This window comes from Aeromonas sp. 11P (genome assembly GCF_051920165.1).
Taxonomy (GTDB): domain Bacteria; phylum Pseudomonadota; class Gammaproteobacteria; order Enterobacterales; family Aeromonadaceae; genus Aeromonas; species Aeromonas veronii.
On the sequence record NZ_JBQBDJ010000004.1, the window covers coordinates 2248449 to 2302848 of the forward strand.

Annotated in this window: 58 protein-coding genes (2 of these 58 only partly in view); 26 read left to right on the top strand and 32 right to left on the bottom strand. The window is 59.5% G+C overall.

What is annotated here, in order from left to right:
* Positions 1-596, bottom strand: the beginning of a protein-coding gene (rlmD, locus tag ACTG1P_RS10270) for a 23S rRNA (uracil(1939)-C(5))-methyltransferase RlmD (protein WP_421292334.1). Its footprint begins 757 nt before the window's first position; only the first 596 of its 1353 coding nucleotides appear in the window; it begins with the start codon at positions 594-596; the stop codon falls past the left edge of the window.
* 274 nt (positions 597-870) lie between these two features.
* Between rlmD and ACTG1P_RS10275 the strand changes: the two genes are divergently transcribed.
* Positions 871-2595: a proline--tRNA ligase gene (locus ACTG1P_RS10275; protein WP_440001191.1), complete on the top strand. Its 1725-nt coding sequence runs from the start codon at positions 871-873 to the stop codon at positions 2593-2595.
* 94 nt (positions 2596-2689) lie between these two features.
* On the opposite strand, the gene ACTG1P_RS10280 is transcribed toward ACTG1P_RS10275, so the two are convergent.
* The 3 genes from ACTG1P_RS10280 to ACTG1P_RS10290 form a co-directional block, all read right to left on the bottom strand.
* Entirely contained in the window at positions 2690-3370 is a 681-nt protein-coding gene (locus tag ACTG1P_RS10280; RefSeq protein ID WP_157162400.1) for an SDR family oxidoreductase, read from the bottom strand.
* A gap of 31 nt (positions 3371-3401) precedes the next feature.
* A complete protein-coding gene (locus tag ACTG1P_RS10285; RefSeq protein ID WP_167557605.1) occupies positions 3402-4034 on the bottom strand; it encodes a TIGR04219 family outer membrane beta-barrel protein in 633 nt (210 codons plus the stop codon).
* A gap of 95 nt (positions 4035-4129) precedes the next feature.
* Positions 4130-4579, bottom strand: a complete 450-nt coding sequence (locus ACTG1P_RS10290; protein ID WP_139402721.1) for a copper chaperone PCu(A)C — start codon at positions 4577-4579, stop codon at positions 4130-4132.
* 90 nt (positions 4580-4669) lie between these two features.
* On the opposite strand from ACTG1P_RS10290, the gene ACTG1P_RS10295 reads away from it, so the two are divergent.
* Positions 4670-5419 carry an enoyl-CoA hydratase-related protein gene (locus ACTG1P_RS10295; RefSeq protein WP_440001192.1) on the top strand — a complete coding sequence of 250 codons (750 nt, stop codon included), beginning with the start codon at positions 4670-4672 and terminating at the stop codon, positions 5417-5419.
* A gap of 17 nt (positions 5420-5436) precedes the next feature.
* On the opposite strand, the gene ACTG1P_RS10300 is transcribed toward ACTG1P_RS10295, so the two are convergent.
* Complete coding sequence (locus ACTG1P_RS10300) at positions 5437-5865, bottom strand: DUF2753 family protein (RefSeq protein WP_278171715.1); 429 nt, start codon at positions 5863-5865, stop codon at positions 5437-5439.
* Positions 5866-6149: 284 nt separating this feature from the next.
* Here ACTG1P_RS10300 and ACTG1P_RS10305 point away from each other — a divergent pair, with 284 nt between their 5' ends.
* A complete protein-coding gene (locus ACTG1P_RS10305; protein ID WP_440001193.1) occupies positions 6150-6809 on the top strand; it encodes a CatB-related O-acetyltransferase in 660 nt (219 codons plus the stop codon).
* Between the two features lie 94 nt (positions 6810-6903).
* Here ACTG1P_RS10305 and ACTG1P_RS10310 read toward each other — a convergent pair whose 3' ends face one another.
* Entirely contained in the window at positions 6904-7611 is a 708-nt protein-coding gene (locus ACTG1P_RS10310) for a ParB-like protein (RefSeq protein WP_440001194.1), read from the bottom strand.
* A 184-nt stretch (positions 7612-7795) separates the two neighbouring features.
* On the opposite strand from ACTG1P_RS10310, the gene ACTG1P_RS10315 reads away from it, so the two are divergent.
* From ACTG1P_RS10315 to ACTG1P_RS10325, 3 genes are all read left to right on the top strand, one after another.
* Positions 7796-9400, top strand: coding sequence for a peptide ABC transporter substrate-binding protein (locus ACTG1P_RS10315; protein ID WP_440001195.1), 1605 nt, complete (start codon positions 7796-7798; stop codon positions 9398-9400).
* Between the two features lie 118 nt (positions 9401-9518).
* Positions 9519-9818, top strand: coding sequence for a hypothetical protein (locus ACTG1P_RS10320; RefSeq protein WP_064339392.1), 300 nt, complete (start codon positions 9519-9521; stop codon positions 9816-9818).
* Between the two features lie 138 nt (positions 9819-9956).
* Positions 9957-11516, top strand: coding sequence for a methyl-accepting chemotaxis protein (locus ACTG1P_RS10325; RefSeq protein WP_440001196.1), 1560 nt, complete (start codon positions 9957-9959; stop codon positions 11514-11516).
* Positions 11517-11584: 68 nt separating this feature from the next.
* Here the strand turns inward: ACTG1P_RS10325 and dusA are convergent, their stop codons facing one another.
* Positions 11585-12571, bottom strand: a complete 987-nt coding sequence (gene dusA / locus ACTG1P_RS10330) for a tRNA dihydrouridine(20/20a) synthase DusA (RefSeq protein ID WP_075115995.1) — start codon at positions 12569-12571, stop codon at positions 11585-11587.
* A gap of 137 nt (positions 12572-12708) precedes the next feature.
* On the opposite strand from dusA, the gene zur reads away from it, so the two are divergent.
* The 3 genes from zur to ACTG1P_RS10345 are packed head-to-tail and all read left to right on the top strand — an operon-like array spanning position 12709 to position 13853.
* On the top strand, positions 12709-13167 hold the full coding sequence (gene zur / locus ACTG1P_RS10335; protein WP_005335805.1) for a zinc uptake transcriptional repressor Zur: 459 nt from the start codon (positions 12709-12711) through the stop codon (positions 13165-13167).
* Positions 13157-13618, top strand: coding sequence for a chemotaxis protein CheX (locus tag ACTG1P_RS10340; protein ID WP_005335807.1), 462 nt, complete (start codon positions 13157-13159; stop codon positions 13616-13618). The genes zur and ACTG1P_RS10340 overlap by 11 nt, the downstream gene beginning before the upstream one ends.
* A gap of 4 nt (positions 13619-13622) precedes the next feature.
* Positions 13623-13853: a hypothetical protein gene (locus ACTG1P_RS10345; RefSeq protein ID WP_042052444.1), complete on the top strand. Its 231-nt coding sequence runs from the start codon at positions 13623-13625 to the stop codon at positions 13851-13853.
* Positions 13854-13926: 73 nt separating this feature from the next.
* Here ACTG1P_RS10345 and brnQ (ACTG1P_RS10350) read toward each other — a convergent pair whose 3' ends face one another.
* The 3 genes from brnQ (ACTG1P_RS10350) to ACTG1P_RS10360 form a co-directional block, all read right to left on the bottom strand.
* The gene (gene brnQ / locus ACTG1P_RS10350; RefSeq protein ID WP_440001197.1) at positions 13927-15204 is read right to left on the bottom strand and encodes a branched-chain amino acid transport system II carrier protein; all 1278 of its coding nucleotides are present in this window, start codon (positions 15202-15204) and stop codon (positions 13927-13929) included.
* 460 nt (positions 15205-15664) lie between these two features.
* Positions 15665-16969 carry a branched-chain amino acid transport system II carrier protein gene (gene brnQ, locus ACTG1P_RS10355; RefSeq protein WP_440001198.1) on the bottom strand — a complete coding sequence of 435 codons (1305 nt, stop codon included), beginning with the start codon at positions 16967-16969 and terminating at the stop codon, positions 15665-15667.
* 191 nt (positions 16970-17160) lie between these two features.
* A complete protein-coding gene (locus ACTG1P_RS10360) occupies positions 17161-17871 on the bottom strand; it encodes a tRNA1(Val) (adenine(37)-N6)-methyltransferase (RefSeq protein ID WP_440001199.1) in 711 nt (236 codons plus the stop codon).
* Positions 17872-17990: 119 nt separating this feature from the next.
* Between ACTG1P_RS10360 and srmB the strand changes: the two genes are divergently transcribed.
* Positions 17991-19214, top strand: coding sequence for an ATP-dependent RNA helicase SrmB (srmB, locus tag ACTG1P_RS10365; protein WP_005335816.1), 1224 nt, complete (start codon positions 17991-17993; stop codon positions 19212-19214).
* A 72-nt stretch (positions 19215-19286) separates the two neighbouring features.
* On the opposite strand, the gene ACTG1P_RS10370 is transcribed toward srmB, so the two are convergent.
* The 4 genes from ACTG1P_RS10370 to rnr are packed head-to-tail and all read right to left on the bottom strand — an operon-like array spanning position 19287 to position 23513.
* Positions 19287-19742, bottom strand: coding sequence for a GNAT family N-acetyltransferase (locus tag ACTG1P_RS10370; protein WP_440001200.1), 456 nt, complete (start codon positions 19740-19742; stop codon positions 19287-19289).
* 56 nt (positions 19743-19798) lie between these two features.
* On the bottom strand, positions 19799-20371 hold the full coding sequence (locus tag ACTG1P_RS10375; RefSeq protein ID WP_206901092.1) for a Crp/Fnr family transcriptional regulator: 573 nt from the start codon (positions 20369-20371) through the stop codon (positions 19799-19801).
* A gap of 2 nt (positions 20372-20373) precedes the next feature.
* A complete protein-coding gene (gene rlmB / locus ACTG1P_RS10380; protein ID WP_236288700.1) occupies positions 20374-21123 on the bottom strand; it encodes a 23S rRNA (guanosine(2251)-2'-O)-methyltransferase RlmB in 750 nt (249 codons plus the stop codon).
* Positions 21120-23513, bottom strand: coding sequence for a ribonuclease R (gene rnr / locus ACTG1P_RS10385; protein WP_440001201.1), 2394 nt, complete (start codon positions 23511-23513; stop codon positions 21120-21122). The genes rlmB and rnr overlap by 4 nt, the downstream gene beginning before the upstream one ends.
* 134 nt (positions 23514-23647) lie before the next feature.
* Between rnr and ACTG1P_RS10390 the strand changes: the two genes are divergently transcribed.
* Complete coding sequence (locus ACTG1P_RS10390; protein ID WP_019445736.1) at positions 23648-24670, top strand: GGDEF domain-containing protein; 1023 nt, start codon at positions 23648-23650, stop codon at positions 24668-24670.
* Positions 24671-24800: 130 nt separating this feature from the next.
* On the opposite strand, the gene ompA is transcribed toward ACTG1P_RS10390, so the two are convergent.
* Together ompA and ACTG1P_RS10400 are read right to left on the bottom strand one after the other, a co-directional pair.
* Positions 24801-25838: a porin OmpA gene (gene ompA, locus ACTG1P_RS10395; protein WP_440001202.1), complete on the bottom strand. Its 1038-nt coding sequence runs from the start codon at positions 25836-25838 to the stop codon at positions 24801-24803.
* Positions 25839-26102: 264 nt separating this feature from the next.
* Positions 26103-27140 (bottom strand): SGNH/GDSL hydrolase family protein, encoded by a 1038-nt coding sequence (locus ACTG1P_RS10400; protein ID WP_440001203.1) that lies wholly within the window; start codon positions 27138-27140, stop codon positions 26103-26105.
* A gap of 254 nt (positions 27141-27394) precedes the next feature.
* On the opposite strand from ACTG1P_RS10400, the gene ACTG1P_RS10405 reads away from it, so the two are divergent.
* Positions 27395-27781 carry a YgiW/YdeI family stress tolerance OB fold protein gene (locus ACTG1P_RS10405; protein ID WP_005335826.1) on the top strand — a complete coding sequence of 129 codons (387 nt, stop codon included), beginning with the start codon at positions 27395-27397 and terminating at the stop codon, positions 27779-27781.
* A gap of 85 nt (positions 27782-27866) precedes the next feature.
* On the opposite strand, the gene mltC is transcribed toward ACTG1P_RS10405, so the two are convergent.
* The 3 genes from mltC to mutY all read right to left on the bottom strand — a co-directional run bounded on the left by mltC (position 27867) and on the right by mutY (position 30421).
* Complete coding sequence (mltC, locus tag ACTG1P_RS10410; protein ID WP_005354839.1) at positions 27867-28970, bottom strand: membrane-bound lytic murein transglycosylase MltC; 1104 nt, start codon at positions 28968-28970, stop codon at positions 27867-27869.
* A gap of 117 nt (positions 28971-29087) precedes the next feature.
* Positions 29088-29360, bottom strand: a complete 273-nt coding sequence (locus ACTG1P_RS10415) for an oxidative damage protection protein (protein WP_005335828.1) — start codon at positions 29358-29360, stop codon at positions 29088-29090.
* A gap of 8 nt (positions 29361-29368) precedes the next feature.
* Complete coding sequence (gene mutY, locus ACTG1P_RS10420; RefSeq protein WP_042052456.1) at positions 29369-30421, bottom strand: A/G-specific adenine glycosylase; 1053 nt, start codon at positions 30419-30421, stop codon at positions 29369-29371.
* A 237-nt stretch (positions 30422-30658) separates the two neighbouring features.
* On the opposite strand from mutY, the gene ACTG1P_RS10425 reads away from it, so the two are divergent.
* Positions 30659-31897: a multifunctional CCA addition/repair protein gene (locus tag ACTG1P_RS10425; protein ID WP_440001204.1), complete on the top strand. Its 1239-nt coding sequence runs from the start codon at positions 30659-30661 to the stop codon at positions 31895-31897.
* A gap of 118 nt (positions 31898-32015) precedes the next feature.
* Here ACTG1P_RS10425 and ACTG1P_RS10430 read toward each other — a convergent pair whose 3' ends face one another.
* Together ACTG1P_RS10430 and ACTG1P_RS10435 are read right to left on the bottom strand one after the other, a co-directional pair.
* Positions 32016-33614 carry a BCCT family transporter gene (locus tag ACTG1P_RS10430; protein WP_005335834.1) on the bottom strand — a complete coding sequence of 533 codons (1599 nt, stop codon included), beginning with the start codon at positions 33612-33614 and terminating at the stop codon, positions 32016-32018.
* Positions 33615-33623: 9 nt separating this feature from the next.
* Positions 33624-34151: a hypothetical protein gene (locus ACTG1P_RS10435; protein WP_069526903.1), complete on the bottom strand. Its 528-nt coding sequence runs from the start codon at positions 34149-34151 to the stop codon at positions 33624-33626.
* A 163-nt stretch (positions 34152-34314) separates the two neighbouring features.
* Between ACTG1P_RS10435 and ACTG1P_RS10440 the strand changes: the two genes are divergently transcribed.
* Entirely contained in the window at positions 34315-34794 is a 480-nt protein-coding gene (locus ACTG1P_RS10440) for a MarR family winged helix-turn-helix transcriptional regulator (RefSeq protein WP_013723454.1), read from the top strand.
* Positions 34795-34865: 71 nt separating this feature from the next.
* Here the strand turns inward: ACTG1P_RS10440 and ACTG1P_RS10445 are convergent, their stop codons facing one another.
* Entirely contained in the window at positions 34866-35447 is a 582-nt protein-coding gene (locus tag ACTG1P_RS10445) for a YjaG family protein (RefSeq protein ID WP_021231718.1), read from the bottom strand.
* Positions 35448-35609: 162 nt separating this feature from the next.
* Between ACTG1P_RS10445 and ACTG1P_RS10450 the strand changes: the two genes are divergently transcribed.
* A complete protein-coding gene (locus ACTG1P_RS10450) occupies positions 35610-36554 on the top strand; it encodes a D-2-hydroxyacid dehydrogenase (protein WP_005363043.1) in 945 nt (314 codons plus the stop codon).
* A gap of 71 nt (positions 36555-36625) precedes the next feature.
* Here the strand turns inward: ACTG1P_RS10450 and mepM are convergent, their stop codons facing one another.
* Positions 36626-37963, bottom strand: coding sequence for a murein DD-endopeptidase MepM (gene mepM, locus ACTG1P_RS10455; protein ID WP_206901085.1), 1338 nt, complete (start codon positions 37961-37963; stop codon positions 36626-36628).
* A 260-nt stretch (positions 37964-38223) separates the two neighbouring features.
* Here mepM and ACTG1P_RS10460 point away from each other — a divergent pair, with 260 nt between their 5' ends.
* A complete protein-coding gene (locus tag ACTG1P_RS10460) occupies positions 38224-39522 on the top strand; it encodes a LapD/MoxY N-terminal periplasmic domain-containing protein (protein WP_278171688.1) in 1299 nt (432 codons plus the stop codon).
* A complete protein-coding gene (locus tag ACTG1P_RS10465; RefSeq protein WP_440001205.1) occupies positions 39519-40460 on the top strand; it encodes a TAXI family TRAP transporter solute-binding subunit in 942 nt (313 codons plus the stop codon). Before ACTG1P_RS10460 ends, ACTG1P_RS10465 begins: the two co-directional genes overlap by 4 nt.
* Here ACTG1P_RS10465 and ACTG1P_RS10470 read toward each other — a convergent pair.
* Entirely contained in the window at positions 40455-41129 is a 675-nt protein-coding gene (locus ACTG1P_RS10470; RefSeq protein WP_101315761.1) for a transglutaminase-like cysteine peptidase, read from the bottom strand. The genes ACTG1P_RS10465 and ACTG1P_RS10470 overlap by 6 nt on opposite strands.
* A gap of 67 nt (positions 41130-41196) precedes the next feature.
* Entirely contained in the window at positions 41197-42129 is a 933-nt protein-coding gene (znuA, locus tag ACTG1P_RS10475; RefSeq protein ID WP_440001206.1) for a zinc ABC transporter substrate-binding protein ZnuA, read from the bottom strand.
* Positions 42130-42222: 93 nt separating this feature from the next.
* Here znuA and znuC point away from each other — a divergent pair, with 93 nt between their 5' ends.
* Together znuC and znuB are read left to right on the top strand one after the other, a co-directional pair.
* Positions 42223-42999 carry a zinc ABC transporter ATP-binding protein ZnuC gene (gene znuC / locus ACTG1P_RS10480; protein WP_005354861.1) on the top strand — a complete coding sequence of 259 codons (777 nt, stop codon included), beginning with the start codon at positions 42223-42225 and terminating at the stop codon, positions 42997-42999.
* 21 nt (positions 43000-43020) lie between these two features.
* Positions 43021-43800: a zinc ABC transporter permease subunit ZnuB gene (gene znuB / locus ACTG1P_RS10485; protein ID WP_323876125.1), complete on the top strand. Its 780-nt coding sequence runs from the start codon at positions 43021-43023 to the stop codon at positions 43798-43800.
* Positions 43801-43809: 9 nt separating this feature from the next.
* Here the strand turns inward: znuB and ACTG1P_RS10490 are convergent, their stop codons facing one another.
* The gene (locus ACTG1P_RS10490; protein WP_440001207.1) at positions 43810-44700 is read right to left on the bottom strand and encodes a LysR substrate-binding domain-containing protein; all 891 of its coding nucleotides are present in this window, start codon (positions 44698-44700) and stop codon (positions 43810-43812) included.
* Between the two features lie 91 nt (positions 44701-44791).
* Between ACTG1P_RS10490 and ACTG1P_RS10495 the strand changes: the two genes are divergently transcribed.
* Positions 44792-45649, top strand: coding sequence for a DMT family transporter (locus tag ACTG1P_RS10495; RefSeq protein WP_440001208.1), 858 nt, complete (start codon positions 44792-44794; stop codon positions 45647-45649).
* 4 nt (positions 45650-45653) lie between these two features.
* Here the strand turns inward: ACTG1P_RS10495 and ACTG1P_RS10500 are convergent, their stop codons facing one another.
* Positions 45654-46241 (bottom strand): uracil-DNA glycosylase family protein, encoded by a 588-nt coding sequence (locus tag ACTG1P_RS10500; RefSeq protein ID WP_440002295.1) that lies wholly within the window; start codon positions 46239-46241, stop codon positions 45654-45656.
* A gap of 102 nt (positions 46242-46343) precedes the next feature.
* Here ACTG1P_RS10500 and rarD point away from each other — a divergent pair, with 102 nt between their 5' ends.
* Positions 46344-47234 carry an EamA family transporter RarD gene (rarD, locus tag ACTG1P_RS10505; RefSeq protein ID WP_440001209.1) on the top strand — a complete coding sequence of 297 codons (891 nt, stop codon included), beginning with the start codon at positions 46344-46346 and terminating at the stop codon, positions 47232-47234.
* Here rarD and ACTG1P_RS10510 read toward each other — a convergent pair.
* The gene (locus ACTG1P_RS10510; RefSeq protein WP_219595093.1) at positions 47216-47950 is read right to left on the bottom strand and encodes a substrate-binding periplasmic protein; all 735 of its coding nucleotides are present in this window, start codon (positions 47948-47950) and stop codon (positions 47216-47218) included. The genes rarD and ACTG1P_RS10510 overlap by 19 nt on opposite strands.
* Positions 47951-47994: 44 nt before the next feature.
* On the opposite strand from ACTG1P_RS10510, the gene ACTG1P_RS10515 reads away from it, so the two are divergent.
* Positions 47995-48339, top strand: coding sequence for a GIY-YIG nuclease family protein (locus ACTG1P_RS10515; RefSeq protein WP_411625504.1), 345 nt, complete (start codon positions 47995-47997; stop codon positions 48337-48339).
* Between the two features lie 89 nt (positions 48340-48428).
* Here the strand turns inward: ACTG1P_RS10515 and pspG are convergent, their stop codons facing one another.
* The 4 genes from pspG to ACTG1P_RS10535 form a co-directional block, all read right to left on the bottom strand.
* A complete protein-coding gene (gene pspG, locus ACTG1P_RS10520) occupies positions 48429-48647 on the bottom strand; it encodes an envelope stress response protein PspG (protein ID WP_005335871.1) in 219 nt (72 codons plus the stop codon).
* Positions 48648-48695: 48 nt separating this feature from the next.
* A complete protein-coding gene (locus ACTG1P_RS10525; protein ID WP_005335873.1) occupies positions 48696-48902 on the bottom strand; it encodes a PspC domain-containing protein in 207 nt (68 codons plus the stop codon).
* A gap of 2 nt (positions 48903-48904) precedes the next feature.
* Positions 48905-49567, bottom strand: a complete 663-nt coding sequence (gene pspA / locus ACTG1P_RS10530; protein ID WP_236381994.1) for a phage shock protein PspA — start codon at positions 49565-49567, stop codon at positions 48905-48907.
* A gap of 210 nt (positions 49568-49777) precedes the next feature.
* Positions 49778-50506 carry a 1-acylglycerol-3-phosphate O-acyltransferase gene (locus ACTG1P_RS10535; RefSeq protein WP_005335875.1) on the bottom strand — a complete coding sequence of 243 codons (729 nt, stop codon included), beginning with the start codon at positions 50504-50506 and terminating at the stop codon, positions 49778-49780.
* 184 nt (positions 50507-50690) lie between these two features.
* Here ACTG1P_RS10535 and ACTG1P_RS10540 point away from each other — a divergent pair, with 184 nt between their 5' ends.
* The 4 genes in view from ACTG1P_RS10540 to ACTG1P_RS10555 are tightly spaced (at most 52 nt apart) and all read left to right on the top strand, a layout consistent with a single transcriptional unit that may run on beyond the window.
* Positions 50691-51068: a hypothetical protein gene (locus ACTG1P_RS10540; protein ID WP_139741679.1), complete on the top strand. Its 378-nt coding sequence runs from the start codon at positions 50691-50693 to the stop codon at positions 51066-51068.
* Between the two features lie 52 nt (positions 51069-51120).
* Complete coding sequence (locus tag ACTG1P_RS10545; protein ID WP_440001210.1) at positions 51121-53163, top strand: protein-disulfide reductase DsbD family protein; 2043 nt, start codon at positions 51121-51123, stop codon at positions 53161-53163.
* Between the two features lie 9 nt (positions 53164-53172).
* Positions 53173-53916 (top strand): DsbA family protein, encoded by a 744-nt coding sequence (locus tag ACTG1P_RS10550; RefSeq protein WP_440001212.1) that lies wholly within the window; start codon positions 53173-53175, stop codon positions 53914-53916.
* 3 nt (positions 53917-53919) lie between these two features.
* On the top strand, positions 53920-54400 hold the 5' portion of the coding sequence (locus tag ACTG1P_RS10555) for a protein disulfide oxidoreductase (protein WP_440001213.1). It continues 35 nt past the right edge of the window; only the first 481 of its 516 coding nucleotides appear in the window; the start codon lies at positions 53920-53922; its stop codon lies off the right edge, out of view.

Sequence of the window (54400 nt, forward strand, 5' to 3'; positions counted from 1 at the left end):
TTGCGGGTCATCAGGTTGCGCACGCAGCCACTGTGGTTCACTTCGTCATAGGCGGCGATGTCATGCGCGCGCATCCAGTTGCGCACCCGGGCGTTGAGCTCCACGTGCAGCGGATCCTGCACCGCACAGTCATCGGCGGTGATGAGATCGTGGGAGTGCTTGCGATAAAAACCGATCTCGGCACCGGCGTCACAGCCACGCACCGCATATTGCGCCTTGTTGCGATAGGCGAACGGGCTTTCCATGCCAAGGATATCCTTGACCGGGGTGTCACCCAGCCCGGCCTGCTCCAGTGCGCTCTGCACCAAGGCCTGCTTGAGCTTGAGCTGAGCCGGATAGGCCAGCGGACGTACCTGACAGCCACCGCACTCGGTGTTGGGGCAGAAATCGGCAACCCGATCGGCAGAGGGCTGGAGCAGCTCGGCAACCTTGCCGTGCAGATAGTTCGGCTTGACCTCGGTCAGCTCCACCAGCGCCTGCTCACCGGGCAGCAGACCTTCGACAAACAGGGGGCGATCGAACAGGCGTCCTTTGCCATCTCCTTTGTCGGTCAGTTCCAGGATCTCGATCTGGTGTTGATGTCCCACTAACGGCATGAGCGGCTCCAAAAGTACTAAAAATGGGGGGTGATGAACGCGGCAGAGCCATGCCCATCGAGAAAAGGTGGCAGAGTTTAGCGGAGATCCGGCCAAATTGCAGGCATAAAAAGCCAGCTTGTTGCAATGGTCATTGCCCCTGGCCATCTGCCGGGCGTGGCCACCTTTCGGGTTGCGGCAAATTTAGCCCTTGGGCCATAACGCCCAGCCTGTTAAAATTCCGCCCTTGAAATTATCCTGGGCCCCGCGCCCGTTCTAGCTAAGGTCTACCGCGATGCGTACCAGCCAATATCTGCTTTCCACTCTCAAGGAAACCCCCTCCGACGCTGAAGTTGTCAGCCACCAGCTGATGCTGCGCGCCGGGATGATCCGTAAACTGGCCTCCGGCATGTATGCCTGGTTGCCAACCGGTCTGCGGGTACTGAAGAAAATCGAGAACATTGTTCGCGAAGAGATGAACAATGCTGGTGCCGTCGAAGTCTCCATGCCGGTGGTTCAGCCTGCCGAGCTGTGGCAGGAGTCCGGCCGCTGGGATGACTACGGTCCCGAGCTGTGCCGTCTGACCGACCGCCACAACCGTCCCTTCGTGCTGGGCCCGACCCACGAAGAGGTGATCACTGCGCTGGTGCGTTACGAAGTGAACAGCTACAAGCAGCTGCCGCTCAACCTCTACCAGATCCAGACCAAGTTCCGCGACGAAGTGCGCCCCCGTTTCGGCGTGATGCGCGGCCGCGAATTCCTGATGAAGGATGCCTACTCCTTCCACATCGACAAGGAATCTCTGGTCGATACCTACGAGAAGATGCACGCAGCCTACTGCAAGGCGTTCACCCGCATGGGCCTGAACTTCCGTCCGGTGCAGGCCGATACCGGCTCCATCGGTGGTACCGGTTCCCACGAATTCCAGGTACTGGCCGAGAGCGGTGAAGACTTGATCGCCTTCTCCGACAGCTCAGATTACGCCGCCAACATCGAGATGGCCGAAGCGCTGGCACCGGCTGGTGAGCGCGCAGCCGCCACCGCAGCCCTGACCAAGGTTGCCACCCCGGCCGTCCACACTATCGACGAAGTGGCGGCCTTCCTGAACGTGGCTCCGACTGCCATCGCCAAGACCCTGCTGGTACTGGCAGAGGAAGATGAGCACGGCAAGCAGGCAGTCATCGCGCTGGTACTGCGTGGCGACCACGAATTGAACGAAATCAAGGCAGAGAAACTGGCTGGCGTGGCCAACCCGCTGACCTTCGCCAACGACGAGCAGATTAAAGCTGCAGCCGGTTGCGATGCAGGCTCCATCGGCCCGGTCGGCTTTGCCGGTCGCATCATCGTCGATCGCAGCGCCGCCCATCTGGCGGACTTCGTCTGCGGCGCCAACGAGACCGGATTCCACCTGACCGGTGCCAACTGGGATCGCGACATCGCTTCTTACGAAGTTGCCGACCTGCGCAACGTGGTGGAAGGCGACCCGAGCCCGTGCGGCCAGGGCAAGCTGCTGCTCAAGCGCGGTATCGAAGTGGGCCACATCTTCCAGCTAGGTACCAAGTACTCCGAAGCGATGAAGGCGAGCGTGCTGAACGAAGCTGGCAAGTCCGTCACCATGGAGATGGGTTGCTACGGTATCGGGGTTTCCCGCCTGGTAGCCGCCGCCATCGAGCAAAACAACGACCAGTACGGCATCATCTGGCCGGACGCCATCGCTCCGTTCATCGTTGCCATCGTGCCGATGAATATGCACAAATCCGAGCGCGTGGCCGAGCAGGCACAGCAGTTCTACGCCGAGCTGAAAGCCGCTGGTGTGGACGTGCTGTTCGACGACCGTAAAGAGCGCCCGGGCGTAATGTTCGCCGACATGGAGCTGCTGGGCATCCCGCACGCCATCGTCATCGGCGATCGCGGTCTGGACAACGGCGTGGTGGAGTACAAGTGCCGCCGCACCGGCGAGAAGCAGGAAGTGGCCATCAGCGACATCATCACCATGCTCAAGGCCAAACTGGGCCGTTAATTCCGCCCCCTTACCTGAATAGAAAAGCGCGCCGTTTGGCGCGCTTTTTGTTTCTGTATGTTCTGACGACGGCAACCGGGTGGCGGGCTTCGCCTCAGGGATTGCGACCGATAAAGAGGTCGGTCACGTGGCAGCTGCTTCTGGCTTCCAGCGCGTCGAGCATATAGGCCGCCGCATCTTCCGGGGTCATGAAGCCACTCGGGTCCACGTGATCCGAGTTATCCCAGAATTCGCTGCGGATCCCGCTCGGATAGAGGTTGACCAGCCGCAGCGGCGAGCCTTTCAGCTCGGCGCGCAACGACTCGAGAAAGCCGCGCATCCCCCATTTGGAGGCGCAGTAGAGGCTCTCGTTGGCCTTGCCCACCTGAGCGGCGGAGGAGAGCACATTGGCCAGCACTCCGCCCTTGTCGCCGATAAGCCGCACCGTCTGCTGGGCCACCAGAATGGTGGAGATAAGGTTACTCTCCACCACCCGGCGGATCTGCTCGGCAGTGTAGACACCGACCGGGCCAAACTCACCCACCCCGGCGCAGTGGATCACCATGTCGGGCAGGCCGCCCCACTCCACCGCAGCGGCGAAGGCAACGTCAACCTCTTCATGGTGCGCCAGATCGGCCGCGATGCCGATCACCGCGCTGCCGAGCAGTTGTTCCTGCTCCTGCAGTCGCTGATAACGGCGCCCCATCATGGAGACCTGATGGCCCCGCTCAACCAGACCTATGGTCAGCGCCCGGCCGAGACCAGAACCGGCACCTGTCACTATGATGTGGCCCATTATCGCTCCTCGTCGTCAGTTGACGGTCAGATTAGAAAGTGAATTCGCCGCCCATGAACCAGCCGTCTACAGACTGGTCGATATTGGCGAAGTCGACCTTGGCTTCACGCCAGCCGGCACGCAGCTTGATCGGCATGGAGGAGAACTTGTATGCGCCACCCAGACGGTAGTCATAGTTGTCTGCATCGTGGGTACGCAGGTCGCCGAAGAAGGAGATACCGGTGCCCGGGATCTTCACTTCGCTGCCGGCATAGGCCATCAGGGTATCTTCGTCATAACCCTTGCGACCGAAGTAGACCTGCTCGCCATCGTAGTGACGGCCGGTCATACCCAGATCGATCTTGAACAGATCGTTGTTGAACAGACGGTAGTAAAGGCTCAGATCGTAGGCAGTCAGATCATTCTTGAAGTTGCCGCCGGAGGTGCTGAAATCGGAGACTTCAAACTTGGCGTTCGGCAAGAAGATGATGCCGTGTTCCAGTTGCAGATAGCCGTTCCAGTTGTAGCTGTCGTCATAGCTGCCATCAGCACTGGTGCCATAGGCCTGACCACTGCCCTTGGCGGCCCATACGTCGGCACCGGCGGCAAAACGCCAGTCGTCAGCGGCCATGGCACTCTGGCTGCACAGAGCCAGCACAAAACCGGCAATCAGCGTCTTTTTCATTACGTCACTTCCTCTTGCATACATGGAAAAGAGCACTATTTTACTCGGTGCAGCCAAAATACCCAGCGTCAATCCTGAACAAACGACGACAAATGTCAGTGCTTCATATGCTTCATCTCTGCCATCGGCTCAATCGGCTTCACCGGCAGTGACAGATCCAGCTTTTGACCATCGTCCATGGTGAGGGTGAGCGGGAAAGGGGTCTGCTCGGAGAGCGTACCCACCTCGAACAGCATGATGTGCAGGCTGCCCGGCTTGAGCACCGCTTCGCCCTTGGCCGGGATCTCGATGCTCTCGACCTGACGCATCTTCATCACGCCATTTTCGTGCAGGTGAGTGTGCAGCTCGGCACGCCCGGCCGCAGCAGAAGCCGCCGCCACCAGCTTGACCGGCTGGTCGGCGTCATTCTTGAGCACCATAAAGGCGGCTGTGTTGGGGGAGCCAGGCGGCAACAGGCGCACATAACCGTCGACAGCCTCGACCTTGGCCAGTGCAGGCGCAGTCATACCCAGAACCAGCAGAGAATAAAACGCACGTTTAAACATGGTTGAAATCCTTTTATGATGTTGTTAAACGGCGCCAAGGTTACCCCAGCAGCAACCTTTTTTGCACCTTTCAATAACAAGGATTTAGACATGGCCCCCATTCTCATTGCCGAGCAGCAGGATGGCTTGCTCACCCTGACCCTCAACCGCCCCGACAAGCGCAACGCTCTCAATACCGAGCTCTATAAGCAACTGGTGGCAGCGCTGCGAGAGGCGGCAGCCGATGAGGAGGTGCATGTCCTGCTGTTGCAGGGGCAGCAAGATTGCTTTACCGCGGGCAATGACCTGGCCGACTTTATGGGCAAGAGCTCGCTGGAGCCCGACGATCCCATCCTGCAGTTCCTCCATACCCTGGCCGATTTCCCCAAACCCGTGATCGCCGCTGTTGCAGGCCCGACGGTGGGGATTGGCACCACCATTTTGCTGCACTGCGATCTGGTCTATCTGGGGGATAATGCCCGCTTGCAGCTTCCTTTCGTCGAGTTGGGACTGGTACCGGAGTTCGCCTCCAGCCTGCTGCTGCCGCGTCTGGTGGGACACCTCAAGGCGGCCGAGCTGTTGCTGCTGGCCGAGGCGATTGATGCCGAAGAGGCGCTGCGGCTCGGGCTGGCCAACAAGGTGGTGGCGGCCAATGGAGTGCTCTCCCTTGCCCGCGAGCAGGGACTGAAGCTGGCGGCCAAACCGCCCAGAGCGCTGCAAAAGAGCAAGGCGCTGCTGAAACAGGAGCTTAAACAGGCGGTGCACTTCGTCATTGATCTGGAAGCGCGCGCCTTCGCCCAGGCACTGCAAGGGGAAGAGGCGCAGCAACGGATCGCCCAGAAACTCAAGCGACGGGGCTGAGCCGCGCCCAAACCCGTTCAGTTGAGGCGAAAACGGCCGATCAGCTCACAACCCTGTACCTTGTCCTGCAACTGGATCAGCCGGGCAATTTCCGGATTGGGGTGGCGCTTGAGAAAGGCGAGCAGGGCACCGCGACAGCAACCCAGCTCGCTGATCAGCGCCTCGCACTCCCGGTTCGGGCATTGTGGCACCAGCGCAGTCACCAGCTCGGAGGCAAGCTTCAGGTAGCGCAGCTCGTAAGTCGGCTCATCCATCGCCCGCCAGAAGTCGGCCAGCCGGTGACAGGTGGCGGCTCGCATAGTGGCTAGTTCGGTCAACTCGACCTGGGTCATCTCGTAAACATCCCCCAGCGCCTGCTGATAAAAGCAGATCGCCGCCCCCAGCGAACCGGCCTGCCAGGCACGCTCCGCCTCCAGCATGTATCGTTGCCAACTTTGCGGTGTCATCTCGCTCTCCCGAGTCCGTCATGGTGGGAGTGTTATCATGGCTAATTGAGAATAAATATCAACCAGAGGGTTAGTGCAGGATCTCTGCGCAACCTTGGCAAACCCGGCGCCCGACCTTATGATCGCGCCCTTCCCTCTTCTTTGGAGCACACCACAATGCGACCACGCCTCCCGCAGATGCTGGGCTGCTCCCTGCTCTGCGTGCCCCGCATGCTGGTCTGGATCTATTAGCTTCGCTCACGCGAACGCAACCCATCCGATCCATTCAGCAAAGGAGTACCAGCATGAACACCTGCCAACACTGGTCGCAGGTCGAATACCTGCACCTGACAGTGACCAACCCCAATATCTGCCTCAAGGGGCAGCACAGCTACTACTCTGGTGCCTGGGATGGCCCCTTCGAAGAGGTGGCGGTGCGCTACCTCCATGGCGATCCCTTCAGCCGCAGCCCGGAAACCGGCTGGGAGCCGCTCTGGCATATCGACCGTCTCCATATCGGCGACTATGTGCAGATTGCCGCCGGGGTAAAGATCATCATGGGGGGCAACCACACCCACAACACGGCCTTCATCAGCACCTATCCGTTCGCCGATCTGGCGGCGCTCCAGCGCAGCTACCGCCCCGCAGGCGATACCCGCATCGGTAACGATGTCTGGATCGGCATGGAGGCGATGATCATGCCCGGCGTCACCATCGGCGACGGTGCCATCATCGCCGCCCGCTCGCTGGTCAATCAGGATGTGCCGCCCTATGCCATGGTGGCGGGCACCCCGGCCAGGGTGGTGCGAATGCGCTTTGGCGAGGAGGAGATTGCCCGGCTACAGGCCCTCGCCTGGTGGGATTGGCCGGATCAACAGGTCAACGATCTGCTACCGCTGATCCAGCAAGGCGAAGTCGCCCTGCTTGAGCAGGCGGCTGCCCGCTGGGCGGAGCGCCATGAGTGACCACCGCTAACCAGTAGCTGACAGCATAAGGGCGACCCCGGGGTCGCCCTCTTTTATCTCCGGCATACTCTGGATGCCGGCATCACACATCAACTCACTGCGCGCTTTTGGACTGGTTGAGGCTGCACTGCTTGCCGGGATAACCGGGTAGATCCTTGGCATCGCTGCCGCAGGCGAGCCGTTTGGCCTGTTGCAGTCGAGCCGCCAGATTGGCGCTGTCCACCGGCATCCACTGCATCTGCTTGCCAAGCCAGCTAGCCCAGGCAAACTCGACGAAATAGACCTGTTTATCCTTGCGAAAGTAGCCCGCATTCTGCAGCAGCCCGGCGAGGGTGCGATAGGGGTAATCAGGCAGCTTGTCGATACTGGTCGGCAACTGCTCCGGGGTCAGCGGCTGCCCCTTCTCATCCTTGAGCCAGGCCCAATGGTTGTTCTGCATCTGGCTCCAGAAGTTGGCCTTGTCCTGCAGGCGGCCAATCACCTTGACCCGGGCATCCTTGACGCCCTGCTGCCACAGCGCCTTGGTGAGATGGTGCCTGTCCACCAGCCAGTAGCTGCCATCCGGCGCAATCACCACGGGGATCTCTTTCTTTTTCATCAACTTGTCGAGCTGCTTTGCGCTCATGCCGGCCAATGTGGCCTGGGTCTCATCAACCTGGATCTGGCCGACGCCCCCCTGGGTCGGGTGCAAGGCATCGATGCCGATCTCGCACCAGTTGCCCACCGCCGTGTCGCTCTGGCACGGGGCCAACGCCCAGGCACTCTGGCTCAACACACAGGCCAGCACTAACCATGCTTTCATCGTTTGACACTCCTCACCACATTGAACTGCACAGACGCCGGGAACGCTCTGCTACCCCGATTGGGAGTGAGAGTCGAATGCTGGCGGTCAGACCAGCAAACGGGATATCATGATTTCCCATCTGTCGGCGATATTTTCTCGCCGAGTTTTCTCCCCGCTTCACACTATTTGAAGGATCCGACCCATGAAAGGATGGACCCCCTTGCTGGCCCTGCTGGGCTGTGCTGCTGTCCAGGCTGCCGATATTCCCGCCGGAACACAACTCGCCGCCGAGCAGATTGTCGTTCGCCACCTCAAGGATGAACCTGCGAGCCTGAGCCCGCTCAAGCTGGTCGGCCTGCCAGAGTTGCAGGTACTGCGGGATCTGTTCGAGGGGCTGCTGACCCAGGGGCCGGATGGCAAACCGGTTGCCGGGGTGGCGGCCAGCTGGGAGAACAAGGGCAACCAGTTCTTTACCTTCCATCTGCGCCCGGATGCGCGCTGGTCCAACGGCGATCCGGTCAAGGCCGGTGACTTCGTCTACGGCTGGCGCAAGCTGGTCGACCCGAAAGAGGCGGCCACCTTCGCCTGGTTTGCCCAACTGGCCCGTTTCGACAAGGTGGACGAAATAGTCGCTGGCAAATTGCCTGCCAGCGAGCTGGGGGTCAAGGCCCTTGATGACAACACCCTGCAGGTGACCCTCTCCCAACCGGTGCCCTACTTCCTGAACCTGCTAAGCCACCCCAGCCTGTCGCCGCTCCATCAGGCCAGCATCGAGCAGTACGGCAACCTGTGGACCCAACCCGGCAAACTGGTGGGCAACGGTGCCTTTGTGTTGAACAACCGGGTGGTCAACGAGAAGCTGGAGCTGACCCCCAACCCTTATTACTGGGATCGGGCCCATACCGTATTGACCAAGGTGATCTTCATGCCGATCAATCAGGAGAGCGCGGCGACCAACCGCTATCTGGCGGGCAATCTGCATATCACCGAATCCTTCCCCAAAGAGCAGTACGACAAGCTGAAGCAGCAGATCCCGAATGAGGTCTACACCCCGGATCAGCTCGGCACCTACTACTACGCCTTCAATACCCGTCAGGCACCACTGAACGATGTGCGGGTGCGCAAGGCGCTCTCCTACACCATCGACCGCGCCCTGATCGCCGACAAGGTGCTCGGTACCGGCGAGAAACCGGCTTATCACTTCACTCCGGATGTGACCGCCAGCTTCACCCCAACCGCCAACCTGCTCTCCACCAGCAGCCAGCCGGCGCTGGACAGCAAGGCCAAGGCCCTGCTCAAGGAGGCCGGTTACGGCCCGGACAAGCCGCTCAAGCTGACCCTGCTCTACAACACCGCGGAAATTCACAAGAAGATGGCACTGGCGATTGCCAGCATGTGGAAGCAGAAGCTGGGCGCCGAGGTCGAGCTGACCAATCAGGAGTGGAAAACCTATCTCGACAGCCGCCAGAGCGGTCAGTTCGAGGTGATCCGCTCCTCCTGGGTCGCAGATTACAACGACCCATCAGCGTTCCTCGGCCTGTGGGGCTCTCGTCACAGTGGCAATATGGCAGGCTTTGCCAATGCCCGTTATGACCAGCTGCTGGCAGAGGCGGCCAGCACTCAGGATGCAGCCAGCCGCAGCAAGCTGTTTGGCGAGGCGGAGGCGATCCTGCTGGATCAAGCCCCCATCGCCCCCATCTACCAGTACACCAATGCCCGACTCATCAAGCCATGGCTCAAGGGCTACCCCATCAACAACCCGGAAGATGTGGCCTACAGCCGCCAGCTGTACCTCGTCAAACACTGACACCGGCCACAACGATGCGAGGCCCCGCTGGGCCTCGCTATTGATACTGTTCACATCCCGATTTCCAGCCTAAAATGCCGCCCCTCCTGTTCAATTAATCTCCAATATCCAGTCAGACATGCGTTATTTGATACTGCTCTCGTTGTTGTGGATCCTGCCTGCACAGGCCAACAGCGAATCCCAATGCCAGCAAGAGTTTGTCGGCTGGATGCTGCATCAGCAGCAACAGTTCAGCGATCGCAAGTCTGACAAGATGGAACGGCGCCGGGCCGAGCGGGCCATCGAGTTGGCTCGTCAGGAGTACGACAAACAAGCCAGCTTCTGCAAAACCATGCAGCTTGTACATGAGTACAAAGATGATGATCCTCGCCTCGCCCCAAGAAAGGGTGAAGTTCACGATTTCACACCGGCCAGCTGACCCTCACTTCATCAATTCATTGTGTTGATTAATTGACCCAAGCCAAGTTCGGGTCACTGAAGAGCCTTAGAATGATTAACTGAGAACGACAATAAAAAAACATAGTTATCAGTTATTTGGCTTTTTCAGGAACGACACATGACCAGACTCAATCAGGAGGGGGAGATACACTTCCCCGACAACATCGCACTCATCTCGACCACGGATCCCGCCAGTCATATTACCTACGCCAACCAGCACTTCTGTGATGTGGCCGGGTATGGTGCAGCCGAAATGGAAGGCGTACCCCACAATCTGGTACGTCACCCCGACATGCCCAAGGCGGCCTTCGCCGACATGTGGCAGCGGTTGCGACAGGGCAAAAGCTGGATGGGGCTGGTCAAGAACCGCGCCAAAAGCGGTCAGTTCTATTGGGTAAACGCTTACGTCACCCCGATCCTCAATGCGCAGAAGGAGATCGTCGAGTTCCAGTCGGTGCGCACCAAACCCGCCGCCAGCGATGTGGCCTGGGCCGAGCAGCTCTATGGCCTGCTGCGAAGCGGCAAGGCGCTTCCCTGGCTGAGCCGCTTTCACATTGAACCGGGTCGGCTGACCCTCTGGCTCTCCGTTTCTGCCTTGCTCACCACCCTTGCTACCTTTGCCACCGGCAACCTATTATGGCTGCTGCCCACCGCCTTGTTGCTGTTGGCACAGGCAATCCACGGCTGGCGATTGCAGCAACGGCTGGCTCATCTGCTCACCCTTGCCGATCAAGACAAGGGAACCCGCCTCTGTCAGGTGCTCTACACCCGACGGCGCGACACCCTGGCGGCCGTCGAACTGGCCCTGCGGATGAAGCAGGCCGAGCTCAAGGCCGTGGTCGGGCGCAGCGCCGACACTAACCAGCAGATCCTGCAGGCAGCCGAAGATGACCGGGGCAATATCCAGACCATTGATACTCATCTGCAGCAGCAGCGCGCCCACAGCGAGCAGCTGGCGACCGCCATCACCGAGCTGAGCCACTCCATTCGGGATGTGGCCCACAGTGCCCATGAGGCGAGCAATCTGGTCATAGAGGTACAGCAGGTCTCCGACGAGGGGCTGCAAGCATTGGCGACCACCCGATCTGCCGTCAACCAACTCCATCAGGAGCTGGATGCCAACCATGCCGTGCTGGCCCAGCTCACCAGCGACAGCCAGAAGATCAGCGGTATTCTGGAGGTGATCAGTCAAATCGCCGACCAGACCAACCTGCTCGCCCTCAATGCGGCCATCGAGGCCGCCCGGGCGGGCGAACAGGGGCGCGGTTTTGCCGTGGTGGCGGATGAAGTGAGGGCGCTGGCCCAGAAGACCCGTGCCTCGACCAGCGAGATCCACGAGATGATCCTGGCGCTACAACAGACTACACGACAGCTGTCGGACGGGATGACGCAAGGGGCGCAGACCTCGGTGCGCTGCCAGCAGCACGCGGGCACCACCGCCGACGTGCTCACCCAGATAAACCAAATGTTGGGGCAGGTAACCCGCACCAGTGACGAGATCGCCCAGGCGGTAAGTCAGCAGGCCGACGTCACGGCGACCCTCGATGAAGGGGTACACCAGATCCACCAGCTGGCCAGCCACACCGCCGACAACAGCAGGCAGGCCCTCGATGGCATCACCCTGCTGGTAGAGCGGCTGCAGGACCTCTCGCGGCTGATCAACCAGTTCAGATATTGAAGCGACAGCGATCAAAAAAGCGCGTCAACTGACGCGCTTTTTGTTGCTCTTGCCTTGGCACAACTGGCTTATTCGGCCGTCTCGCTGGCGGCAAACTCCGGCACCTTGGCCATGGCATCCAGCACCACCTGAATACCGGCGCCCGGTTTGCAGGCGTTCTCGCTCAGGTGACGGCGCCAGGCGCGGGCACCCTGCATGTTCTGGAACAGCCCCAGCATGTGGCGAGTCATGTGGGAAAGGTAGTTGCCCTTGGCCAGCTCCTGCTCGATATAGGGCAGCATCATCCGCACCACCTCGTGGCGGCTCGGCACGGCGTTGTTCTGACCGAACACCAGATTGTCAACCTGCGCCAGAATGTAGGGGTTCTGATAGGCTTCACGCCCCATCATGACGCCATCGACGTGTTGCAGGTGCTCGAGAGTCTGCTCCATGGAGGTGACGCCACCGTTGAGGGCGATGGTGAGCTCCGGGTAATCCTGCTTGACCCGATAGACACGGGGATAATCGAGGGGCGGGATCTCGCGGTTCTCCTTGGGGCTCAGGCCGCTCAGCCACGCCTTGCGGGCATGGACGATGAAGGTGTCGCAACCGGCATCGCGCACCTGTTCGATAAAGGCCTGCAGAAATTCGTAGGAGTCCTGATCGTCGATACCGATACGGGTCTTCACCGTCACCGGAATATCGACCACATCGCGCATCGCCTTGACGCAGTCAGCCACCAGCGCCGGTTCACCCATCAGGCAGGCGCCAAAGCGACCGTTTTGCACCCGATCGGAGGGGCAGCCGACGTTGATGTTCACCTCGTCATAGCCGCGCTCCTCGGCCAGCTTGGCACAGCGCGCCAGATCGGCCGGATTGCTGCCCCCCAGCTGCAGGGAGATGGGGTGCTCCTGCTCGCTGTAACCCAGATAATCCCCCTTGCCGTGGATGATGGCGCCGGTGGTCACCATTTCGGTATAGAGCAAGGTCTGGCGGCTCATCAGTCGATGAAAGTAACGGCAATGCCGATCAGTCCAGTCCAGCATGGGGGCGATGGAAAAACGCTGCGCCTGCATAAAAATCATCCGGGTTGGCTAAAGAAAGGGGCGGATTTTATCACAACGTGAAGCAGCCCCAGAAAATGAATTTTGTCGCCGCGCCATGCGAGGCCCTGTGATAGTATCCGGCTAATAGAAAGGGTATCTGCGCGATCATGAATCAAGACCAACTTTTACAACGAGCCGAGCGACTCTGTATACAGCGAGGGATCCGCTTCACCCCGACCCGACGTCAGGTATTTCGCCTGCTGGCGGCACACGGCAACGCCATCAGCGCCTATGATTTGTTGGCCCAGCTGCAACAAACCGAAGCCAATGCCAAGCCGCCAACCGTCTATCGGGCACTCGATTTTTTGCTCGAACAGGGCTTTGCTCACAAGGTGGAATCTCTCAACGCGTTTATCTTCTGCTGCCACTTCGATCACGCTCACCCGATGCAGTTGTTGATCTGCGACGAGTGCGGGGATGTGGTCGAGCTTCACGATACGGCGATCGATAGCGCGTTTTCCGAGCAGGCCCACTTGCATGGTTTTACTATTACCAATAAGACGATAGAGGCACATGGCCAATGTGCCCGTTGTACGCCCACTGTAGGAAGTCATCATGAAGGCTGATTTTGTAAATCCGTTCCTGCTATCCCTGCTCAATGTGCTCTCGACCATGGCACAGCTGGAACTCAAACCGGGCAAACCGAAACGCAAGATGGATGAGTTGGCGCGCGGTGACGTCTCCGGCCTGATCGGCATGGTCGGCCCGCAGACCCGTGGCTCCCTCTCAATCAGCTTCGAGAAGGGGCTGGCACTGGAGATCATGCGCCGAATGCTGGGGGAAGCTCCCGCCAACATCAACGAAGAGGTGACCGACATGGTCGGTGAAATCACCAACATGGTGACCGGCGGTGCCAAGCGGATGCTGGGCGAGAAGGGCTACGAGTTTGACATGGCGACCCCCATCATCGTCTCCGGCCCCAACCACACCATTACCCACCGTGCCGATGGCACCAAGATCATGATGCCGTTCGAATCGGATTTCGGTCGCGCCACTATCGAAATCTGCTTCGAGTAACCTTATGTGGAAAGCATTGAAATGGATTTTCATCTGCTGGGCCCTGCTGTTGATCCTGTCGGACATTCAGATCAGCACCTCCCTCTACAAGTACGAAGATAACCGGGTGCTCATCAACTTCCCGCGCTGGGAAGCCAAGCAGCCCTGGGGCACCTTCGAGTGGCATGCCGGACGGGTAGAAACCCACTGGTATGGTCTGGATGGCAAACCCAAGCCGTCAGGCCCGCAAATCTGATCCGGTAACGGATCCGGCAGAAACAGAAGAGGCCAGCAGTTGCTGGCCTCTTTGCTATCTCGTTGTTTCTGAATCAAGCCGCTTCGGCCGCCAACTTCCCGCTTGGTCGCACCAGGATGCCGACGATGCAGGCCAGCAGAGTCGGCAGCAGCCAGGCAAGCCCCTTGTCGAACAGCGGCAGGAAGGCAAAGCCCTCCATCGCCATCCCGGCAGCCCCCAGCCCATCGAGGCAACCAAATAGAAAGGCGACCGTCAGCACGCCGCGAAACGCCAGCCGTGGCTGGGCAAACCATTCCTTGAGGAAGGTCACCAGCACCAGCGCGATGGCAACCGGATAGATGGCCACCAGCACCGGAATCGAGAGGCCGATCAGCTCGCTCAGCCCCACATTGGCCACCACTGCACAGAGCGCCCCCAGCAGCATCACCCAGTTGCGATAGGCCCAACCTGTAAGGCCATGGAAGTAGTCGGCACCGGCACAGAGCAGGCCGACAGCACTGGTAAAACAGGCCAGGGTGATGATGGCAGCCAGAATAAACTGACCCGGTTGACCAAACAGACTCAGGACGTAAGCATTGACGATGGCGCCGCCGTTGCTGATATCGCTTGCGACCCCACCGGCGCTGTTGCCCAGCTGAAAGAGCGAGACATACACCGCCGACAGCCCGACTGCCGAGATCAAGCCTGCGATGGTCAGATATTTGAACTGGCTGCGATAATCCTCGATCCCCTTCTGGCGCAACAAACCGATGATCAGGGCGCCAAACATCAGGGAGGCCAGGGTATCCATGGTGTTGTACCCCTCCAGCATCCCCTTGGTCAGGGCTGCATCTATGTATTCACCGCTGGCATCAGGCATGGTGCCCTGCGGCGTCATAAAGACCCCGACCGCCAGAATAAGCAGCATTGCCATCAGGGCTGGGGTCAGATACTTGCCGACCGCATCGAGCAGTTTGCCGCGATCGAGCGCCACCATGATCACCAGCGCAAAGAAACTCAGGGTGTAGATCAGCAGTCCCACATGACCGGTATCGCCAAGCCAGGGCTTGAGCCCCATCTCGTAGGCGACCAGACCGGTGCGGGGAATGGCAAAGGCGGGTCCCATGATGATATAGATGGCGATGGCCAGCGCAGTCGCCGCCCCGGCGGGCAGATAGCGGGTCATTCCGGTCCAGCCACTCGCGCCGCCCCCCGAACTCCCCTTAGCCACCGCAATCAGGGTGATCAGCGGCAAGCCCACTGCCGTTAGCAAAAAGCCGCACATGGCGGCCAGCAGATGCTCACCAGCCATAAAACCGGCCAGCGGCGGAAAAATGATATTGCCAGCCCCCAGATAGAAGGCAAATGTCATAAACCCCAATCCGAATACGTCGGACAACTTCAATGATTTCGTCAAACTCAACCTCATCTGCCTTATCAGCTTGTTATTGATTGCACCCACTGCCTGGCAGATAACCGGTAACAATACCTCTCGTCCCCACACGGCCCGCGGACCGGATGAGGCGCACCATCTTTAGCATAAAGAAGAGAAGTTCGATCTCAATCACCAATTAATATCTTGAAACAATTTACCGCTGCGGAATTAATCACCGAACAACTTCGCGCTCCATAAAGAGGTGTCACACGTGGCGTATAGGAGGCAAGAAGAGGGAAACCGGTTATAGCGGCAAAATACGGCTGCTCAGGTGCTATCTGCGTACAGTGACAATTACGGCAGCAAAGCGAGGCGAGGCGAGGCGAGAAGCGAGGCTCACAAAAACACAAAAGAGCCTGCACGGGGCAGGCTCTTGGCAATATCACATCAGGCGTGATCAGGCAGCTTCGGCAGCCATCTCGGTCGGACGCACCATCACGCCAACTAGGCAGGCCAGCAGGGTCGGCATCAGCCAGGCGAGGCCCTTGTCGAACAGCGGCAGGAAGGCAAACGCATCCATCTTCATACCGGCAGCACCCAGACCATCCAGGCAACCGAACAGGAAGGCAACCATCAACACGCCACGGAACACCAGACGGGGACGGCCGAAATAACCCTTCAGGAAGGTGACCAGTACCAGCGCCACGGCAACCGGATAGATGGCAACCAGCACCGGAATGGAGAGGCTGATCAACTGGCTCAGACCCACGTTGGCGACCACGGCACAGATAACGCCCAGCAACACCACCAGCTTCTTGTAAGCCATGCCGGTCAGATTGTGGAAGAAATCGGAACAGGCGGAGATCAGGCCCACGGCAGTGGTGAAGCACGCCAGAGTGATGATGGCCGCCAGAATGAACTGACCCGGCTGACCAAACAGGCTCAGTACGTAGGCGTTGACGATAGCGCCACCGTTGCTGACATCGGTCGCCACACCGGCCGCAGTGTTGCCCAGCTGGAACAGGGAGACGTACACCACGCTCAGACCAACGGCAGATATGAGGCCGGCAATGGCCAGATACTTGAACTGGCTCTTGTAATCGTTGATGCCTTTCTGGCGCAGCAGATCGACGATCAGGGCGCCAAACATCAGGGACGCCAGGGTGTCCATGGTGTTGTAGCCTTCCAGGATCCCTTTGACGAAGGGGCTGTTCTGATAGTCACCGGACGCATCAGGCATGGAGCCTTGCGGTGCTACGAATACACCGATCGCCAGAGTCAGCAGCAGCAGCATCAGTACCGGAGTCAGGTATTTGCCGATGGCGTCCATCAGCTTGCCCTGGTTCATGGAGACCAGAATGGCCACACCAAAGAAGATCACGGTATAGGCCGCCAGACCCGCCTGCCCCATATCGCCGATGAACGGCTTGAGGCCCATTTCATAGGCAACCAGACCGGTACGGGGCGCGGCAAAAGCCGGGCCTATGATGATATAGATGGCAACGGCCAGCGCAGTCGCGACACCGGCAGGCAGCAGTTTGGTCATGCCAGTCCAACCGTTACCGGCTTTCGCCACGGCCAGGATGGTCACCAGAGGCAGGCCCACGGCAGTGACCAGAAAGCCAAACATCGCCAGGGAGAGGTGCTCACCAGCCATGTAACCGGCCAACGGTGGGAAAATGATGTTACCGGCGCCCAAGTAGAAGGCGAAGGTCATAAACCCTAATCCGAGTACATCGGACAATGTGAGTGATTTCGTCAAGTTCAACCTCGTCTGTCTTGTAAATTATTGCTTGTTATAGTTTTTATCGGTCGCTGACCGGGTGTGTTCAGGGGGTATAAAAAAAGAGCCCCGCATGTTTTTTCATCGCAACCAGTGGTTTTAGCTGGTCTGGAGCGGGCGCTCGATCTGGAACCAGCATAATGGCGTGAAAAAATAGTTCAAGACGAAATTTACATCTTCAAATAGAAGGGGCTGGTCAGTTGGATATATCTGTCGGAATAGGCCCCATCAGCAGAATGGATCACAATTTCACCCCTCTCATACCTGTTTAATCCTCTGCCAAGTAGCAATAAAACACGATTTGCCTCTTTACCCTCTCTGGTGATAACAGCTGTATAACAAATGCCATGCAGATCATAATTCGCCGAAGTGCATAAAATTTCATCGGCCATCGCCGTCGGCAGCACCAGCGCCACCTGCCCGTTCGGGCTCAGAAAACGATTGCATGCCGCCAGTAATGCGGGGCTGTCTAGGGCGCCGGTATGGCGGGCCAACGCCCTCGCCGGATCGCTAAATGACTGGCCTGCAACGAAATAGGGAGGGTTGGAGACGACAAGATCGTAAGGGTCAGCCTGATAATCCTGAATGGCACTCTCTATGACGGTCACCCGATCGGCCCAGGGAGAAGCAGCCGCATTCTCCCGCGCCTGGCTGGCCGCATTAATATCCAGCTCGACCGCATCAAGACGGCAGTCAGCTCTGCTGCGCTGGGCCAGCATCAGGGCGATCAGGCCGCTGCCGGTGCCGATATCGAGCACTCGACGCGCCTGTTCGACCGGCGCCCAGGCACCGAGCAAAATGCCATCGGTGCCTACCTTCATGGCGCAGCGATCGTGATTGATGTGGAACTGTTTGAAGGTAAATCCGCGACTACGTCCCATCTGGCCCCCGTCATCTGCAAAAATGGTGGGCGATTATAGCGGCTAAGACACACTCACCAATAGGAGCCGACGAGATAATCGCCTATAATCTGCCGTTTCCTTAATGACCGAGTATTGCCATGAGCCAGTCCTTTGATGATTTCGACCTGCACCCAGCCCTCAACCGGGCCTTGGCCGAGATGGGATTCACCCGCCCCACCACCATCCAGCAGATGGTGCTGGAGCCAGCCCTGGACGGCCGCGATATTCTGGCATCCGCCCCGACCGGTACCGGCAAGACTGCCTCCTTCCTGCTGCCGGCCCTCCAGCACCTGCTGGACTTCCCGCGCCGCAAGCCGGGCCCCTGCCGCATGCTGATCCTGACCCCGACCCGCGAGCTGGCGCTGCAGGTGACCGCCCACGCCAAGGCGCTGGCGGCTCACACCAACCTCAGCATCGAGACCATCATCGGCGGCGTCAGCCATGAAGAGCAGCTGCCTGCTCTGACCAAGACCACCGACATCGTGGTCGCCACCCCGGGCCGTCTGCTCGAGTACATCGAGAAAGAGGAGTTCGAGAGCCACGACATCGAAGTGCTGGTGCTGGATGAAGCGGACCGCATGCTGGACATGGGCTTTATCAAGGATGTGAACCGCATCGTGGAAGAGGCGCGCTACCGCAAGCACACCATGCTCTTCTCCGCCACCCTGGAAGGGGCCGGCCTTGAGAAGTTCGCCAACGAGATCCTCAAGGATCCGGTGGAGCTGCACGCCGAGCCGCCCCGCAGCGAGCGTCGCCCCATCACCCAGTGGATCCATCTGGCCGATGACGCCGCCCACAAGCTGGCGCTGCTGACCCATATCCTGAAAGATCCGGAAACCCAGAAGGCGATCATCTTCGTCAAGACTCGCGAGCGTCTGGCGGAGCTCTCCGGCCAGCTGCAGGCCGCGGGTATCTCCTGCGCCTGGATCCGTGGCGAGATGGAGCAGAGCAAGCGTATCGAATCGATCCGCAAGTTCCACGAAGGGGAAGTACCCTTCCTGATCGCCACCGACGTCGCCGCCCGCGGCATCGACCTGCCGAACGTCAGCCACGTCATCAACTACGACATGCCCTACGGCGCCGACGTTTACGTCCACCGGATCGGCCGTACCGGCCGCGCCGGCAACCGTGGCTGCGCCATCAGCCTGGTGGAAGCCCACGACATGGCGATGGTCGCCAAGATCGAGCGCTACACCGAAGAGCGCCTCAAGCGCCGGGTGATCGACGAGCTGCGCCCGAAACACAAGGAAGCGCGGGTACCGGTGAAGAAGAAAAAGCCGGTCGACAAGAAGAAGTCCGCCAAGAAGAAAAAGAAGAAGTGATCGCCTGGCGATAAAGAGAAGGGCCATCCCGCGGGATGGCCCTTCTGCATTCTGAATCACTCTGACGAGTGGTTATGCCACCACTCTGCGCATCCCCATATGGGGGATATCATCTTCGAGATAGCCTTCCCCTTCCGCCACAAAACCATGTTGGCCGTAGAAGCCCTGCAGATGAGCCTGAGCACCAAGCCAGATGCTGTGGGTCGGCCAACGTGCCTCGCACGCCTTGACCGCCTCGCTGATCAGCTGGTGACCGAGACCGCCGCCACGCGCCTTGGGTGAGGTCACCACCCGACCGATGGCGGCACCGCTCTCATCGCCGATGCCGGGCGCCATGATCCGCGCATAGGCGGCCAGCAGATCGCCCTGATAACCGAGCAGGTGCCAGACCCCTTCGCGGCGATCGAGCCCGTCCAGATCCTGAAAGGGGCAGGTCTGCTCCACCACGAACACCTCGGCACGCAGCGCCAGCAACTCATACAACTCGTCAGTGGTCAGTGCAGACCAGGGTTTCAGGATCCAGTTCATCGGCAACTCCTTATCAGTTCGGCCTGCCAGCATAATCGTGGCGCCAGCGCCCTGCATTAACCTTTGTTAAGTTCTTTCAGCCGTTTGCGAATGCGGCTCAGACTAATGGGAGTGATACCGAGATAGGCGGCAATCTGGTGGTCTGGCACTCTGGCATCGAGTGCGGGAAAGCTGTCGAGAAAGTGCTGATAGCGCGCCTGCGGGCTGCCGGTCAGCAGCAACTGCTCCTTCTCCTCCTTGATGCGCAACTGCACCTCCAGCAGGTGCTGGTACCAGCGTGGCCAGCCGGGCAGCTGGCGCAGGTCAGCCAGACTGAACAGCTGCAGATGGCAGGGCTCCAGCGCCTCCACGCTATAGCGGGCCGGCTCGCCACTGAGCTGGTGGTGAAAGTCGAGAAACTCGTCCCCCTCCCAGTAGAACTCCTTGATGTACTCGCGCCCATCCTCCAGCACCAGCTTGGCCCGCAGCAGCCCCTTCTCCACCCTGACCAGCAGATCCGGGCTGTCGCCGGCGTGCCAGAGACAGCTTTTCGGGCTGAGGGTCAGCGGGCGGGCAAAAGAGAGGAGGCGCGCGGCCTCCTCTTTATCTGCGACCTGCGCCCAATCGAAGGGGGGTCTGTCAGTCAGCATGATCAAGCACGGCGCTGACGCACGGCTTCAAACAGGCAGACGCCGGTTGCCACCGAGACGTTGAGGCTGGATACCGCCCCCGCCATCGGGATGCTTACCAGCTCGTCGCAGTGCTCGCGGGTCAGGCGGCGCATGCCCTTGCCTTCAGCCCCCATCACGAGCGCCATCGGGCCGGTCAGCTTGGCCTGATAGAGGTCGTGATCGGCCTCGCCAGCAGTGCCGACAATCCAGACGCCACGCTCCTGCAGCTCGCGCAGGGTGCGGGCCAGGTTGGTGACCTGAATAAGCGGCACCACTTCGGCGGCGCCACAGGCAACCTTACGCACGATCGGGGTCAGGCCGGTGGCCTTGTCGCGCGGCACGATCACCGCGTGCACCCCGGCGGCATCGGCGCTGCGCAGGCAGGCGCCGAGGTTGTGCGGATCGGTCACGCCATCCAACACCAGCAGGAAGGGCTGGCTCTGTTGTGCCGCCAGCTCATCCAGCAAGCTGGCCAGATCGTGCTCAGCGAGCTTGGGCGCCTCTTTCACCCGAGCCATGATGCCCTGGTGATTGTTGCCTTCCGCTTTGTCATCGAGAGTCTTGCGGTTCACGCTCTGCACCTTGAGGCCGAGGGATTCCAGCTCGGCCAGCAGGGGTTGCAGCCGGTCGTCATCCCGCCCCTTGAGGGCCCACACTTCGATGAAGCGCTCGGGAGTGCGCTCCAGCAGCGCGGTGACAGCGTGAATGCCGTAGATCAGTTCAGTACTCATTTAGTGCTCTTGGCCTTATCGCGAGCCTTTTTGCTCGGTCGTCTGTTGCTCGGTTTGGCGCGGCCACCCTTGTCGGATTTGCCGTGATCCTTGCCCTCTTTACGTTTTTCGTGGCGTTGGGCGCTCTTGGCCTTCTCTTTCTTGATCTCGGCCTGCTTGCGCGCCATCTCTTTGGCGTTCTTGCCGGTGGCCTTGAGCGGCTCTTCCACCATCACGAAGTCGATCTTGCGATCATCCAGGTTCACGCCCATCACCTTGACCCGCACCTTGTCGCCCAGACGGTAGCGACGGCGGAAGTTCTCGCCGATCAGCTGCATGTGCAGGGGATCAAACTGGTAGTAGTCGTTGGTGAGGGTACTGACGTGCACCAGACCGTCGATATGGATCTCTGCCAGACGGACAAAGAAACCAAAGCCGGTGACGCTGGCGATAACGCCGTCAAACTCGTCACCCACGTGATCCAGCATGTACTCGCACTTGAGCCAGTCGGCCACGTCGCGAGTGGCATCGTCGGCACGGCGCTCAGTCATGGAGCAGTGCTCGCCCATAGGGTCCACTTCTTCCAGCTGGTAGTGGTAACCACCGCTCGGGGTCCACTTGTGGCGCAGGTTGGCCTGCTGCTCCTTGGCGGTCTGATACTTGATCGCACGGTGCAGGATCAGGTCTGGGTAACGACGGATCGGCGAGGTGAAGTGCGCGTAGGACTTCAACGCCAGACCGAAGTGACCGATGTTGTCAGCCTGATAGATGGCCTGACGCATGGAGCGCAGCAGCATGGTGGAGAGCAGCTCCGCATCCGGGCGCCCTTCAAACTTGGCAGCCAGCTCGGCGAAATCTTTCGGCTCGGGCTCGAGACCGCCCTTGAGCTCCAGACCCAGTTCGGCCAGGAAGTCACGGAAACCGGTCAGACGCTCTTCGCCAGGACGATCGTGTACCCGGAACAGGGCAGCAGCTTCGTTCTTCTCGATATAACGAGCAGCAGCCACGTTCGCCTGGATCATGCACTCTTCGATGATCTTGTGGGCATCGTTGCGCACCAGCGGCACGATGCGGTCGATCTTGCGCTGGGCGTTGAAGATGAAGCGGGTCTCCTCGCTCTCGAACTCCACCGCGCCACGCTGATGGCGGGCATGCTTGAGCGCCTTGTAGAGGTTGTTGAGCTCCTCGATATGGCCCACCAGCGGATCATACTGCTGACGCAGCTTGGGATCGCCATCGAGGATCGCGGCAACCTTGGTGTAGGTCAGACGGGCGTGAGAGTTCATTACCGCTTCGTAGAACTTGTAGCCGGACATGCGACCAGCGGCGGAGATGGTCATCTCGCACACCATGCAGAGGCGGTCTACTTGCGGGTTCAGGGAACACAAGCCGTTGGAGAGCACCTCCGGCAGCATGGGCACCACGAACTCGGGGAAGTAGACGGAGTTGCCGCGCTGATAGGCTTCGGCATCCAGCGCCGTGCCGGGCTTCACGTAAGCGGAGACGTCAGCAATGGCCACCCACAGGCGCCAGCCGCCACCACGCTTGGCTTCACAGAAGACGGCGTCATCGAAGTCACGGGCATCTTCCCCGTCGATGGTCACCAGTGGCAGAGCGCGCAGATCGATGCGGCCCTCTTTGGCTTTCTCCGGCACCTGTTCGCCGAGACCGGCAACCTCTTTGATCACCTCTTCCGGCCAGGTGTGCGGGATACCGTGGGTACGCAGGGCAATTTCGATCTCCATGCCCGGCGCCATATTCTCGCCCAGCACTTCCAGTACGGTGCCGACGGCATTGATGCGGGAGGTGGCGCGCTGGTTAATGCGCACAACCACGACCTGGCTCTGGCGAGCCCCTTTGTTTTCCCCTTCCGGGATGATGATGTCCTGGCCGATACGGCTGTCATCCGGCACCACGAAACCAACGCCATTCTCGACGAAGTAACGGCCGACAATGTCTGCCTCACGGGACTTGAGCAGGCGCACCAGACGCGCTTCCTGACGACCCTTGCGGTCAATCTCGGTCGGCTGAACCAGCACGTAATCGCCATGCATCAGGCGTTGCATCTCTCGGTTGTTCAGATACAGATCCGGACCACCACCTTCCGGACGCAGAAAACCGAAGCCATCCTTGTGGCCGATTACATAACCTTTGACCAGATTCAGGCGATCCGGCAGGGCATAACATTGGTTGCGAGTGAATACCAGTTGTCCATCACGCTCCATGGCGCGCAGACGACGACGCAAGGCTTCCAACGGCTCTTCATCTTTCAGCTTGAGGACCTTGGCCAACTCTTCACGAGACATGGGCTTTTCATGGCCCTTGATGAGTTCCAGGATCAACTCGCGACTGGCGATGGGGTTATCGTATTTTTCGGCCTCGCGTTCGAGGAAAGGATCTTTTTGAGACATAAGCAGGCCTTAGGGTAGGTGGTAACGGTGCCATTATATCGGAGGGGGGGGCGAATGGCATCCATCGGCTGCCTTTTGGCCAATCTCTCTGTCATACTATCTTCAGTTCGCTGGCATGATGAGACACAGAACTCATGAGTAAGGACACATTTGCCCAATCCGCCGCCTATCTCAAACAGGCGGTTCCCTTGATGATCAAGTACCAGATCCCCACGACGCCGGACAATTACCACCTGTGGTACAACTATGTCTCGGCCAGCATGCCCGAGCTCAACCAGGCGATTGATCAGGCTGTCAAAATGCAGGGAACCTGCTCACTCACCACCTGCGAGCGGCTCTATCACCAGTATCTGGCCGCTCAGGACGAGAAGCAGATGGAGGCGATGAAACTGAGCCTCGCCGCCATGGCCAACGAGCTCGGCCACTCCATGCAGGATGCCATCTCCGATACCGGCATGTTTCAGGAGATGCTCGACAAGAGTTTTGACAAGCTCAGCCGCATTGATGACGAGGGCTTCAGCCTGGAAGACACCATGGGGATCCTGCGGGAGCTGGTGCGCGAATCGCGGGATGTGCGCATGTCCACCATGCACTTTCGCAACCAGCTCAGCAATGCGGAGAAAGAGATCAAGGAGCTGCGGGCCGCGCTCAACGAGACACGCAAACTGGCAAACGAGGATGCCCTCACCAACCTGCTCAACCGCCGCGCCTTCGATCTGGAGCTGGAGGGGTTGATCCGCAGCCAGCACCCCTTCTCGCTGATCCTCGCCGATATCGATCGCTTCAAGAACTTCAACGACGAATATGGGCATCTGCTCGGCGATCAGGTGCTGCGCGCCTTCAGCAAACGGCTGCGCGATGCCTGCAAGGAGGGGGTCACCGCCTATCGGCTGGGTGGGGAGGAGTTCGCCATGCTGGTCCCCCATCGCTCGCTGGCCCTGGCCAGACAGATGGCGGAGAGCATGCGCCGCGCCATCGAGCGGATGTCGATTCTGGATCGCAAATCGGGCCGCCGCATCGACCACATCACAGCCTCGTTTGGCGTGGGTGAGTTCAACGGTCAGGAGAGCGCAGACTGTCTGGTCGAACGTACCGACAAGCTGCTCTACAAGGCCAAGGAGCTGGGGCGCAACCGGGTAATGCCACTCCCTTCCTGATTTGCCCCCTGCCCGACCGCAATGCCAATGTAAAAAGCCAGTCAGCTCAACTGACTGGCTTTTTGGTCTCTCTTGCTCCGACAGGGGCTGTTCATTCCAGCCCCATTGGAACTCTGCTCAGTGTGAAGGATTACTCCTGCACCTCGCTGACACCTTCGACTTTCACATCAACACGACGATCCGGAGCCAGGCAGACGATCAGCTCACGCTTGGACTTGCTGACGCAGCTGTCGCCAGTAACCGGTGAGGATTTACCACGCCCTTCCACATTGATCTTGGCGGCCGGAATCCCTTTACCAACCAGATAGTTGGCAACGGTCTGGGCACGCTGTTCGGAGAGCTTCTGGTTGTAGGCATCGGAACCGATACGGTCGGTATGACCAATTACGGTTGCTACGCCATCTTTGGGTCGTGCCTCTTCAATCTGGCTATAGAGGCTATCCAGTGCCTGACTGGCCTCTGGCTTCAGGGTCGCCTTGTTGAAGTCAAACAGCACGTCGGAACTCAGGGTGAACTGCTTCTCAACCATTACAGGTGCAGGAGCAGGTTCCGGAGCCGGGGCGGGCGCCACTGGGGCAACCTGACCAAAGCGATAAACCGCTGCCAGTGACAGCAGACCATTATCCATTCTCACGCCAGTGTCATCACGGTCGCCATACGGGGTGGTGTACTGATACTCAAGACGGGCGGCCCAGTCGAGGTTGAACGCATACTCGGCACCCAGTGCACCGACCATGACAAAGCGGCTGTCATCTTTGTAGACATCGCTCTTGGTATCAGCCCAGCCATAACCGCCACCGACACGACCATACAGATCCAGATTATCGGTAACCGGGAAGCCCAGTTTCAGGGTCAGTTGAGCCAGTTGTACTTTCACTTCATCACTGAAAGCGCCGGCCACTGTAGTCGCATCGTATTTGTAATTGCCCAAGTAGTCGTAACCCAGCTCGAGCCCAAGATTTTTGTTAATCTGATAACCGCCAAACACGCCAGCACCCAGGGCATCGTTGGTCTCATTGCCAAGGGTCAGGGCATTGCTTTCATCAATGCCGTAGAAGTTGGACCAACCCAGTTTGGCACCGCCATACCAGGTGTTGTCCTGACCGGCAGCCTGGGCATTGGCCGCCAGCAAGCCGGTAACCAGCAAGGTAATCAATGATTTTTTCATATCTGAGCCTCTGCAACTTTATGTAGGAGGAGGTTGATTGATATCAACTCGTCTTCTAGGCGTAATCGGCCAAAGCCGATCACTGCAGATAAACGTTAGCCTATTTTCAAGTCACTGATATCAATTAACAAAAAACACTGTAACTCAATTTTGTTACAAAAACAGTAACAAGCGTCCGTTATTTAAGCTACGTATGTCGCAAAATAATCGTTAAGCCCGGATTAGATATGAGAAAAGGCCAGCTTCCGCTGGCCTCGGAAAGTATCAATAACGAACAAACTCGTAGTGCTGATCGATAAAGTCAGCAACACGCTGGCTCAGTACCTTGTGCACCGTCCTGGTCGGATGCACCTGATCCCAGAACATATGCTCATCGCAGTTGAGAGTCGCTGCTCGCCCTTTTGCCTGCCCGCTCACCACCGCCTGCGCCAGGATCGGGTTACCGGCAATAGCCACTCTTTCGGAGACACTCAAATCCGGGGTCGCAGCCACCTCGGCGGCGCTGCCGGAGAACGGCTTCCACGTATAGCCGCCACCGTAGCAGGCGTGCTCTGTGTCACTCAGCCCGAACTGCTGAGGATCGCGCATCATCTCGTCAAACTGCTTGTCCACTTCGAACAGCTTCACAATGCCAAGGGGAGCCAGCTCTCGAGTGAGGTTCTGCAATTTCTGGTTGTGGTAACTGGCCACATGGCGCACCTTCTCCACCACCTTCATGCTGCGGGCTGACGGGGTCTGCCCCAGATCAGGAATGTTGAACAGCAGGATCTGCTGCGCGCCGTTGAGCACCAACCGATTAGATGCCAGCCGGATGGTATCGATCACCCGATCCGCATCCCGCTCGGTGTTCCAGCCATAGGCCAGATAGTCGTTGGCACCGACCCAGATCACCACCAGATCATCGGGACGGAACTTGTCCTTTTTCAGGAACTGATCGATCTCGTAATCGAGGTTGTTGATCACCTGATATTTGGGATCCCAGGACCAGAAACCGAGCCAGCCGTTCAAGGCACCCAGATGGTTATAGGCCACCGCGGTTGCACCGCCTTCCGCCTCGTTGGCCACGACCAGACCGGGGAAACGCTCGTCACCCAACTGCTCCAGCCACACCGGGCCGTTGCTGAAGCGCCCGTTGAAGTAGGGTGGGCTGGAGGGGAGATACCCCCGCATCTTTTTGTACATCTTGCCGGTGTCGGAGAGGCTGTCACCAAACATCACAACCCGGGAAAAAGGTTGGCGTCCCTCTGCCGCTTGCGCGGTCAATGCCATTAACCCCAATAAACAAACAAGCCATTTTTTCATATTGTTATGCTCTTCGATTAAGCAGGTGAGACCTGCGGACTTCTCCTCGAGTGGCGACAGGCATGGGAAGAGTCTGCTGCCACTGACTTCTGGTGAAGGCGACAGATTACAGTTCCAGATGAAATCACACATGTTCCGCCACCGATGAAATCGCTTGCGCTCACAAAACAGACAATCACACCAGCCTATTTCTTTCACGCTTGTTTCACGCCTCCCCCGGCACAATGCCCCCATACCAACGACAGGAGTATGAAATGAACAAGGCAAGCGCAAGCGTAATCGGACTGTTGACCCTGATGTCTGTCTCCTCTTTTGCCATGGCGGCCTATACCGGCCCGCAGGAGCAGAACAAGGTTTCCGTTGCTCAACTGAAAGATCTGGCCGATGACAGCTGGGCCACCCTGGAAGGGAAACTGGTCAAGCACCTGGGCGGCGAGAACTATCTGTTCCGCGACGCCAGCGGTGAGGTGGAGGTCGAAGTGGATCAGGATGTGTGGCGTGGCACCGAAGTGGGCCCGGATGATCAGATCCGCATCCGTGGTGAAGTGGACCACAGCTGGAACAAGACCGAAGTGGAAGTGAAAACCCTGGAGAAAGTGGGCGCGGCCCCGCAGACCAAGGGCGGCTTTATCGCCAAATAAGGCCACTTCAACGACGAACTGGCCAGACGTTAAAAGGGCGCTTGATATCAAGCGCCCTTTTGCATGGTTAACCCAGCGTCACCGCTTAACCGGCCCGGCTGGCAAAGGCTCTCTTGAACCCCTTCTCGGCCTGATTGACCTTGTAGAGGTAACGGCGCGCCTCCTCTTTGGGATGTTGCTCGGTCAACACCTGATAGACCGCCTCGGGGGAGAGCCGGTTGATCCGGCCCGGCGCCGCCTTGCGATCGCTGGAGAAGGTATTGAGTACCCCGCCCGCACCACCGTTATAGGCGGAGATCACCGCATAACGACGGGAACGCGGATCCTGAATATCCGCCAGATAGACGGTCTGCAACAGGTGCAGATAGGCGGTACCGACATCGATGTTGTAGGCCGGGTTGAACAGCTCCTCCCGGGTCGGCTGGCCGTTCTTGCCCTTGACCCGAACATAGACGTCACGACCGGCGGTAGCCGGGATCACCTGCATCAGGCCATAAGCGTTGGCATGACTCACCGCATAGGGGTTGAAGCTGCTCTCGGTCTTGATCACCGCATAGATCAGGCTCTCCGGCACGCCGTATTTGCGCGACGCTTCCCGGATGATCCCCGCATACTTGTAGCCCCGTCGATCTTCATGGTTGGCCACCATGGGTATATCGACGAAGAAGATGGTGCGAATACCCAGAGTGCGCTTCTTCATCGCAGTGTTGAGCAGGTAATCGGCATAACGCTCGGCGCGCCAGGAGGCGCGGATTGGCTGGCGCTGATTGTCCAGCACCTGACCGTAGAGGAAGGGCTCGCCGCCGGTCAGAATTTCCCGGTCGGAGTAAAGATCCACTTCGGCCGGATCGTCCGGGGTCAGCAGGGTCTCGATGATGGCGCGACGCAGGTGAGCGCGGGGATCGATGCCCGAGACCGTCTCCACCATGATGTGGCCGCTGGAGAAGTCGATGTGGGCCCGGCTTTTGTACTGATCCGTGTATTTGACGTAGTCAAACTTGCCCGCAAACAGCGCCTCCCGCCCCCATATCTCGTTCACGTTATGGGAGAGCGCGCTGATCATGTGTTCAAAACCGCGGATGTCCTTGCCGTTGACCAGATCGTCATCCTCACTCCCGCTGGGCTTGGGGGAGGATGAGCAGGCAGAGAGAAACAGCAGGGTGCACAGCAGCCAAAAAATTCGGCCCATAGGATCCTCAAACCGGGCAGCAGAGCTGCCCATCATTCATTTGCTGCGACTTCAGGAGCGGTCACGCCAGTGTGGCGCCATTACCGCACCTGTTCACACGTACAACAGCCGGAGAGCTTACTGGGCAGGCGGGGTGTAACCTTCGATCTGCACTTCACCTGCATCAAACAGGTAGCTGACCATCTCTTTTTCCAGCAGTTGGCGATGCTCAAGATTCATCATGTTGAGCTTTTTCTCGTTGATCAGCATCACCTGCTTCTTCTGCCACTCGGCCCAGGCTTCCTTGCTGATGTTGTCAAAAATCCGCTTGCCGAGCTCACCGGGATAGAGTTGGAAATCCAGACCCGGGCCCTCTTTTTTCAGGCGTTGGCAAAATACAGTACGGCTCATGTTGACCTCTATGGTTGTAACTCTGGATAGGCGAGCAGACGGGCCGTGGCGGCCGCCAGCCCCACCTCGGCAGGATGGCGTAAGTTATACCAGAGTCGGTTATCTGCTTCCATGAGCCGCAGCGGCTGCGCCTCATCAATGTCAATCAGCAGCGGCTGAATATCGAGATGGAAGTGGCTGAAGGTATGGCGAAAACCGGCCAGTTCCCGATAACCGTGATGGCTCAGGCCAAGGGACGCAAGCAGACCATCCACCTCCGCCAGCGAGGCCACTTGCGGGAAGCAGTAGAGCCCGCCCCAGATCCCCTGTGGCGGCCGCTTCTCCAGCAGCAGCTCATCACCGTGACGGATCAGCAGCATGATGCCATCGCGGGCCGGAATGCTCTTCTTGGGCTTGCTGTTGGGATAAGCGGTAGGCTTGCCTTGCGACAGCCCCTGGCAATCGGCCCGCACCGGACAGCGATCACAGGCAGGCTTGCTGCGGGTGCAGATCGTCGCCCCGATATCCATCATTGCCTGATTGTATTGCGCCACTCCCAGCTTGGGAGTGAGCCGGATGGCGATCTCCCACAGTTCGTTCTCCACCTGTTTCTGGCCGGGCCAGCCCGGCAGCGCCAGCCAGCGGGTGAGTACCCGCTTCACGTTGCCATCAAGGATGGCGTGGGGCTGACCCAGAGAGAGCGACAACACTGCCCCGGCGGTTGAGCGACCAATGCCCGGCAGCGCCATCACCTCGTCAAAGCGCTCGGGAAAGAGGCCGTGGTGATGATCGCGGATCTGCTGAGCAGCCTTGTGCAGGTTGCGGGCCCGGGCGTAGTAGCCAAGCCCGGTCCAGTGGTGCAGCACCTCGTCGACAGGGGCATCGGCCAGCGCCACCACATCGGGGAAGCGCGCCATAAAACGCTGGTAGTAGGGGATGACTGTGGCGACCTGAGTCTGCTGCAGCATGATCTCCGAGACCCAGACCCGGTAAGGGGTCTTCTCCTGCTGCCAGGGCAGGGTTTTGCGGCCATGAAGCTCGTACCACTCCAGAACCCGGCTTGCGAAGGTTGATTGATTCACGTTGTTCTCATGTCGTTGATATAAGGGGAACTCTGCGGTTCCTTCGGCTCATCTGGCCTGCGCGGGCATAAAGTCATCCCGCAACACAGCGCCAACTGTCTGGTGCGGCAGCGTAAGGCCTCGTCACGCCCAAGTCAAAGCCGCGCTGACTGGCGCTGCAGGCAGGTGGTGGTCAGGCAGCAAAGCGGTAACAAAGACGATATACTCGGCCCCACGATTGATGACGGGAGAGACGGTTTGCAGACTTATCTGGTTGGGGGCGCAGTGCGGGATCGCCTGCTGGGATTGCCGCAGGGCGACAGGGATCATCTGGTGGTCGGCGCCACCGTGGAGCAGATGCTGGCACTGGGATTTACCCAGGTCGGTCGCGACTTTCCCGTGTTTCTTCACCCCAAAACCCAGCAGGAGTATGCCCTCGCCCGTACCGAGCGCAAACAGGGTCAGGGCTACACCGGTTTTGTCTGCCACGCCGCCCCCGATGTGACGCTGGAACAGGATCTGCTGCGCCGAGATCTCACCATCAACGCCATCGCCGAAGATGATCAGGGCCAGCTCCACGATCCCTACGGCGGCATCAAGGATTTGGAGAAACGGCTGCTGCGCCACGTTTCCCCTGCCTTTGCCGAAGATCCGCTGCGCATCTTGCGGGTCGCCCGCTTCGCCGCCCGCTTCCACGCTCAGGGCTTTACCATAGCGCCGGAGACCCTCGCCCTGATGAGCGAGATGACGGCCGCTGGCGAGCTGGCCCACCTCACGCCGGAGCGGGTTTGGAAGGAGCTGGAGAAGGTGCTGCTGGGGCCGACCCCGCAGATCTTTATCGAGGTGCTGCGCCAGTGCGGCGCCCTGAAGGCGCTGTTCCCAGAGATTGATGCGCTGTTTGGCGTCCCCGCCCCGGCCAAGTGGCACCCTGAGATCGACACCGGCATCCACACCCTGATGGTGCTGGAGCAGGCGTGCCGGATCTCCCCCGAGCTGACGGTACGCTTTGCTGCCCTCTGCCATGACCTTGGCAAGGGAGTGACCCCCAAGGAGTTCTGGCCAAGCCATCACGGTCATGGCCAGAAGGGGCTGCCGCTTATTCGCGCCCTGTGCGAGCGGTTCCGGGTTCCCAACGAGTGCCGGGATCTGGCGCTGCTGGTGAGCGATCTGCACACCCACATCCATATCGCCTTTGAGCTCAAGCCCGCCACCCTGCTCAAGGTGTTCGACAAGGCAGATGCCTGGCGTCGTCCCGAGCGCTTTGCCCAGTTGCTGGACGCCTGCCGCGCCGACTTCCATGGCCGTACCGGTTTCGAGGAGCGGGTCTACGCCGAGCCGGACTATGTGGCCGAAGCGCTGGCTGCCGCCCAAGCGGTGCCGGTGCAAGAAATAGTGGCTGCCGGTTTCAAAGGGGAAGAGATCAAGGAGCAGCTCGCCAAAAAGCGCACCGATGCCATCAGCCGCATCAAGGATGAGTGGACCTTTATCGAAGAGTAACCTCGGCCCCATAACAGACGGCCGCCCTGATGATGAGCTCCACAAGGAGAGCATCGCCAGAGCGGCCGTTTTGCAGCCAGATTGATATGTGAGGGGGTGCTAACCCCTGCTGGTGCCGTTATGCCGGACCAATTCGCTCCATCAGGCTCATATGGGATGAGCCATCGTGGCGCTTGAGGTTCTGACGATACTCAAACTGGCGCTGGCTCTCTTGCTTGAGCCCCAGCATCAGCGAATAGCACATCGCCAGCATGATCACCGAGAACGGTAGCGCCGCTATGATGCTGGCCGCCTGCAAGGCTGCCAGGCCGCCGGAGACCAGCAGGATGGCCGCAACCAGCCCCTGCCCCAGACCCCATACGGCGCGGTGCAGTACCGGCGGCTCCTGATCACCGATGGAGAGCAGGGTGGTGATGACCAGCGTGCCCGAGTCACTGGAAGTGATGAAGTAGGTGCAGATGAGCAGGGTCAGTACAGCTTTGGCAATCCAGCCGAAGGTATCCCAGTGCAGCAGCTCGACCGTCTTGTAGAGCGCCAGCGTCACATCCTGATTGACCGCAGCGACCACGCCACCACCACCGAATAGCTCCAGATTCATCGCCGTACCGCCAAACACGGTGAGCCAGAACATGCCGAGCAGCGAGGGTACCAGCAGCACACCGAGCACAAACTCGCGGATAGTGCGCCCCTTGGAGATACGGGCGATAAACATGCCGACAAACGGCGCCCAGGCAATCCACCAACCCCAGTAAAACGCCGTCCAGCTCGACTGCCAGGCCGAGGTGCCGTTGGCCTCGGTGTTGGTCCAGAAGCTCAGTTTGACGATGTTCTGCAGGTAATCACCGATGTTCTGTACATAGGCGTTGAGGATATAAGTGGTCGGCCCCAGCACCAGAAAGAGTGCGAGCACGAAGACGCTCAGCCAGATATTGAGCTCGGAGAGGATCTTCACTCCGCGCCCGACCCCGGAAACCGCCGACAGAGTGGCGATCAGGCTGATACCGCCAATCAGCCAGAGCTGGTTGGACTGCGACACCGCCATACCGAACATCTGGTTGAGGCCGGTATTCATCTGGGAGACCCCCAGACCAAGGGAGGTCGCCACCCCGAACACGGTACCGAACACCGCCAGCACATCGGCCGCATGGCCCCAGAAACCGTAAATCCGCTCGCCGAGGATGGGATAAAGCACGGAGCGGATCGCCAGCGGCAACTTGCGACGATAACTGAAGAAGGCCAGCGACAGGCCGACGATCACATAGATGGCCCAGGGGTGCAGACCCCAATGGAAAAAGGTGAGGCGCATGGCGATCTGGGCCGCTTCCGGGGTCATCCCTTCGGTAATGAACGGATTGCCCTGCAGATGGTTCATCGGCTCAGCGATGCTCCAGAACACCAGACCGATCCCCATGCCCGCGCTAAAGAGCATGGAGAACCAGGCGAAGTAGCCGAACTCCGGTACCTGGTCGTCGTCACCCAGCCGGATGCTGCCAAAACGGCTGAACATCAGGTAGACAGCGAAGAACAGGAACAGGGCGACCACCAGAATGTAGTACCACTTGAACCCGGCAATAATCTGATCCTTGGCACCGACAAACCAGGCGGCCGCGGTATCGGGAACAAATACGCCAAACAGCAAAAACAGGGTGATCACGGTGAGGGCCGTCATGGCCATGGTCGGGTTGAGGCCTTTCAATAGCCCTTTGCTTGCTCGCATCCAGCCTCCTTAGTCGTTGTTGAAAAAGTCTTCGCCCACATGATCACCGGCGCCGCCGATGGCGCGATAGACCAGTTTGCCAGCCGCCTGTTCGCGGTGATCCACCAGCGAAACCGAGGGCTGGCCATTCACGGCGTGACGCTTGCCAAGGAAGATGGCCATGGGAACCCCCAGATTGGAGACACCGCTGGTGATCCAGAGGCGGTTGAAGTCGTAAGAGCCACCGATGAACTCCAGCTGGGCCAGGCCGGTATCGAGGCCGGTCAGATAGAAGTTCATGGCACTTTCGTCAGGAAAGAGGTGCACCAGCACATAGGCGTAGCGCAATTCATTCACCAACTCCTTTAGGTTAAAAGTACCTGTCTCACTACAAGAGAGGGGTAACTCACCATCATAGTGGTGCACCTTGAGGTTGTTCGGGTCTTCATCATAGGCAGGCTGATAGCGCACAAAAGCCGAGGTATCCGGCAGTTCATAGCGCACTCTGACCACACGTAACTCGGCCACCAGAGACTTGATATCCAGCTCGTCATTCATCATTTCGCTCCTCAAATGTCAGGGTGAATTCCGTGAAATGCCCGTCAACCTAACACAAAATTAATTAGAGCAGAAATTATTACAGCAAAAACCATATTGACCTTGTGACGAATTAGGCGGAAAATTTTGCGCCTCTCCATAGCCCTCCAATGACGCACACCCCATGGAAAAACATGATGAAGTGCTGGTCGCCCTGCGCCAGATTATTCGTGCCATCGACATGCACTCCAGGCGCTTGATCAAAGAAGCCGGGCTCACCTCCCCGCAACTCTTGCTGCTCAAAGGGATCGACGAGCTGGGACAGATCTCCATGCGCCAGCTGGCCGATCACACCAACATGAGCCAGGCCACCGCCACCACCATCATGGACCGATTGGAGAGCCGTCAACTGGTGCAGCGCGTTCGCAGCAATACCGACAAGCGCAAGGTTCACGCGACACTGACTGACGCAGGCCGCGCCCTGCTGGCTCAAGCCCCGACCCCGCTGCAAGAGCGCTTCATCCAGCGTTTTCAGGCGCTGGAGGCGTGGGAGCAAACCCTGCTGCTCTCCTCTCTGCAACGCATCTCCTCCATGATGAATGCAGACGAAATCGATGCCGCCCCGGTGCTCAGCGTCAGACCCCTCACCGAAGAGCAGGCATAAGCTGCTGAACAATTTCAGGCATAAAAAAAGCTCCCGAACGGGAGCTTTTTTCGATCAGGGGCCGCAGAGGATTACTCTTCCAGGCTGATCCCAATATTGGAGACGCCATCCTGAGAGGCGAATGCTCTGATGGCCAGGATACGATCGCTATCGCGTTCATGGGCAACCCGCTTGAGCAGTTCGACCTGAAACTCCAGCTCAGCTTCCATGTACTCGTGCTCGTAGAGCTCCTCTTCGGTCAGATCCCGCTCTTCCAGCAGCTCGATAAAGCCGGCCACGGTACCGACTGACGCGTGGCTGGCATCGTTGGCCTCTTCGCCGACCCGGCAGATCACTGAGTTGTAGGCGCAGCCCAGCGCAACACAGGCATCCAGCGCAGGATAGGCACCGTAGGATTCAAACTTGCGGGGATCCGGAATGTGAGACTCGAACTCTTCGAGAATGGCCCCCAGATTGACACGGGATCCCTTGACGGTGAGGTAGACCCACATCTGATCCAGCGCATGCCGGAAAGCGCCTGCATTGCCAAAGCCGGAAGCCTGACAGAACAGGGCATAGTTGGGGTACATGCGCTCTGCCAGCGCCAGGGTGTAGACGGTCTGTTGCCAAGGCTGTAGCTCGGCCAGTCGCTTATAAAACTTGTCACCAAACACTGGAGTCGGATCCTTTGCAAAATGTGGGGCAGATTGTAGCCCACGAGGGGCGCGGCGAAAACGAAAAAGCGCCCTGGTCGGCTATGTTGCGATATGAAGTCAGGTAAGATGGGTCGAGAGCGGCATCTTGTTGCGCCGCAAATTCTGATAAGGAACAAGAGTATGAGCCAACGTACCCTTCTTTTGCTCAGCCAGGATAATGCTCACTACGAACGGCTGCTCAAGGCCGCCAACCTCCCCCATCTGCGCATTCTGCGGGCCGATAACCAGAGCGATGCCGAAAAACTGATTGGCGAAGCCCATATTCTGATGGCCGAACCGGCCCGTGCCAAACCGCTACTGCCCAAAGCCAACAAGCTGAGCTGGTTCCAGTCCACCTATGCGGGAGTCGATGTGCTGCTCGACCCTGACAGTCGCCGTGATTATCAGCTCACCAATGTGCGCGGCATCTTCGGCCCACTGATGAGCGAGTATGTCTTTGGTCATCTGCTCAGCCTGATGCGCCAAATCCCCCTTTATCGGGAGCAGCAGAAACAGCGGCTGTGGCAAAGCCACCCCTATCAGGGCCTCAAGGGGCGCACCATGCTGATCCTGGGGACCGGCAGCATTGGCCAGCATATCGCTCATACCGGCAAACATTTTGGCATGAAGGTGCTGGGCATCAGCCGCAGCGGTCGGGAGCGGGCCGGGTTTGATCAGGTTTATCAGCTACCTGCGCTCAACAAGATGCTAGCGCAGGCCGATGTCATCGTCAGCGTGCTGCCAGCCACCCGCGATACCCGTCATCTGTTCAACGCCGCCCGCTTCGAACACTGCAAACCGGGCGCCATCCTGTTCAACGTCGGTCGCGGCAGCGCCGTGCACTCGGGCGATTTGCTCACCGCACTGCGTACCGGCAAGCTGGCGATGGCAGTGCTGGATGTGTTCGAGCAGGAGCCGCTGCCTGCCGACAGTCCACTGTGGGGCCAACCCAACCTCATCGTCACCCCCCACAACAGCGCCTACAGCTTCCCGGATGATGTGGCACAGATCTTTGTGCGCAACTACATCCGCTTTATCGATGGCCAGCCACTGGATGGCAAAATTGACTTCGACAAGGGTTATTGACCCTCACTGCGCATGTAAAAAGGCCCCGCCAATCTGGCGGGGCCTTTCATTTCAGGCGGTGACAACAGGTATCAACCCGCGGCAAGCTCCTTGCGGTAGCTCTTCACCTTGGCAAGGAATAGACGACGCTCCTTGCCGCTCAGGGGTTCAGCCATAGGCAGCTTGGCGGTCATGGCATTGACCGGGCGGTTGTTGATCCGCAGCTCGTAGTGCAGGTGAGCACCGGTCGAGCGACCTGTGTTGCCGGAGAGGCCGATCTTGTCGCCCATCTTCACTCGCTGACCGGTTTTGACCAGCAGCTTGCTCAGGTGCAGATAACGGGTAGAGAGAGTACGGCCATGCTTGATGACGATATAGGTACCCGCCAGCGGGTGGCTGGTTGCCTTCTGGACGATACCATCACCGGTCGCCAGCACTGGCGTGCCCACCGGCACTGCGAAGTCGGTGCCCTCGTGAGGACGCACCATACCGGTTACCGGATGTTTGCGCGCCGGGTTGAAATTGGAGCTGATCCGATAGCGGCTATGGGTCGGGTAGCGGCGGAATCCGCGCTCCAGACTGTTGCCCTGACCGTCGTAATAGTTGCCGTCATCGGAGAGCCAGGCCGACACCGTCTTGCCCTGGCTGGTCACTTCCACACCCAGCAGCTGGCTGTTGCCAGTGCTCTTGCCTTCCACCGTCTCCTGGCGTACCAGCACTTTGAACTTGTCGCCCTTCTGCAGATCCTTGGCGAAATTCATTCGCCACTGGAACAGGTTGGCAATTTTCTGGATATGGTTGGCCGGAATCCCCGCATTGCGGGCACTGACATAGAAGCTGCCGTTGATCACGCCGTTGTAACGCTGCGGTTGCCACTCGACCTTCTCATTGATCATGGAGGCGGTATAGGCATCGTCGCTGCGCGCCATCACCAGCGTCTGCTTGATGTTCAGGCGGATTTTGAGTTGCTGCAGGATGTTGTCCTGATCGATCAGCAGCTCGATATTCTGGCCCGGCTTGAGGCGCGCCAGATAATTCTTGTTATCCGCGTCCAGCACCTTGTAGAGGGTGGTGGTGGAGAGACCGAGATTGTTAAAAATGGCGGTCAGGTTTTCTCCGTTGCGGACCCGGTAATCCTGCCACTGGGGGGTGGTGTCAACCGGGATGTCGTCATCCGGCGCACTCTGATCAACCAGTTCGTGATCGGGGATTTCGTTAAAGTCGGTGTTGTTTTCGTTGGTTGCCGTACCGGCGGTATCAATGGGCAACTCAAGACGCAGCGGCCGCTCGAGGATGTCACCCGGAGCTGGCAATAATGCCACTGCTGACAGGGTCATGGCCGTCAGCATCAGCATGGCGTAAAAATGTTTGCGGGGAACCGGTGGTTCCCAATTGGCAGCCTGTACTACCAAGGGACGGAGACGTTTCATCCGCTATCCTGTATTTAGATCTAAAGAGTGTGAGTTGCGATGTCAGTTGTGACAAAACCGTATAAAACTGTTTGTTAGACAAAAATAGTTACAAATAGTTCATCACAATCTGCATGAACCTCACATTTTATGCATAACCCGCCCTGATGGGCAGAAATGATCGTCTTTTTTAACCATTTTTTCCTATTTTTAAGAACCGGGTCGGATTCGATACTGAATAGAAACCCGAAATGTTGCGATAACTTTTCCATGGAGTGGACATGTCGTTAGCAAAACTGTTAATCAGAATAATTGTCGTCCTGTTCCTGATCGGTGCAGCGCTGCTGTTTGCGCTGGAAGTCACGACGGTCCGCCAATCCATCCTCGACCAGATGTCAGCCAACCTGGAAACCGCCATCACCGCTCTCGGGCTGGTGCTGCAAGGAACCCTGCTCAATGACGACAATGTGCTGGCCGAGACCATCGTCAATGCCATGTTCGATGGCGGCTTCGTCAGCTCGGTCACCCTGATCGATCCCGATGGCCAGCTGCTGTTTCAGAAGGTCTTCCACTCTACCCAGCAAAATGTCCCCGGTTGGCTTCCCTCGGTTATCGGCATGCCGCCCGTCAAGATTGAGCAAGAGTTGACCGATGGCTGGCGCATGCTGGGCACTCTGACCCTTGAGGGGCATAGCGGCTACGCCTATCAGCATCTGTGGAATGCCATCAGCCGCACCGGTCTGGCGCTGCTGGCGGGCCTCATCGTATTTACCCTGATCATCTCCCTGGTGTGCAAACGCCTGCTGCAGCCCCTGGAACAGATCAACCTGCAGCTGATCCGCATCCGTAAACACCAGTTCAACAGCACCCTGCCCACCCCCTGGTTGCAAGACCTTAAAGAGGTGGCACTTTCCATCAACCAATTGGTTTCCGAACGCAAACGGGATCTGCTGCAACAACGACTCAAAATCACCCAACTGGGAAAACAGCTGCCACTGACGACCCCACAGCCGCTGCAAGGGCTAAGCCCGTTACCGGAAGGCGGGCAACTGCAAAAATTTGTCTCCACACAAGGGGAGATCACACTCTATCAGCGTTTCTTGCCCAGTCAGCCCCTCGGTGCAGACAGCGATCTCGCGACCGTCCAGAGCGCCCTGCAACAGTGGCGGCACTCTCATATAGAAGGGATCTTGCTGCCCCTCTCCCTACTCAATCATCCGCAATGGTCAGAAATCGCCCCTCTGCTAAGCCAGGGTCGAGGCAAAACTCTGGATTGGCGCTGGGATGTGGCCACATTCCCCGCCCACGGCCAAGCCACATTGGCTGCGTTGCAGGAACAGGGGTGTGAGCTCGCCTTCAGCGCCATTCCCCTCAATGCGGATACCTTCAATCAACTTGACCCGCTCAATCCCATTTTTATCAGCTGTCAGCTGACCGATGCGCCGCTCTACTGGAATCTGCTCTCCCAAACCATGCATGCTGCTGGCTATACCCTACTGGCAGAATCGGGAGAGTGTCACGACATCGACAAACTGCGGACCTGGGGTATCGATGGTTATGCCAAGGAGGCGCAATCATGAAGAAGCTCGCCATGCTGTTGCCCCTGCTGTGGCAACCCGGCCTGATGGCTGAAACCATCACTATCACCACCGGGGGTGAGCAGGGGATTTATCACCAGATAACCAAAGAGTTTTGCCGTCTGGCTCATGAGATCGACGAGCAACTTGCGTGCACACTGCAGAGCTCATCGGGTTCAATAGAAAACCTGCAGCGGCTAAAGAGTGGCGAGTCCTCCTATGCCATGGTGCAGTCAGACTGGCTATATCAGGCAAGCCAGGGCTTGGGCCCTTTTGCCACGCAGCCGCAACCCGAGCTGCGCGCCCTGTTTGCCACCCATGCAGAGCCCTTCACCATAGTGATCCGTGCCGATGGCGATATCACGTCACTGGAACAACTCAAGCTCGCCCCCATCGACATGGGGTTGAAGAGCTCGGGAACACGCCAGACAGCGCTGACCCTGTTCAACATCTTGGGAGCGAAAGAGCAGGATCTCGATCTGAAAAGCATGGCCAACCTGCCGGATGCGCTCTGCAGCAAGCAGATCGACGCATTTGCACTGGTGATGGGACACCCTAACCGGATTGTGCTCGACACCGCCAAACGCTGCGCGGTCAGTTTCCTCCCCGTCGATGGGGCCACCCGGGATCAGCTACTCAGAGGGGTCAAATATTACCAACGTAGTCAGGTGCCCGCTCGTATCTACCCCGGCAATCTGAAGGCAACTCCCACCTTTGCCATTGCCGCCACCCTGGTTACCAATGCCAGCATGCCGGAAGAGTCTGTCTATCATCTGACCAAGGCCATGCTGACCCAGCAGACCAAGTTCAATGAGCAGACTTATGGCTACGCCAATATGTTTCACCGGGCACGCAATAAAACCGGCCCGGTGCTGAGTATTGAACAGCATCCGGGCGCGGCGAAATATTTCGATGAGTTGAAGGCGGCGGGCAAGCTATAACTGACGGCGGGGAGAGCGCAACTGCTCGCTGGAGAAACGGGTCTTCATCGATGTCCACTGCGCCAGCCGATCGGCACTCCCCGCCAGCGTCCCTTCCCGCCGTGACTTCATGATCCAGATGCTTTTGGCATCAAAGCTGTAAACGGGAATGAGATCGGTACGCTTGCTGCCAGGCAGGATCCGGCTGTTGATGTTATCTAGCACCAGTGGATCAGCCTTGGGCGTCGGAAAATAGAGAGTCACCATGTGGAACTGGTTGTAACGCACAGCCTTGACGTAGGCCAGCCGCAGCTTCTTCTCATCCACCCCCAGCTCCATCAGGGTGTAATACTTGGAGATGCTGTAATCCTCGCAATCCCCACCCCGGGCGCCGATGAACTCCAGCGGATTGGCCCAGTAATCCTCATCCCCCCACAGCTTGGGATCCTCGCTATAGGTCAGATTGTTGAAGTAGTTGTTCACCAGCTCGACCTTTTGCTGGTCGGTTGTACCCGCTCTGGGGGTGAGCAGGCGAGAGAATGCCTCGGCCCGCTGAATGGCGCGGCCACCATACACTTCCTGCAGTTTGGCCCGCAGATCCGGACTGGCAATGTATTCGGAAAGACGCGAAGCCTGCACGCTAGCGCAACATAGCGCCAGAGTGCAGGCCGGGATCAACAACCATTTCATACCGGACACTCCATGTCAGATGCTGGAGGTCAGTATAGTCCCTCCGGATGACAGGCTCAGCCGGTGATCAGCGACACTGGGTGAATGCGTCTGCCAGTTGCTGCATAAATTGGGGATAACCATCCGGGCCGAGCGGCACCTGTTCACCCACCTCATCCAGTAACAGCACCTTGGCGCCGGTATTGCGCGCCACCGATTCGATCACAGCCGGTGAGAATTGCGGCTCGGCATAAATGCAGCTCGCCTGCTTCTCTTCCAGTGCCTTGCGGATATCCACCAGGGTCTTGGCGCCCGGGCGACGCTCCGGACTCACGGTAAAGTGACCTTTTGAACTCATGCCGTAATGGCGCTCCCAATAGCCATACGCCTCGTGGAAGACAAAGTACCCCTTCTGGTTCACCGCCTTCATCTGCCCAGCAATCACCTTGTCCTTGGCATTCACCTTGGCGTCAAATACTGCGAGGTTGGCCTCATAGCGAGCCTGATTGGCCGGATCCAGCTTGCCCAATTCACTTGCGATCGCCTTGGCAATCACCTTGGCCTGCGTCGGGCCAAGCCAGATATGGGGATCGACCCCTTCGTGATGATGTCCCTCATGCCCTTCATCATGGTCACCGTGCTCGTGGGCGGCATGATCGTGATCATCATGGTCATGGGAGTCGTGACTATCCAGAGTCGCGTAGTTGAACAGCGGCATCCCCTCAACCTGAGTCAGGGCCAGAGCATGGGGATGATTAGCCAGCGGCTTGGCCATAAAACCTTCCAGCTCGGGGCCAACCCACACCACCAGCCCAGCACTGTTGATGTTGCGAATATCGGAAGGGCGCAGGGAGAAATCGTGGGGAGAGGCGCCGGTCGGCAACAATACCTTGGGCTCACTCACGCCGTCAGTGATCGCCGCAGCGATGAAGCCAAGGGGCTTGATGGAGGTCAGTACCTCAATGGCACGAACAGGCAAACTCACCGCCAGCAGGGCAGTGAAAAGCGCAATAATTCTCATTGGTGAATCTCGTCAGGGGGTGAGTATGTGATAATATAACAGCCTCTTTTTGTTATATTATAACTCTCACTGGCTGTAAACCCCGGAGTTGTCATGAGCCAACTGGTAGAGCTAAAAGAGGTCTCTCTCTCGTTTGATGGACGCTCTGTGCTCGACAAGGTCTCCTTTACCCTCAATAAAGGCAAAATCACCACGCTAGTCGGCCCCAACGGGGCGGGCAAGAGCACCCTGAGCAAGCTGGTGCTGGGTCTGCTCACACCGGATTCGGGCAAGATCACCCGCAGCCGCGACCTGAGAGTCGGCTATGTGCCCCAGCGCCTCTATCTGGATCCCACCTTGCCGCTGACGGTGCGTCGCTTCCTGCAACTGGGCAAGAATAGCCGCCTCTCCATCGAGGAAGCACTGGCCCGGGTGGGCGCAGAGGGATTGCTGGAAAACCGGATGCAGAAGCTCTCCGGTGGCGAGATGCAGCGGGTACTGCTGGCTCGCGCCCTGCTGGTCAAGCCCGAGCTGCTGGTGCTGGATGAGCCGGTGCAGGGTGTGGATATCACCGGCCAGATCGAGCTCTACGCCCTCATCGGCCAGCTCGCCGCCGAGTTCAATTGCGCCGTGCTGATGGTCTCCCACGACCTGCATCTGGTGATGGCCAGCACCCACGAGGTGATCTGCCTCAATCGCCACGTCTGCTGTCATGGCGAGCCGGAAAGCGTGGCCCGCCACCCCGAATTTGCCCGTCTGTTCGGGCGACCGGAGCAGGAGGTGCTGGCGGTCTATACCCACCATCACCACTGCGACGGCGAACACCACCATCATGAACCGCAGGCTCCCGTCATCCGCCTGCCTTCTCGCAACAACGCTCACAGCAAATAGCCCAAGCAACAGGACATTCAAGTGGACAGCTTTCTGTTATACGCCCTCGCGGCCGGTCTCGGCATCGCCCTGCTGGCCGGCCCCCTCGGCAGCTTCGTGGTATGGCGCAAGATGGCCTATTTTGGCGATACCCTCTCCCATGCCTGTCTGTTCGGTATCGCGCTGGGCATCCTGCTACAGGTCGATCTCACCCTGGCGGTAGTGGTCTGCTGCCTCGCCATGGCGATGCTGCTGGTGATCATGAGTCGCAACCAGCAGGTAGCAACAGATACCCTGCTCGGCATTCTGGCCCACAGCGCCCTGTCGCTCGGTCTGGTTACCTTGAGTTTTATGGATAACGTGCGGGTGGATCTGATGGCCTACCTGTTCGGCGACCTGCTCTCGGTACAACCGATGGATCTGCTCTGGATCTACGGCGGTGGCACGCTGGTACTGCTTACCCTGTGGCGACTGTGGGATCCCCTGCTCTCCATGACCATCTCGGAAGAGCTGGCACGGGTAGAAGGGATCCGGGTCGATGTGCTGCGCTGTGTATTGATGCTGCTGATCGGGCTGGTGATCGCCGTGGCGATGAAGTTTGTCGGCGCGCTGATCATCACCTCCCTGCTGATCATCCCCGCCGCCACCGCCCGCCGCTTCAGCCAGACGCCGGAGCAGATGGCCGGCTTTGCCGCGCTGATTGGCTGTCTCGCCGTGCTGGGTGGATTGACCCTCTCCTGGTATCAGGACACCCCGGCAGGCCCTTCGGTCGTCGTCTGTGCCACCAGCCTGTTTGTACTGAGCCAGTTCAAGAGAGCGTAACGGTGCAGGCTAGAGCGGCATGCTCTGGCGTGTCTCCATCATCAGCCACTGGCGCAACCGGCTGATAGCGGGCTCATGGGCCCGCGATCGCTTGCAGGTAAAGTAGAAGGCATCCCCCGTCTCCAGCTGGTGTACCGGCAAGGCCACCAGCTGGGGATCATCGGGCCGCAGCATGTAGTCATTCACGAACGCCACCCCCTGATCCCAGGCCGCCGCCTCCATCGCCAGCAGCACATGGCTGAAATGGTGCATCCGCGCCTCGTCCGGGATCACCAGCCCGCCCGCCTTGGCCCAGCGCTGCCAATCCTCGCCCCGCGCCTTGTAAATGGACTGCACCGAGAGCAGCGGCAGCTGCCAGATGGCCTCAGGCCACTCCCCGCAGACCTGCTGCAACAAGCGGCGGCTGCAGACCGGAAAGAGCCGCTCCTGATAGATAAGATCGTGGCAGTAGCCCCGCCCGTTGGGTGAGACTGTGATAAAGCAATCCGCCACCCGATCAGATAGCTCAGGATCTTCCGCCACCATCTCCAGACTCAAATCCAGCTCGGGGTAGAGCTGGCGCAATCCAGCCAACCGCGGGATCAGCCACTTCACCGCAAACGAGCTGTAGACCGCGAGCCGGACTCGCATCTCGCCGCCCCCGCGCAACTGTTCGCTGCTTTGGGCTATCTGGCTGAGCCCGGCGGCAATCCCTTCGAAGTAGCTCTCCCCCTGCGGCGTCAGCGAGAGCAGGCGCCCCTGACGCAGCAGCAAGCGCTCACCCAGAAAATCCTCCAGCAGGCGGATCTGGTGGCTGACCGCACTCTGGCTGACGTTCAGTTCAAGGGCGGCACGGGAGAAGCTGAGCAGCCGGGCCACTACCTCGAAATATTGCACCGCACGCAGAGGAGGAAGCTTCATTATCTAAATATCTCATGGGTGGTCATTTTTTATCATTTTACTGGATATCAACCGGCACGCTACCCTCCCCTCATCTGAAGTGGGAGGTGGTATGAATGCAGTAGGGGTCGGCATCCTTTATCTGGTGCTGGGCAATATGGTGGCGGTCTTTTCCGATGCGCTGGTCAAGGTGCTGGAACCGGATCAGCCCATCTTCCAGTTTGTCTTTTTCCGCCAGCTCTCGGCCGCCATTCTGCTGATGCCCTGGCTGCTCTGGTCATGGCGCCGCAACCCACCGGTGGCCATCAAGTGGCACCTGCTGCGGGCCCATATTTGGGCGGTCGGCGTCTGCCTGATGGTGGTGGCCCTCACCCGCTTGCCGCTCGCCACCGCCAATGCCTTGTTCTATGCCGCGCCGCTGATGATGGTGCCGCTGGCGGTGTGGATGGCAGGAGAAGTGATCTCGCGCCAGAAGGTGCTGACCGCAGTCATCGGATTTATCGGGGTACTGATCGTGCTGCGCCCGACCGAGGTGAACTGGGCCGCACTGGCGGCGCTCGGGGTGGCGCTGTCGATGGCGCTCAACAACCTGCTGATCAAGCGGATCCCGCTCAAGCAGCCCATCGCCCAGACCCTGTTTTTCACCAACGTGCTGAGCATGCCCTTTATCCTGGCGCTGGCATTGTGGGAAGGGGGCGACTGGCAGTGGCAGATGTGGTGGCCCGCCTTCGGCTCCTCGGCGCTGATCATGGTCTATGCGGGATTGTGCGTGGTGGCCTATCGCAAGGCGGAGGCGAGCAAGATCGCCTCGGCGGAGTACACAGGTCTGCTGATGGCGGTGGCCATCGGGGTGTGGCTGTTTGACGAGCAGCCCGGTCTGCCGCTGCTGCTGGGCTGTATCTGCATCGTACTGCCGCTCATCGCCATGGCCCGCAGCAAACCCAAACCGCTGGCCGAACCGGCTGTTTAAGCGCTCAGGGTCGCTCGAGCAAAGGGGCGACCCTTTGCTGCAGATGAGGGACGATCTCCTGCTCGAACCAGGGATTCTTCCTGAGCCAGAGGGTATTGCGCGGCGAAGGGTGCGGCAACGGCAGCCAGCCGGGGCCATAGTCAGCCCAGCTGCGCACCGTCTCGGTCAGCGATCCCCTGGCCGCCTTGCCCAGATAGCGATGCTGGGCATATTGACCGATTAGCAGGGTCAACTCGATATTGGGCAGCAGCATCAGCACCTTGTCGTGCCAAGTGGGCGCACACTCGGGTCTGGGTGGCAGGTCGCCCGACTTGCCCTTGCCGGGATAACAGAGCCCCATCGGCATAATCGCAATGCGTGATTCGTCGTAGAAGGTGGGTTTATCGACCCCGAGCCAGTGGCGCAAGCGATCGCCAGAGAGGTCATCCCACGGGATACCGCTGGCATGCACCCGAGTGCCGGGGGCCTGACCGATGATCAGCAGGCGGGCACTCTCGGCCCCGCGGATCACCGGCCGCGGCCCGAGCGGCAGATGCGCCTCGCACAGGCGGCAGGCGCGGATCTCTTCAAACAGGCTATCCAGTCGACTCATGAGCGCGATAGTAACAGAGTTTTCCACCAGATCTCGCTTGTGAAAGGGGTGGCCTCTATTTATTATTCACCGATAGATGTTTAATTTAATAAACAGGTAGAGATGAAAAACTGGCTAGGCACGGGCACGGCGACCCTCTCCTTCATCCTCTGGGGGATGCTGCCGCTCTATTATCAGTTCATGCCCGAGGTCAACATGTGGGAGCTCATCTCCCACCGCGTGCTCTGGTCGGTTGTCCTGCTTGGCGGCCTGTTTCTGCTGCTTGGCCACAAGGTGCCCTGGACACAGCTGCGCAGCGAGCCGCGCCAGCTGGGCCTCATCCTGCTGGCCGGCCCGGTCATGTCGATCAGCTGGTGCATGTTCACCTGGTGCCTCACCACAGGGCAGGTACTGACCACCAGTCTCGCCTTCTTCATGACGCCGCTGTTCAATATCGTATTCGCAGTCATCTTCCTGAAAGAGCGGCTCACCCCGCAAAAACATCTGGCTGTCGCCCTGGCACTGGCGGGTCTAGCCTACATGCTCTTCTGCTACGGCCAACTCCCCTGGTTCTCCCTCATCATGGGGGCCAACTTCGCCTGCTACGGCCTTATCAAGAAGAAGATCCACTACGACACCGGCACCAGCCTCTATCTGGAAGCCATGGTGCAACTGCCCGTCGCGCTGATCATCATCGGCACGCTGGCGTGGCACGGGGAAGGGGCATTCGTGAACGGGGATCTGGCCGACAAACTGCTGCTGATGGGCAGTGCGCCCGCCACCCTGTTGCCGGTGGGGCTCTTCTGCTACGCGGTGGCGAGAACCCGGATGAGCACGGTGGGCCTACTGCAATATATCGAGCCCAGCCTCGCCTTCCTGCTCGCCATCTACTGGTTTGGTGAGGCGCCGGACCCCATCAAGGCGGTCGGTTTCGCCTTCGTCTGGGCTGGTCTGCTGGTGAGCCTGTTACCGCTGCACCGGCTCAAGCGCCGCCCTCAGGGCGTACCGCGATAGGACTCCAACACCTTGTGCCAGCGGGGATCCCTGTCCATCTGCTCGGCGATGTCGTTGAGGGTGGCATGCAGCTCTGGGCGAGATTTTGGCAGCAGGATATGGCGGGTATAGCTGGATTGGGGGAAGGGTGAGATAAACAGCTTGCCCTGATAGTGCTGTGCGTCGATGAAAAAGCCCAGCGATGAACCACTCACCAGCGTCACATCGATGCGCCCGCGCACCAGCAGCTCGAGGTTGGTCTTCACCTTTTTGGCATCCTGACGTACCAGCTCGCCGCGGCCAGCTGCATCATCGATCCCCTGATAGCGGTAGCCCTCCACCCCGCCAAACACCAACCCCTTGAGGGAGTCAGGCCCGCGATAGGTGATCGGCTTGTCGATGTTCGAGACCAGCTCGTTGGTGTCGCGCATCACCGGAAAGGTCCAGAGATAGCGCTCACGATGGGGATCCCCCACCCAGGCGGGATTGACCCAGACCACCAGACCATCAAAGTCGGGATCCGCCATCTCCAGCGCCAGTCGGGCGCGATTGACCAGCCAGAGCTCGATTCTGGGTTCACCCCCCAGCTTTTCATTGAGATACTTGACCAGCTCGCGGCTCAGCCCTGCATCCACTCCGGTGTTGAAGGGGGGATGCTGATGGTAATCGTAGAGACGGATCGTCTCCCCCAGAGCCGGGACCGACAACAATAACCACAACCAAAACCAGACTCTCATCGCACCTCCTTGAGCTGCCTCTGAGTTTGGCACAGAGAATTTGAATGAGAGAACCCGCGACCACCACACCGGCACAGCAACCATCTGCCCCTTCCCGCTGGTCTGTCTATATGGTGCGTACCGCCACCGGCCTGCTCTATACCGGGATCAGCACGGATCCGCTGCGCCGCCTGCGCCAGCACCAGAGTGGCAAGGGCGCTCGCGCCCTGCGCGGCAAGGGGCCACTGACGCTGGCGTGGCAACAGGAGGTCGGCGAGAAAGGGGCGGCCCTGCGCATCGAATATCGCCTCAAACAGCAGCCAAAATCCTTCAAGGAACAGCTGATAAAAAGCCCGGCACTCTGGCAGAGCTGGAGCGAGCAGTGGTTAACCGAAACGCCCCGACCTTAAGGGATGCAGGCAAAAAAGGCCACTCGATGAGTGGCCGGAAAGGGGAAATCAGGGAGCATCACACAACGTCTTGCACAACCTCAGGCGGGTTAGAGGTAGGTATTGGAACGCTTGCTGCGGTTACTGATCAGCCAGCAAACTGCCAGCACCAGCAACAACCAGGGGGCCAGCTTGATGATCAGAGCAAGCATGCCGCCCAGTGCCCCAAGCAGCACGAACAGGCCGCTCACCAGCAACATGGCTACCAGGGTAAAACCGGTCAGTGCCATGACCAGCAGCACCACCAGCAATATGAAAAATTCCAGCATAACTTGCTCCTTATCAGTACCTTGTCTGCCGGCTGATCAACCCTTCGGTCAATCCAGCCAGCGCTTCAATTCATAACGGGGCGGCATCACCAGCACCGCCAGCAGATAGGCGGCCAGTGCCAGCGGCGGCATCAGGATCAGGGCGAGCAGTGCCACCACCCGCACCGTGACTCTGGAGACCCCCAACCGCCTGGCAATACCGGCGCAGACCCCGGTTAGCTTGCGATGCACCAGATCCTTGGGCCAGGGGCTCATGATTACACCTCCGCCTTCTGGCCTTTGAGGCGAGCTAGCTCGCGCTCGATCTCGTCATTGAGCTCCAGCTCGCGGAACTGGGCCTCCAGCGAGGGATTCTGCCCCAGGGTGGCCGCCTCCAGCTGGGCTTCCAGCTGATCGACCCGGCCCTGAAAACCATCAAAGCGCGCCATCAGCTCATGCATCCGCTGGTTGTCCACCTGAGCGCGGGCACGAATGCGGCTGTGGGCAGTCTGCTCGCGCAGGGTCAGCAGTTTCTGCTTCTCGCGCGCCTCGGTCAGCTTGGCAGCCAGCCGTTCGCTATCGGCGGTAAGCTGGGCCAGCACCTCGGCGACCCGAGTCTTGTCCTGCTCCAGCTGTTCACATTTTTTGACCTCCGCCAGCTTCTCGGTGAGGGCGGCGCGGGCCAGATCCTCACGTCCCTTCTGGATGGCGAGCTCGGCCTTGGCCGACCACTCCAGGATCTGCGCCTGCAACGCCTGCTGGTGACGCTCCAGCTGTTTCTGTTCGGCAATCACGCGGGCGGCCTGGGTACGCATCTCGACCTGCACCTGCTCCATCTCTTCGATCATCAGGCGCAGCATCTTCTCTGGCTCTTCACTCTTGTCGAGCAGGCTGTGCAGGTTGGCATTAATCACGTCGGTCAGGCGGCTGAATACACTCATGGTCTGGCTCCTTGTTGATGGGATGGCTATCTCTTCCCATTGCATTACAAGAGCCGTGCCAATAAAAATTATTGTTGCTTTACATATAGATGGGAATTTACTGAAGAAACTCAAGAAGGGATTGTTGGTGAGAATAGCCAACCAGGTGGTGATTTTTACCAACAAAAAAGGGAGCCTGTGGCTCCCTTGTCGATGCGTCTCCGATATCCGTCAGGCGGCGTGGCTGTGGCCCAGCTTGCTGTCCAGTTCAGTCAGTTTGGCCTCCATCCGGGCGCGGCAGGTATCGGAGAGATCGCGAATGCCGCTGGCACCGTGCTCCTTGCTACAGACCGGCGCCATCACTTCCACCAGCACTTCGCCGTTGTCCCAGCGATTGAGATCGACCTGACCGAAGTAGCTGGAGCAGACGATGGGCACCACGGGAACTTCAGCCTGTACCGCAGTGTGGAAAGCGCCCGCCTTGAACGGCAGCAGGCCACGTCCCTGGGAGCGGGTCCCTTCCGGGAACATCCAGATGGAGGTGCCACGGTTCTTGATGCGATCCACCACCTGACCTATGGTGCCGATGGCACGGGAGCGGTTGGAGCGGTCGATCAGCACGTTGCCGGAGAGCCAGAAGATAAGGCCAAACAGCGGCAGCCAAAGCAGGCTCTTCTTGCCCACCGCCACCACGCCGGGCTGCACCGCACCGGTCACGGTGAAGATGTCGAAGTTGCTCTGGTGGTTGCAGACGTAGACCGCCGGGCCGACCGATTTGACCTCGTCGGCCACCGTCACCTTGACTCGCAGCCCGATCAGCGGGCAGACCGCGTGATACATGCGGGCGAAGACATAGACGTTGTTGGGATGGCGCGGACGAACCAGACAGAGCAGCAGGCCGAACAGGAACCAGAAAATGAGCAGCAGACCAAGCAGCAGCACACGGGCAATTTTGAGCATCGAACACCTCGAGTTTTAACTCGGCGCAGTATACTGATCCCCCTTTTAGCGAACAAGCGTTCGCCAAACAGAACCGACCACCCTCTCCGTCGCCCCCCCACAGTGCAGCTCATCAATACGCCGCCGACTTGCCCCACCCGCCATTGGTCGTTAGGATGGCCCCATCTTGATGGACGGGGCGAACATGATGTTGCAACAACGGGTAGCGAAACATCTCCTGCTGCTGGTCTGCCTGCTGGTGCTCAATTGTGCGGCCCAGCCGCTGGCCCGGCTTGCCCTGCTCGATCACGCCCTCAGCTGTCAGGCACTGCCCGTTCCAGGCTCGGCAACGGATCAAGAGGATGCCAAACCGGCCAGCCCGCAGCCCACCAGCTGCCAGCTCAACGGCAAGTGGCTGAGCGCCGCCACCCTGCTCTGCGTCGAACAGCTCTTCTTTGCCGTGGCCGTGCTGCTCGCCCTGCTGGCCCCCCTTTGGCGCTACACACCGCCACTGCCCCCTCCCAGAGTCATCTCACCGCCCGAGCGACGTCTGCATCTCACCCTCTGCGTCTGGCGGGAATGAGTTTGGCAGCGTTCTTTCGTTAGCTGTCACTCATTTTTGCGAGACCAAAAAGATGTCGAATCTCTTCAAGACGGCCCTGCTACTGGGCAGTCTGCTGTGGCAATCCATGGGATTGGCCAGCGACACGGGCTGGCTCACCAGCCCACAGAATGATCACGCCCGGGTACGGCTGCAGGCCGACCGCGGCACGGCAGATCAGACCCGCATCCTGCTCGATGTCGAGCTGGAGTCGGGCTGGAAAACCTACTGGCACAGCCCGGGAGAAGGGGGCATTGCTCCCCAGATCCTGTGGGACGAGCCGGTCGGAGACTTTCAGTGGCGCTGGCCGGTGCCACGCCACTTCGAGGTAGCCGGGCTCAGCACCCAGGGTTATCAGGGGGAGGTGACCTTCCCTCTGAGCCTCAATTACCCAACCGGGCAACCGCTCAAGGGGACTCTGCGCCTCTCGACCTGCAGCAACGTCTGCATCCTGACCGACTTCCCCTTCACCCTCGCGCTGGATGGCGCAGCCCCAGCCGACTTCGATTTTGCCTGGGCGAAGGCGATGAGTACCCTGCCCCAGCAATTGCCTGCCGAAACCCGGGTCGAGCTGGGTTATCAGCACAACCAGCTGCAACTGCGCGCCGAGCGGGCGGAGGGCTGGCAATCACCAGCGCTCTTCATCGACGCTCTGGAGGGGGCCGAATTTGGCAAACCGGCGCTTAAGGTCGAGGGCAACACCCTGATCGCCCGGGTGCCGGTGAGCGATGGCTGGCAGGGGGATGCGCCGGATCTGCGTGGCCAATCCCTCGGCCTGCTGCTCACCAGTGGCGAACAGGCGTGGCAGGGCAAGGGGACGATCGGCGCGCCGCTCGCACTGCCCAACCAGAGTCATTCGCTGTTCTGGCTGCTAGGGGCGGCGCTGCTCGGCGGCCTGATCCTCAACCTGATGCCCTGCGTGCTGCCGGTGCTGGCGCTCAAGCTGGGAACAGTGTTGCAACATCAGAAGCGTGAACAGGGAACGGTGCGCAAGCAGTTCCTCGCCGCCAGCACCGGGATCATCGCCTCCTTCTGGGTGCTGGCGGCCATGAGCAGCCTGCTACGCGCCACGCAAGGGGCCGTCGGCTGGGGCATCCAGTTCCAGAGCGCCGGTTTTATCGGCTTGATGGTGCTGGTGACCCTGCTGTTTTGCGCCAACCTGCTGGGGCTGTTCGAGATCCGCCTGCCCAGCGCCCTCAGCACCCGCCTCGCCACCAGCGGCGGCAACGGCCTCGGCGGTCACTTCCTGCAGGGGAGCTTCGCCACTCTGCTGGCGACCCCCTGCTCGGCCCCCTTCCTCGGCACCGCGGTGGCCTTTGCGCTGGCAGCCCCCCTTGGTCAGCTCTGGCTGATCTTCACGGCATTGGGGATTGGCATGAGCCTGCCCTGGCTGCTGGTGGCAGCCCTACCACGGCTCGCCCTTTGGTTGCCGAAACCAGGGCGCTGGATGAACCATCTGCGCATCCTGCTTGGCCTGATGATGCTGGGCTCCAGCCTCTGGCTCACCAGCCTGCTCGACAACCATCTCGGCAGCTATGCCACCGGCTGGCTGATGGTTGCCATGCTGCTGGCACTGCTGATTGGCATCATATGGCGTTACGGCATGCGCGGCTTCACGCTGGCGATCGCCCTCGCAGCCCTGATTGGCAGCCCCCTGTTGCTGAGCGGTGCCTTTAGCGCGCAGGGATCGGCCAACGTTGACAAGGTGGTCTGGCAGCCGCTCTCTGAACGCGCCATCACAGATGCGCTGGCCCAGAACAAACGGGTCTTTATCGATGTCACCGCCGACTGGTGCGTTACCTGCAAGGCCAACAAATACAACGTGTTGCTGCGCGATGAGGTACAACAGGCCCTCTCGGCCCCCGATGTGGTGGCCCTGCGCGGCGACTGGAGCAAACCAAGCGACACCATCGCCGCCTTCCTGCGTAAGCGGGGTGCGGCAGCCGTCCCCTTCAACCAGATTTACGGCCCGGAGTTGCCGCAGGGGGTCACGCTGTCACCCCTGCTCGACAAGGACGATCTGCTGACCACATTGCACAAGGCTGGCCTGCTTCAGGCTGGCACCACCCGATTTTAAGGAGTAATCATGAAACCGACTCTGAGCGCCCTGACCCTGCTGGCCTCCCTTTCCGCAGCCCTGCTGGCCCCGGCCCTGCACGCCGCCCCTTTCACCCCGGAGCAGGAGGCGCGCATCAAGGAGCTGATCCGCGAGACCCTGATCGCCAACCCCAAGATCCTTGACGAGGCGGCCGAATCCTGGGAGAAGCAGAACGCGGCAGCCCAGGAGGCGCAGCTTGGCAACTTCATCAAGGGCAACAAGGATGTGCTGTTCAACAGCGCCACCAGCCCGCGTCTCGGCGCCAAGAACCCCAAGCTGACGCTGGTGCTGTTCACCGACTACAACTGCCCCTACTGCAAGCAGTTCGATCCCCAGCTGACCAAGCTGCTCAAGGCCTATCCGGACGATCTGGGGCTGGTGATCAAGCTGCTGCCGTTCAAGGGGCAGACCTCCGCCAAGGCGGCCCAATACAGCCTGACCCTGTGGCAGCAAGATCCCGCCCGCTTCCTCACCCTGCACGACAAGCTGATGAGCAAGCAGGGGATGCTGACCGAGGCGGACATCAACAAGGCGCTGGCCGCCACCGGCAACACCGCGCTCAAACCGGCCGCCAAGGCGACCGAAGAGCTGCGCAACAGCCTGCGCATCGGCACCATTCTGGGGGTACAGGGCACACCGGCGACGCTTATCGGCAACCAGCTGGTGCCGGGTGCCGTTCCCTATGAGGAGCTGGAGCAGCTGGTAAAGGCCGAACTGGCCAAGCAGGGGTAAGGGATGACTACCAACCCTCAACCCCGCTGGCGACGCTGGAGCAAGGAGGCGCTCTGGCTGCTGTTGCTGGTACTGGTCATCTCGACCCTGCTCGATCTGTGGCGTAGCCCGACCCTGCCAGAGGGGGCGATGAATGCCCCCGTCACCCTGCAGGATGGCACCAACACGGATCTCGCTACCTTAAGTCAGAACAAGCCGCTGCTGGTCTACTACTGGGCCAGCTGGTGCGGGGTGTGCCGTTTCACCACCCCGGCCGTGCAGCAGCTCTGGCAGGAGGGGGAAAACGTGCTGACGGTGGCGCTGCGCTCCGGCAATGCAGAGCAGCTTGGCAAGGGGATGAGCAAGAAGGGGCTCACCTTTGCGACCCACAACGACGAGTCGGGGGAGCTGGCCGCCCAGTGGCAGGTAGGGGTCACCCCGACGTTCCTCGTTATCAAGGATGGGACGCTTGTAAGCAGCACCACCGGCTGGAGCTCGAAGTGGG

Coding starts and splice junctions, on each gene's coding strand:
- ACTG1P_RS10315 (WP_440001195.1), top strand. CDS start 7,796: ATGAAAGGATGGACCCCCTTGCTGGCCCTGCTGGGCTGTGCTGCTGTC.
- mltC (WP_005354839.1), bottom strand. CDS start 28,970: ATGGGCCGAATTTTTTGGCTGCTGTGCACCCTGCTGTTTCTCTCTGCC.
- ACTG1P_RS10400 (WP_440001203.1), bottom strand. CDS start 27,140: ATGAAAAAATGGCTTGTTTGTTTATTGGGGTTAATGGCATTGACCGCG.
- ACTG1P_RS10525 (WP_005335873.1), bottom strand. CDS start 48,902: ATGAGCCCCTGGCCCAAGGATCTGGTGCATCGCAAGCTAACCGGGGTC.
- ACTG1P_RS10430 (WP_005335834.1), bottom strand. CDS start 33,614: ATGCGAGCAAGCAAAGGGCTATTGAAAGGCCTCAACCCGACCATGGCC.
- ACTG1P_RS10370 (WP_440001200.1), bottom strand. CDS start 19,742: ATGAACTGGATCCTGAAACCCTGGTCTGCACTGACCACTGACGAGTTG.
- ACTG1P_RS10285 (WP_167557605.1), bottom strand. CDS start 4,034: ATGAAAAAGACGCTGATTGCCGGTTTTGTGCTGGCTCTGTGCAGCCAG.
- ACTG1P_RS10300 (WP_278171715.1), bottom strand. CDS start 5,865: ATGACACCGCAAAGTTGGCAACGATACATGCTGGAGGCGGAGCGTGCC.
- mepM (WP_206901085.1), bottom strand. CDS start 37,963: ATGAAACGTCTCCGTCCCTTGGTAGTACAGGCTGCCAATTGGGAACCA.
- ACTG1P_RS10295 (WP_440001192.1), top strand. CDS start 4,670: ATGGCCCCCATTCTCATTGCCGAGCAGCAGGATGGCTTGCTCACCCTG.
- ACTG1P_RS10415 (WP_005335828.1), bottom strand. CDS start 29,360: ATGAGCCGTACTGTATTTTGCCAACGCCTGAAAAAAGAGGGCCCGGGT.
- ACTG1P_RS10275 (WP_440001191.1), top strand. CDS start 871: ATGCGTACCAGCCAATATCTGCTTTCCACTCTCAAGGAAACCCCCTCC.
- ACTG1P_RS10280 (WP_157162400.1), bottom strand. CDS start 3,370: ATGGGCCACATCATAGTGACAGGTGCCGGTTCTGGTCTCGGCCGGGCG.
- ACTG1P_RS10470 (WP_101315761.1), bottom strand. CDS start 41,129: ATGAAATGGTTGTTGATCCCGGCCTGCACTCTGGCGCTATGTTGCGCT.
- ACTG1P_RS10340 (WP_005335807.1), top strand. CDS start 13,157: ATGAAGGCTGATTTTGTAAATCCGTTCCTGCTATCCCTGCTCAATGTG.
- ACTG1P_RS10435 (WP_069526903.1), bottom strand. CDS start 34,151: ATGAATGACGAGCTGGATATCAAGTCTCTGGTGGCCGAGTTACGTGTG.
- ACTG1P_RS10320 (WP_064339392.1), top strand. CDS start 9,519: ATGCGTTATTTGATACTGCTCTCGTTGTTGTGGATCCTGCCTGCACAG.
- ACTG1P_RS10325 (WP_440001196.1), top strand. CDS start 9,957: ATGACCAGACTCAATCAGGAGGGGGAGATACACTTCCCCGACAACATC.
- ACTG1P_RS10440 (WP_013723454.1), top strand. CDS start 34,315: ATGGAAAAACATGATGAAGTGCTGGTCGCCCTGCGCCAGATTATTCGT.
- ACTG1P_RS10540 (WP_139741679.1), top strand. CDS start 50,691: ATGATGTTGCAACAACGGGTAGCGAAACATCTCCTGCTGCTGGTCTGC.
- rnr (WP_440001201.1), bottom strand. CDS start 23,513: ATGTCTCAAAAAGATCCTTTCCTCGAACGCGAGGCCGAAAAATACGAT.
- ACTG1P_RS10360 (WP_440001199.1), bottom strand. CDS start 17,871: ATGGGACGTAGTCGCGGATTTACCTTCAAACAGTTCCACATCAATCAC.
- ACTG1P_RS10305 (WP_440001193.1), top strand. CDS start 6,150: ATGAACACCTGCCAACACTGGTCGCAGGTCGAATACCTGCACCTGACA.
- pspA (WP_236381994.1), bottom strand. CDS start 49,567: ATGAGTGTATTCAGCCGCCTGACCGACGTGATTAATGCCAACCTGCAC.
- ACTG1P_RS10290 (WP_139402721.1), bottom strand. CDS start 4,579: ATGTTTAAACGTGCGTTTTATTCTCTGCTGGTTCTGGGTATGACTGCG.
- ACTG1P_RS10310 (WP_440001194.1), bottom strand. CDS start 7,611: ATGAAAGCATGGTTAGTGCTGGCCTGTGTGTTGAGCCAGAGTGCCTGG.
- brnQ (WP_440001197.1), bottom strand. CDS start 15,204: ATGACATTTGCCTTCTATCTGGGGGCTGGCAATATCATTTTTCCGCCG.
- ACTG1P_RS10460 (WP_278171688.1), top strand. CDS start 38,224: ATGTCGTTAGCAAAACTGTTAATCAGAATAATTGTCGTCCTGTTCCTG.
- ACTG1P_RS10490 (WP_440001207.1), bottom strand. CDS start 44,700: ATGAAGCTTCCTCCTCTGCGTGCGGTGCAATATTTCGAGGTAGTGGCC.
- ACTG1P_RS10515 (WP_411625504.1), top strand. CDS start 47,995: ATGAGAGAACCCGCGACCACCACACCGGCACAGCAACCATCTGCCCCT.
- ACTG1P_RS10450 (WP_005363043.1), top strand. CDS start 35,610: ATGAGCCAACGTACCCTTCTTTTGCTCAGCCAGGATAATGCTCACTAC.
- znuA (WP_440001206.1), bottom strand. CDS start 42,129: ATGAGAATTATTGCGCTTTTCACTGCCCTGCTGGCGGTGAGTTTGCCT.
- znuC (WP_005354861.1), top strand. CDS start 42,223: ATGAGCCAACTGGTAGAGCTAAAAGAGGTCTCTCTCTCGTTTGATGGA.
- ACTG1P_RS10500 (WP_440002295.1), bottom strand. CDS start 46,241: ATGAGTCGACTGGATAGCCTGTTTGAAGAGATCCGCGCCTGCCGCCTG.
- dusA (WP_075115995.1), bottom strand. CDS start 12,571: ATGCAGGCGCAGCGTTTTTCCATCGCCCCCATGCTGGACTGGACTGAT.
- rlmB (WP_236288700.1), bottom strand. CDS start 21,123: ATGAGTACTGAACTGATCTACGGCATTCACGCTGTCACCGCGCTGCTG.
- rarD (WP_440001209.1), top strand. CDS start 46,344: ATGAAAAACTGGCTAGGCACGGGCACGGCGACCCTCTCCTTCATCCTC.
- ACTG1P_RS10495 (WP_440001208.1), top strand. CDS start 44,792: ATGAATGCAGTAGGGGTCGGCATCCTTTATCTGGTGCTGGGCAATATG.
- ACTG1P_RS10375 (WP_206901092.1), bottom strand. CDS start 20,371: ATGCTGACTGACAGACCCCCCTTCGATTGGGCGCAGGTCGCAGATAAA.
- srmB (WP_005335816.1), top strand. CDS start 17,991: ATGAGCCAGTCCTTTGATGATTTCGACCTGCACCCAGCCCTCAACCGG.
- ACTG1P_RS10545 (WP_440001210.1), top strand. CDS start 51,121: ATGTCGAATCTCTTCAAGACGGCCCTGCTACTGGGCAGTCTGCTGTGG.
- ACTG1P_RS10550 (WP_440001212.1), top strand. CDS start 53,173: ATGAAACCGACTCTGAGCGCCCTGACCCTGCTGGCCTCCCTTTCCGCA.
- ACTG1P_RS10345 (WP_042052444.1), top strand. CDS start 13,623: ATGTGGAAAGCATTGAAATGGATTTTCATCTGCTGGGCCCTGCTGTTG.
- pspG (WP_005335871.1), bottom strand. CDS start 48,647: ATGCTGGAATTTTTCATATTGCTGGTGGTGCTGCTGGTCATGGCACTG.
- ACTG1P_RS10465 (WP_440001205.1), top strand. CDS start 39,519: ATGAAGAAGCTCGCCATGCTGTTGCCCCTGCTGTGGCAACCCGGCCTG.
- ompA (WP_440001202.1), bottom strand. CDS start 25,838: ATGAAAAAATCATTGATTACCTTGCTGGTTACCGGCTTGCTGGCGGCC.
- zur (WP_005335805.1), top strand. CDS start 12,709: ATGAATCAAGACCAACTTTTACAACGAGCCGAGCGACTCTGTATACAG.
- ACTG1P_RS10405 (WP_005335826.1), top strand. CDS start 27,395: ATGAACAAGGCAAGCGCAAGCGTAATCGGACTGTTGACCCTGATGTCT.
- ACTG1P_RS10510 (WP_219595093.1), bottom strand. CDS start 47,950: ATGAGAGTCTGGTTTTGGTTGTGGTTATTGTTGTCGGTCCCGGCTCTG.
- ACTG1P_RS10535 (WP_005335875.1), bottom strand. CDS start 50,506: ATGCTCAAAATTGCCCGTGTGCTGCTGCTTGGTCTGCTGCTCATTTTC.
- ACTG1P_RS10390 (WP_019445736.1), top strand. CDS start 23,648: ATGAGTAAGGACACATTTGCCCAATCCGCCGCCTATCTCAAACAGGCG.